52 protein-coding genes, 1 pseudogene and 2 other annotated features (2 of these 55 cut by a window edge) are annotated in these 57,671 nt (G+C 38.4%); of the genes and pseudogenes, 45 read left to right on the top strand and 8 right to left on the bottom strand.

Annotated elements, in window-relative coordinates; genetic code table 11:
- The 3 genes from PTI45_RS03695 to PTI45_RS03685 all read left to right on the top strand — a co-directional run.
- Positions 1–4,404, top strand: partial view of a fibronectin type III domain-containing protein gene (locus PTI45_RS03695; protein WP_083243324.1) — the 3' portion only. The gene continues 177 nt to the left of window position 1, outside the view; only the last 4,404 of its 4,581 coding nucleotides appear in the window; the start codon falls outside the window, past its left edge; it ends in the stop codon at positions 4,402–4,404.
- 139 nt (positions 4,405–4,543) lie between these two features.
- Positions 4,544–4,840, top strand: a complete 297-nt coding sequence (locus PTI45_RS03690) for a hypothetical protein (protein WP_069326187.1) — start codon at positions 4,544–4,546, stop codon at positions 4,838–4,840.
- Positions 4,841–5,102: 262 nt separating this feature from the next.
- Entirely contained in the window at positions 5,103–5,702 is a 600-nt protein-coding gene (locus PTI45_RS03685) for a hypothetical protein (RefSeq protein WP_069326186.1), read from the top strand.
- A 69-nt stretch (positions 5,703–5,771) separates the two neighbouring features.
- Here the strand turns inward: PTI45_RS03685 and PTI45_RS03680 are convergent, their stop codons facing one another.
- A complete protein-coding gene (locus PTI45_RS03680; RefSeq protein WP_139129208.1) occupies positions 5,772–6,449 on the bottom strand; it encodes an AIM24 family protein in 678 nt (225 codons plus the stop codon).
- 96 nt (positions 6,450–6,545) lie between these two features.
- The gene (locus tag PTI45_RS03675) at positions 6,546–6,980 is read right to left on the bottom strand and encodes a hypothetical protein (protein ID WP_069326184.1); all 435 of its coding nucleotides are present in this window, start codon (positions 6,978–6,980) and stop codon (positions 6,546–6,548) included.
- 261 nt (positions 6,981–7,241) lie between these two features.
- Between PTI45_RS03675 and PTI45_RS24045 the strand changes: the two genes are divergently transcribed.
- Together PTI45_RS24045 and PTI45_RS03670 are read left to right on the top strand one after the other, a co-directional pair.
- On the top strand, positions 7,242–7,409 hold the full coding sequence (locus PTI45_RS24045) for a hypothetical protein (RefSeq protein ID WP_175425112.1): 168 nt from the start codon (positions 7,242–7,244) through the stop codon (positions 7,407–7,409).
- Between the two features lie 251 nt (positions 7,410–7,660).
- On the top strand, positions 7,661–8,509 hold the full coding sequence (locus tag PTI45_RS03670; RefSeq protein ID WP_069326183.1) for an EcsC family protein: 849 nt from the start codon (positions 7,661–7,663) through the stop codon (positions 8,507–8,509).
- Between the two features lie 135 nt (positions 8,510–8,644).
- Here PTI45_RS03670 and PTI45_RS03665 read toward each other — a convergent pair whose 3' ends face one another.
- Positions 8,645–9,724 carry a M23 family metallopeptidase gene (locus PTI45_RS03665; RefSeq protein WP_083243323.1) on the bottom strand — a complete coding sequence of 360 codons (1,080 nt, stop codon included), beginning with the start codon at positions 9,722–9,724 and terminating at the stop codon, positions 8,645–8,647.
- Positions 9,725–9,923: 199 nt separating this feature from the next.
- Here PTI45_RS03665 and PTI45_RS03660 point away from each other — a divergent pair, with 199 nt between their 5' ends.
- Positions 9,924–10,637, top strand: a complete 714-nt coding sequence (locus PTI45_RS03660) for a metal-dependent hydrolase (RefSeq protein ID WP_069326182.1) — start codon at positions 9,924–9,926, stop codon at positions 10,635–10,637.
- 112 nt (positions 10,638–10,749) lie between these two features.
- A complete protein-coding gene (locus PTI45_RS03655) occupies positions 10,750–12,177 on the top strand; it encodes an alpha-L-fucosidase (RefSeq protein ID WP_069326181.1) in 1,428 nt (475 codons plus the stop codon).
- Positions 12,178–12,279: 102 nt separating this feature from the next.
- On the opposite strand, the gene PTI45_RS03650 is transcribed toward PTI45_RS03655, so the two are convergent.
- The gene (locus PTI45_RS03650; protein ID WP_069326180.1) at positions 12,280–12,693 is read right to left on the bottom strand and encodes an ImmA/IrrE family metallo-endopeptidase; all 414 of its coding nucleotides are present in this window, start codon (positions 12,691–12,693) and stop codon (positions 12,280–12,282) included.
- A 163-nt stretch (positions 12,694–12,856) separates the two neighbouring features.
- The gene (locus PTI45_RS03645; protein ID WP_069326179.1) at positions 12,857–13,294 is read right to left on the bottom strand and encodes a helix-turn-helix domain-containing protein; all 438 of its coding nucleotides are present in this window, start codon (positions 13,292–13,294) and stop codon (positions 12,857–12,859) included.
- Positions 13,295–13,712: 418 nt separating this feature from the next.
- On the opposite strand from PTI45_RS03645, the gene PTI45_RS03640 reads away from it, so the two are divergent.
- The 21 genes and pseudogenes from PTI45_RS03640 (at position 13,713) to PTI45_RS03555 (ending at position 29,773) form a co-directional block, all read left to right on the top strand.
- On the top strand, positions 13,713–14,219 hold the full coding sequence (locus PTI45_RS03640; RefSeq protein ID WP_069326178.1) for an ArpU family phage packaging/lysis transcriptional regulator: 507 nt from the start codon (positions 13,713–13,715) through the stop codon (positions 14,217–14,219).
- Positions 14,220–14,345: 126 nt separating this feature from the next.
- Positions 14,346–14,498, top strand: coding sequence for a hypothetical protein (locus PTI45_RS24040; protein WP_175425111.1), 153 nt, complete (start codon positions 14,346–14,348; stop codon positions 14,496–14,498).
- A 467-nt stretch (positions 14,499–14,965) separates the two neighbouring features.
- Complete coding sequence (locus tag PTI45_RS03635; RefSeq protein WP_069326177.1) at positions 14,966–15,385, top strand: phage tail terminator family protein; 420 nt, start codon at positions 14,966–14,968, stop codon at positions 15,383–15,385.
- A 51-nt stretch (positions 15,386–15,436) separates the two neighbouring features.
- Positions 15,437–15,604: a hypothetical protein gene (locus tag PTI45_RS24035; RefSeq protein WP_175425109.1), complete on the top strand. Its 168-nt coding sequence runs from the start codon at positions 15,437–15,439 to the stop codon at positions 15,602–15,604.
- Positions 15,605–16,921 carry a phage tail sheath family protein gene (locus PTI45_RS03630; protein ID WP_069326176.1) on the top strand — a complete coding sequence of 439 codons (1,317 nt, stop codon included), beginning with the start codon at positions 15,605–15,607 and terminating at the stop codon, positions 16,919–16,921.
- A gap of 1 nt (position 16,922) precedes the next feature.
- Positions 16,923–17,384, top strand: coding sequence for a phage tail tube protein (locus PTI45_RS03625; RefSeq protein WP_069326175.1), 462 nt, complete (start codon positions 16,923–16,925; stop codon positions 17,382–17,384).
- A gap of 166 nt (positions 17,385–17,550) precedes the next feature.
- Complete coding sequence (locus tag PTI45_RS03620; protein ID WP_069326174.1) at positions 17,551–17,973, top strand: phage tail assembly chaperone; 423 nt, start codon at positions 17,551–17,553, stop codon at positions 17,971–17,973.
- A gap of 198 nt (positions 17,974–18,171) precedes the next feature.
- A complete protein-coding gene (locus PTI45_RS03615; protein ID WP_069326173.1) occupies positions 18,172–20,127 on the top strand; it encodes a phage tail tape measure protein in 1,956 nt (651 codons plus the stop codon).
- Entirely contained in the window at positions 20,128–20,883 is a 756-nt protein-coding gene (locus tag PTI45_RS03610; protein WP_069326172.1) for a LysM peptidoglycan-binding domain-containing protein, read from the top strand.
- Positions 20,880–21,845 (top strand): XkdQ/YqbQ family protein, encoded by a 966-nt coding sequence (locus PTI45_RS03605; RefSeq protein WP_069326171.1) that lies wholly within the window; start codon positions 20,880–20,882, stop codon positions 21,843–21,845. Before PTI45_RS03610 ends, PTI45_RS03605 begins: the two co-directional genes overlap by 4 nt.
- Before the next feature lie 4 nt (positions 21,846–21,849).
- Entirely contained in the window at positions 21,850–22,107 is a 258-nt protein-coding gene (locus PTI45_RS03600) for a DUF2577 domain-containing protein (protein ID WP_069326170.1), read from the top strand.
- Positions 22,104–22,514 (top strand): DUF2634 domain-containing protein, encoded by a 411-nt coding sequence (locus tag PTI45_RS03595; RefSeq protein WP_069326169.1) that lies wholly within the window; start codon positions 22,104–22,106, stop codon positions 22,512–22,514. Before PTI45_RS03600 ends, PTI45_RS03595 begins: the two co-directional genes overlap by 4 nt.
- Positions 22,515–22,518: 4 nt before the next feature.
- Positions 22,519–23,598 carry a baseplate J/gp47 family protein gene (locus PTI45_RS03590; protein WP_069326168.1) on the top strand — a complete coding sequence of 360 codons (1,080 nt, stop codon included), beginning with the start codon at positions 22,519–22,521 and terminating at the stop codon, positions 23,596–23,598.
- A complete protein-coding gene (locus tag PTI45_RS03585) occupies positions 23,591–24,178 on the top strand; it encodes a putative phage tail protein (RefSeq protein WP_069326167.1) in 588 nt (195 codons plus the stop codon). The genes PTI45_RS03590 and PTI45_RS03585 overlap by 8 nt, the downstream gene beginning before the upstream one ends.
- Positions 24,175–24,456 (top strand): ketopantoate hydroxymethyltransferase, encoded by a 282-nt coding sequence (locus PTI45_RS03580; RefSeq protein ID WP_069326166.1) that lies wholly within the window; start codon positions 24,175–24,177, stop codon positions 24,454–24,456. Before PTI45_RS03585 ends, PTI45_RS03580 begins: the two co-directional genes overlap by 4 nt.
- Before the next feature lie 2 nt (positions 24,457–24,458).
- A complete protein-coding gene (locus tag PTI45_RS03575; RefSeq protein WP_069326165.1) occupies positions 24,459–27,005 on the top strand; it encodes a hypothetical protein in 2,547 nt (848 codons plus the stop codon).
- Between the two features lie 13 nt (positions 27,006–27,018).
- Positions 27,019–27,447, top strand: coding sequence for a hypothetical protein (locus PTI45_RS03570; RefSeq protein WP_069326164.1), 429 nt, complete (start codon positions 27,019–27,021; stop codon positions 27,445–27,447).
- Between the two features lies 1 nt (position 27,448).
- Entirely contained in the window at positions 27,449–27,568 is a 120-nt protein-coding gene (locus PTI45_RS24530; protein ID WP_281181681.1) for a CD1375 family protein, read from the top strand.
- Between the two features lie 90 nt (positions 27,569–27,658).
- Positions 27,659–28,093: pseudogene (locus tag PTI45_RS24450) on the top strand (phage holin family protein); the annotation flags it as partial.
- 331 nt (positions 28,094–28,424) lie between these two features.
- Entirely contained in the window at positions 28,425–29,390 is a 966-nt protein-coding gene (locus PTI45_RS03560) for a glycoside hydrolase family 25 protein (protein WP_069326163.1), read from the top strand.
- Positions 29,391–29,497: 107 nt separating this feature from the next.
- A complete protein-coding gene (locus PTI45_RS03555) occupies positions 29,498–29,773 on the top strand; it encodes a holin (RefSeq protein WP_069326162.1) in 276 nt (91 codons plus the stop codon).
- Between the two features lie 358 nt (positions 29,774–30,131).
- On the opposite strand, the gene PTI45_RS03550 is transcribed toward PTI45_RS03555, so the two are convergent.
- Positions 30,132–32,036 carry a 5'-nucleotidase C-terminal domain-containing protein gene (locus tag PTI45_RS03550; RefSeq protein WP_069326161.1) on the bottom strand — a complete coding sequence of 635 codons (1,905 nt, stop codon included), beginning with the start codon at positions 32,034–32,036 and terminating at the stop codon, positions 30,132–30,134.
- A 483-nt stretch (positions 32,037–32,519) separates the two neighbouring features.
- On the opposite strand from PTI45_RS03550, the gene PTI45_RS03545 reads away from it, so the two are divergent.
- From PTI45_RS03545 to PTI45_RS03525, 5 genes are all read left to right on the top strand, one after another.
- Positions 32,520–34,139 carry an ABC transporter substrate-binding protein gene (locus PTI45_RS03545; protein WP_069326160.1) on the top strand — a complete coding sequence of 540 codons (1,620 nt, stop codon included), beginning with the start codon at positions 32,520–32,522 and terminating at the stop codon, positions 34,137–34,139.
- A gap of 23 nt (positions 34,140–34,162) precedes the next feature.
- Entirely contained in the window at positions 34,163–35,167 is a 1,005-nt protein-coding gene (locus PTI45_RS03540) for an ABC transporter permease (protein WP_069326159.1), read from the top strand.
- An 11-nt stretch (positions 35,168–35,178) separates the two neighbouring features.
- Entirely contained in the window at positions 35,179–36,072 is an 894-nt protein-coding gene (locus PTI45_RS03535) for an ABC transporter permease (RefSeq protein WP_069326158.1), read from the top strand.
- Between the two features lie 280 nt (positions 36,073–36,352).
- Positions 36,353–37,765 (top strand): deoxyguanosinetriphosphate triphosphohydrolase family protein, encoded by a 1,413-nt coding sequence (locus PTI45_RS03530; protein WP_069326157.1) that lies wholly within the window; start codon positions 36,353–36,355, stop codon positions 37,763–37,765.
- Between the two features lie 59 nt (positions 37,766–37,824).
- Complete coding sequence (locus PTI45_RS03525) at positions 37,825–38,745, top strand: MsnO8 family LLM class oxidoreductase (protein ID WP_069326156.1); 921 nt, start codon at positions 37,825–37,827, stop codon at positions 38,743–38,745.
- A gap of 179 nt (positions 38,746–38,924) precedes the next feature.
- Here PTI45_RS03525 and PTI45_RS03520 read toward each other — a convergent pair whose 3' ends face one another.
- Positions 38,925–39,878, bottom strand: coding sequence for a D-2-hydroxyacid dehydrogenase (locus tag PTI45_RS03520; RefSeq protein WP_069326155.1), 954 nt, complete (start codon positions 39,876–39,878; stop codon positions 38,925–38,927).
- A gap of 203 nt (positions 39,879–40,081) precedes the next feature.
- On the opposite strand from PTI45_RS03520, the gene thpR reads away from it, so the two are divergent.
- The 12 genes from thpR to PTI45_RS03460 all read left to right on the top strand — a co-directional run bounded on the left by thpR (position 40,082) and on the right by PTI45_RS03460 (position 56,957).
- A complete protein-coding gene (gene thpR / locus PTI45_RS03515) occupies positions 40,082–40,654 on the top strand; it encodes an RNA 2',3'-cyclic phosphodiesterase (protein ID WP_069326154.1) in 573 nt (190 codons plus the stop codon).
- Between the two features lie 276 nt (positions 40,655–40,930).
- On the top strand, positions 40,931–41,779 hold the full coding sequence (locus tag PTI45_RS03510; RefSeq protein ID WP_069326153.1) for a cell wall hydrolase: 849 nt from the start codon (positions 40,931–40,933) through the stop codon (positions 41,777–41,779).
- A 135-nt stretch (positions 41,780–41,914) separates the two neighbouring features.
- A complete protein-coding gene (locus tag PTI45_RS03505) occupies positions 41,915–42,601 on the top strand; it encodes a metal-dependent hydrolase (protein ID WP_069326196.1) in 687 nt (228 codons plus the stop codon).
- 586 nt (positions 42,602–43,187) lie between these two features.
- Positions 43,188–47,789 (top strand): glutamate synthase large subunit, encoded by a 4,602-nt coding sequence (gltB, locus tag PTI45_RS03500; protein ID WP_069326152.1) that lies wholly within the window; start codon positions 43,188–43,190, stop codon positions 47,787–47,789.
- Positions 47,790–48,089: 300 nt separating this feature from the next.
- Positions 48,090–49,034 carry an ABC transporter ATP-binding protein gene (locus PTI45_RS03495; protein ID WP_069326195.1) on the top strand — a complete coding sequence of 315 codons (945 nt, stop codon included), beginning with the start codon at positions 48,090–48,092 and terminating at the stop codon, positions 49,032–49,034.
- Positions 49,034–49,813, top strand: a complete 780-nt coding sequence (locus PTI45_RS03490; protein WP_083243321.1) for an ABC transporter permease — start codon at positions 49,034–49,036, stop codon at positions 49,811–49,813. Before PTI45_RS03495 ends, PTI45_RS03490 begins: the two co-directional genes overlap by 1 nt.
- A gap of 180 nt (positions 49,814–49,993) precedes the next feature.
- Positions 49,994–51,424 (top strand): cardiolipin synthase, encoded by a 1,431-nt coding sequence (gene cls, locus PTI45_RS03485; protein ID WP_069326150.1) that lies wholly within the window; start codon positions 49,994–49,996, stop codon positions 51,422–51,424.
- Between the two features lie 153 nt (positions 51,425–51,577).
- Entirely contained in the window at positions 51,578–52,075 is a 498-nt protein-coding gene (gene tsaE / locus PTI45_RS03480) for a tRNA (adenosine(37)-N6)-threonylcarbamoyltransferase complex ATPase subunit type 1 TsaE (protein WP_069326149.1), read from the top strand.
- On the top strand, positions 52,072–52,914 hold the full coding sequence (tsaB, locus tag PTI45_RS03475; RefSeq protein WP_069326148.1) for a tRNA (adenosine(37)-N6)-threonylcarbamoyltransferase complex dimerization subunit type 1 TsaB: 843 nt from the start codon (positions 52,072–52,074) through the stop codon (positions 52,912–52,914). Before tsaE ends, tsaB begins: the two co-directional genes overlap by 4 nt.
- 15 nt (positions 52,915–52,929) lie before the next feature.
- Positions 52,930–53,436: a ribosomal protein S18-alanine N-acetyltransferase gene (gene rimI, locus PTI45_RS03470; protein WP_069326147.1), complete on the top strand. Its 507-nt coding sequence runs from the start codon at positions 52,930–52,932 to the stop codon at positions 53,434–53,436.
- Between the two features lie 2 nt (positions 53,437–53,438).
- Entirely contained in the window at positions 53,439–54,518 is a 1,080-nt protein-coding gene (gene tsaD, locus PTI45_RS03465; protein ID WP_069326146.1) for a tRNA (adenosine(37)-N6)-threonylcarbamoyltransferase complex transferase subunit TsaD, read from the top strand.
- A 63-nt stretch (positions 54,519–54,581) separates the two neighbouring features.
- Positions 54,582–54,868: a binding site (T-box leader), on the top strand.
- Positions 54,869–54,971: 103 nt separating this feature from the next.
- Positions 54,972–55,259: a binding site (T-box leader), on the top strand.
- A 93-nt stretch (positions 55,260–55,352) separates the two neighbouring features.
- Positions 55,353–56,957 (top strand): 2-isopropylmalate synthase, encoded by a 1,605-nt coding sequence (locus tag PTI45_RS03460; RefSeq protein WP_069326145.1) that lies wholly within the window; start codon positions 55,353–55,355, stop codon positions 56,955–56,957.
- Positions 56,958–57,283: 326 nt separating this feature from the next.
- Here PTI45_RS03460 and abc-f read toward each other — a convergent pair whose 3' ends face one another.
- Positions 57,284–57,671, bottom strand: the 3' end of a protein-coding gene (gene abc-f / locus PTI45_RS03455) for a ribosomal protection-like ABC-F family protein (RefSeq protein WP_069326144.1). It continues 1,553 nt past the right edge of the window; only the last 388 of its 1,941 coding nucleotides appear in the window; its start codon lies beyond the right edge, outside the window; its stop codon occupies positions 57,284–57,286.

The following is a 57,671-nucleotide window of genomic DNA, read 5'->3' as shown; positions in this document are numbered from 1 at the left end:
GAATATACCAGAGATCAGGGACAGAGTTGGCAAGCCTATAATACTCCAGTCCAATTTGCTCCTCCTAAAGGATACAGTGTCTTATATCGCACTATAGGAAGTAGTGAATACAACACTTTAAATTTAACAGTAAAGTTGGATAGTATAGCACCTCTGACAACAGCAGAAATGGTTGGTGCTGGTAATAGCGATAGTTATTACAAAGGATCGGCTCAAGTAAAATTGAGTGCTATTGATCAACAATCTGGAGTGAAAACTATTCAATATAGTACTGATTTAGGTATGAATTGGTTAACTTATTCCGGTCCAGTTACCATCACTGAAGAACAAGCATCACAATTTTATTATCGTTCTATTGATTACTATGGAAATATTGAAAAGAATCGTATCTTAACTGTTTTAGTAGATTCTACACCACCTGATGTCCCTACTGTAAGAATAGACCCTATGTATTGGACAACTCAAAATGCAACCGTTTCAATCATAGACGGGACAGACGAGAACAGTGGAACAGCCAAAACAGAATATAGTATTGGTGAATCGGGTCAATGGATCACTTATGAGAATCCATTTGTAGTATCTACTGAAAATGAGACTATATATGCTCGCTCTGTGGATGGAGCAGGTAATATAAGTCCTATTGTTGAGACTTTTGTTCCAATAGATCGTACAGCACCTCAATCGCCTAAGGTGGAAATGGATGAGGAGTGGAGCTGGCTTCCTGTAACGGTTTCTATTAATACAGAACAAGATCAAAATGAACGGAATCGTATTCGTTATCAGTTTAAAATGGATGATTCTCTTGAATGGGAGACCTATGTAGATGAATTATCTATTGAAAAAGTAGGAGAGAATCCTATATCTTTCCGGTCGTTTGATGAAGCAGAAAACTATAGTCCGATTGTGACTAAAGTTGCTCGCTTTGATGACATCCCGCCTACAGCACCAACAACGTTTAAAGTGGATAATTTACGATATAACCAGTTTGATCTCTCTTGGTCTGGTGCTACAGATAATATTGGTATCAAAGGATATGATATTTACACTGAAGATGATCAATTTGTAGCTACTGTGGATAGAGATCATTATCAAATCACAGGATTAAAAGCAAATACTACTTATCGGTATAAATTAGTCACTTATGATCTTGCTTATAATGAATCTGATTATAGTGAAGTATTTGAAGTGACTACTCATAGTAGACCTGATTTTAAATCTACAGATAATTCCTTAATTGCTCTAAGAGGGGATGGAACTGTATGGACATGGGGAACAAATGCCGAGGGTTCTTTAGGAACTGGAAACAACTATGCCAGAAGTATACCTAAACCTATTGCAAATTTGAATAATGTTAAATCAATATATACAGGTAGTGGTTTTGTAATAGCTCAAAAAGTAGATGGAACTGTTGTGGGTTGGGGAGGATTTCCTGTTAATAGTACAATGCCTAAAGAAATTAAAATACTGAAAGAAGCTAAGAAATTTTTTATTAAAAATAAAAGAATATTTATTATACAAAAAGATGACTCCTTATGGGCATGGGGTCAAGATCCATTTTTTGAAAGTGCAGATAAAGCTTTTGAAACTCCTGAAAGTATAAATTTAAAAGATGTAAAAGATTTGAAGTTTGCGGCAAAATCTGTAGTGGTCTTGACTAATTCTAAAGATTTATGGACGTGGGGAAAATCAAGCATTGCAAATAGTTCTAGACCAGCTAGACATCCTATTTATATTGATGGTAAAGGTGACAATGTCTCAAGCATTTCAAGTGGTGGGGAATTTGCTATCGCTTTATTAAGTACCAAAACATTGAATACATGGGGTTATGATAGAAGCGGAGAACTAGGCAACAATCCCAATAATAATTTTTTTGAACCAAAACCTTTGTATGAGATGGGAGATACATCTGTTCAAAGAATGTATAGTGAAGGTTCACTTGCTTATTATATACTCGAAAATATTGACAGAGCTTATGCTGCTGACAATTATGGTTTTGCAATAAATGAATTAGGTGAATTATGGGGCTGGGGAAATAATGATCAAGGACAATTAGGTAATTCTTTAAATAAAAACTTCTACCTTGCCGAAAAATTAAAAATAGACAATGTTTTGGAATTGTTTACTCCTGGCTATGGTATACCCAATTACGTATTAGCTTTGAAAAAAGATCATACTTTGTGGGGTTGGGGAGACAGTAAAAATCTCACAGGAAATACTCAACCTTCAAAAAATTCACCTCCAAAAATGCTTCTAGACAACGTAGATATGATTAATTACCAATACAATTCTATAACTGCTGTAAAATCAGATGAAACATTTTGGATGATGGGTCAAGATTTTTGGAGCGGAGTAGAATATAGTAGATATGAATCTGCACAAAAAGTTAATTTTGGTGAAAGTATTTCTTCAGGGCAACCTGCCATTGAAATTCCTAGTACACCTGATAAATTAAATTTGTTGGAAGCAACTATGGACACTATTAAACTAAATTGGGCTTCTTCATTAAGCAAAAAAGATATTAAATATTATAATATTTATGTAGATGATCAAAGAGTAGGAGTATCTTCTACAAATGAATATACAATTACTCAATTAAAACCTAACCAAAATTATAAAATTACTATAATGGCTGAAGATATAAGAGGATTTGTATCTGAAGTAAGTGAGCCTTTATTAGTTACAACAGTAGAGGATAAACCAAGCAAAGTAACTAATTTGAGTGTATCTTCTAAATCATTACATTCTGTTCAATTTACTTGGGGTAACTCAAAAAGTGCTTCTGAAATTTTGGAATATAGAATATTTATGGATGATAAACAAATTGCAACTACTACTAATACGATGTATATGGTGAAAAATCTAAAGTCTGGAAGTACGTATAGTTTTAAAATTCAGGCTCTAAATAAAAAACAATCATTATCTGAGCCTAGTGAATTATTAAAGGTTACCCTTAATGAAGATATACCTACTATGCCATCAGGTTTGACTTCAAATAAGCAAACTTCTAGTTCCATTCAATTAAATTGGTTGCCTTCTCAAAGTGAATCTATTATTAATAAGTATGTAATTTTTGTTAATAATATAGAGATTGGTACATCGAAAAAAGAAGAATATTTAATTGAAGGTTTAAAAGCTTTAACTGCCTATAAAATCACAGTAAAAGCTGTGTCAGAAGAAGGATATTCATCTAGCTTTAGTGTTCCTTTAGAAACTATGACAAAAACTGATGAAATAATTGCAATACCAACTGAATTGAAAATATCTGGGATAGAGGGAACGAAAGGTTATCTAAAATGGGATGTTATAGGCGATGATACAAAAATAAAGGGATATAATGTTTATTTAAATAATATTTTATACAAATCAGTCAAAGAGAAAAATGTTATTATAGAAAATTTAAATTATTTTAAAAATTTCGAGGTTTATGTGAAGTCTGTCAATATGCCTGGATATGAATCTGAGCCAAGTAAGACTATTACCTTTAAGTTAGCTACCTTAAATAATATTTCTATTATTGAAGCTGGAAATGGAAATCATATGTCGTTGCTAAAACCAAATGGAAGTGTTTGGATGTGGGGAAGTAATAATTATAAACAAATTTCAAACACATCAGTTTCCAGCTATAAAGTACCAGTATTAATAAATATAAATGATGCTCAATTAACTAGGCAAGATAGTATGTATAGTTACATTATAAAAACCGATGGAAGCCTATGGTTTGCTGGTAATAATAAAGCTATGGGTAAATCCTGGTATATTATTAATGTAGTAGATTTAGTTTTACCAAATGAAGGCACAAACAATTATGCATTAAAAGGAGATGGAACAGTTTCAAGACTTTCTAGAACGAACCCGGATCAAGTATCTGCTAAAGTTATTGATTCAGTAATTGGTTTGTCTGCTAATAAGGATCAAGTATTAGCATTGAAAAAAGATGGAACAGTTTGGGATATTTCTAATGATCAACCTAAGATAGTCTATGGGATAAGTGATGTGAAAGAAATTGATTCTAATTATGATGGTAATTTTGCTTTGAAAAAGGATGGAACTGTATGGAGCTGGAAAAATAATTACAATCCTACACAAGTGCCAGGATTAGATGAGATCCAATCCATCTCAGCAGCAGCTAGTTCAGCTGCTGCCTTGACAAAAGATGGAAGAGTTTTTGCTTGGGGAAGTAATAATACAGGACAATTTGGAAATGGTTTAATTTCAAATACAAAATCTTCAGTCCCTCTTTGGATATACAGAATTACTGATGTTAAACAAATATCTGTAGGGAATGGATATATGGCAGCAATCAAATCTGATGGAACAGTGTGGACTTGGGGAAGAAACACAGAAGGACAATTAGGAGATGGCACCCTAGTTAATCAGCTAGTTCCAACAAAAATTAATTTTTAACTATTTATTTTAAATAAACAATTAAATAGTTGATCTAAAAGAGTAGTAAGTTTTAAACTTACTGCTCTTTACATTAAGAAATCAAACCATGTTACAATAAAACAAACAACTGATTTTCATCAATAAAGGAGAATACACAATGAATATCACGATACGTAATGCTCAATTGGAGCAAGTGCCTGAGCCAGAGAGAGGGTATATTGGCAAAGTGGAATTAGTCGTCGAGGGGCATGCTGAACCGTATGAAGTAACTCTGTTCACCAAGCGTGGCAAAGAGTGGGATTATAGCTTACACTTTCTAAATGAACCGGGCAAAGAAGAAGAAATTCTAGCGCTGGAAACACTCATCAGCGAAGATGATGATATGTTTGATCGTATTATTGATGCAGTTTGGGATTTTTATGAAGCGAATGAAGAACAGTCAGCTTCGGAGTAAATGATATAAACAGTACTACAAAGTAGCTAATATCCGTCATGGTTAGACAGGATATTAGCTATTTTTTGTTATTTTTACATGAAAAGGAGTTATAAGACTTGGCGTAAAGGGTTATTATAGGATAATATGCAAATGAAGAATACTGTACTCTTCATATATCTAACAACAGAAAGTAGGAATTCTAGGCCGCATGATTTCATGCCGCATTGATTGCACACATCGTAGCTGATTATAGACACAACAGATCGAAGGGAGATGTATGATGATCGGTTTTTTTCGCAATAAAACAGTACCTTTAGCAGATCAATGGACACGCCTCAAAGAAGCAGGAATTGCAGTGAATGAGGGAATCAGTCTCGAACATTTAATGAATGGTCAAGATAAAGCGTGGTTTGAAGAAAAGCCTTATGTGCATCTATTAATTGCACTCGGAGGTCAGACACTGATCGAGGAAGAGTGGGTTAATCATACAAACAATATTTGGTATGTGGATCTCAAAGCTGTAGATAATACAGATATTTATACTCAACTGGCTGAACGTATGGTTCAAATGACAGACGGAGCGCTTGAAATGAAGCATATTCGTAGTTGTGTGGATCATGAGAAGCGTAATGTATTGTTTTCTTTTATCTATCATGGAGAACGTATCGAATGGAATTTGGAATATAAGAATGAATGGATTGATAAAAGCTTTTTCGATTATATAATTGCGCTTGATCGTAAACGTAATCCTGAAAAACAATTTGTAGCTAGTCCACAAGACCATCATCTATTAATAGCGTATATTGATCAGAAGCAGTTCAAACAGCTCAATAAATGGGTCAAACCGGAGTTCGAATTATGGGATAATGGAGCTCGGTAATTACAAAATGGATCGACTGGCTACCTGATTGGATAAGGTATGCTAATCGATCCATTTTTGTATAGTGGACTATTTGATAAAAATGCCTCCAAAAGGAATCACTTCACGCAATACACGTTTGAATAATCCATCGCCTTGCAAATGCTTTTCCAATTCACCGCTATCGTGTCCGCTTTGGATCAGTACGGAGCCACTACCAATCATCTGCCATTGATAATGCATATGTTGACTGGCAAGGTGGTTACCATAGACACTTAACTTCAGTTGAGCATTTTCTGGATACGCAAGTAGACTACGAGCATCAACATACAGTGGTTCTGTAGGATGAAGTTTCATTTCCACCACAGCCCCTTTAGTCAAAATACCAATCTCACCTTCACCGCTAAATTTAACTTTGATGGCATCACGAGTAATCAGCATATTTTTGAATTGTAACAGTCGGGTCTGCATTTTGATGCCATCGGTATAATAAAATAAATGACGAAAATCATAGAGCAGATCACTGCCACCACTAATCGGAATAGGCATTAGATTAAAGCCAGGCGGAAGAGAAGCAATAAAGCGACAGGTTCCTGTAAAATCGGCTCGAATCAGATTCCGTTTGCGGTACATGCCTTTGACATCCATAAAGCGATCGCTACGTCCTCCAGAAGGGCCGGTATAAGCAATCACTTGTCCGGGATGCAGCATATGCAGTTTTTCAGCTTCACCGAGTACGATCGTAACCGCTTGACCGGACGCGGGCATTTTAGTTGATTGTTGCCATTCCAATTGCAAAAGGATTCCTCCTGAAATGTATACTCAAATTTGTACGGGCAGATAGGATGATCTATTCTATCGTTGTTAACGACGACGTAAGCCAAAGCGGATCAGACGGGTAGATACAAAGAAAAGGACGACTATCCCTATAGCAGTAAAGACTAATGCTTTCCAAAAGCGAGCGCTTTGTGCACGATTAGCTTCAGATTGTTTGAGTTGTTCTACTGTTTGAGCAAGTAGAGCATTTTGTTCAGCCAAACGAGCATTTTCCTCGCGATACGATTCTATATTGGATTGCGCTTGGTTAAGTTGAGTCTGAGCTTGATCGAGCTTGTTGAGTGCTTGATCATAGCCTTCTTTTAACTGATTGACTTCCTGGGGCAAATTCGTAAAAGTCTCAATCCCATTTTTGTAGTCTTCCCACCAACCTGCATGGGCCATTGTCTGACTGCTGAATACTCCAGACAATACTAACAATAAGACCAAAAATGTGCGTAACGGTTGAGTCCTTTTTGACATCGTAATCCCCCTTCCATATAAATAGCTATTGTTTACCTATTCATCATAATAGATATACCCTAATATTACATGGTTTAGATACAAAAATACATTTTGATCTGTACTTTATCATGTATTCCAAAGAAAAATAGTAGAAAAGTACAGATCAAATGTTTAGGTTGGAAAATATATGGGTAATACTAAGACAGGCTGAACAAAATAAATATTCTGGTTACACCACATACACCAAGAAGATTAACTATACTAGGAGTGAAATATAATATGTACAATTCAAATTTTGATAACAATTACAGAAAGATTCAAATTACAGTAAATGGCGAGCCTGTAGGCGATGGTCTGGTACTAGATCGTATCACTTATGCTCCTTTACGCGAAGAAGACGACAAAGCAGATAAAGCAACTCAACATAACGCTATATCTTCTATCTAAATACAACTTGTATACAAAGTATCACCGATAGACGCGGAGATCCACGACCCGCGGCTTTTTTTATATCTAAAATAGTGGCTATCGAACGGATATAGAGAGATATAAGCCGGATAACTGTTTTTTCGATCTACAGGAAAAATAGCTATACGGTTTTTTTATAAATAAATATTGAGTTATATTTGGTATCTGCTACGTATCTATTATAATAAGTAAAACAAAGTATTAATTATGGATTGAAGGAGCTCAATACGATGAACACTATGGAGAGTCAGGCTGAACTGGAACAAGCGTTACAACAGATCAAAAAGTGGGAAAAAGATCAAGGCGGCATTATGTTTTGGGACAAATTGGGACGTATTCCTTTTATGATTCTGGACAAAATGACACCGAAAATGATTCGTAACAAATTAGGCGTAGTATTAAATGAATTAGGACGTTTTATTCAAAGTGGTGGAACCTATCTTATTTCATCCAAAGCGGTCATGCAGCGTCTAGCCAAAGAACAAGGGCAAGCGGATCAAGAGTTGACGATAGCACAAGCTTCTCAATTGCCTCTTCAAGTGATGAACAAAACAGCAGATTCTTTATCCAAAAATCGCTCTAACTGGGCAGCACTTCAAGGCGCAACGACAGGCATTGGTGGGATTTTTACCATTTCAGCCGATATTCCAGCGATGATCGGAATGTCACTCAAAATTCTGCAAGAGATCGCTTTATGCTACGGTTACGATCCTAAAGATCCCAAAGAACGTTTGTTTATTATGAAATGTCTGCAATTTTCTTCTTCTGATATCGTTGGCAAAAAATCAATCCTATCTGAATTGTCTGATTTTGATCATGCAGATACGTCTAAAGAAGTCTTTTCCCAAATGAAAGGATGGCATGAAGTCATCACAACTTACCGTGATAATTTTGGGATCAAAAAATTATTTCAATTGATACCTGTTGCAGGAATTGCTTTTGGTGCATTTACCAACCATACAGCACTTGAAAGTGTCGCAGAAGCAGGCAAAATGTTATATCGCAAACGTCGTGTTCAAGAGCGTCTGCAAGAATTACAACAAGCCGACTCAACTGCTACTTCTTTAGAAAAAATGTAACTGAATAGATACGATCACATCGATTCTATTTTACCTATATCGCTAGCTTATAAGTATAAAAAAAGACAAGCCTTCTCCTTTTGAACATGGAGATGATGCTTGTCTTTCTCTTTTATACAAAAGCGAACATACGTGCTATAATGAGGGATGCATAGTCTCGCCTTGAATCGGTGAAAAGTGATTCGCAAACTGTACAGGTAACGAAGTGGATGCTGCCCAATTCGCTTGATCCATCACTTGAAAATGGATATGAGGTTCGCTAGAATTGCCAGAATTACCACATTGTCCGAGAACTTGACCACGCTTCACCGTATCACCGACTTGAACATCAATCGAGTGTTGTCGGAAATGAGCAAGCATACTGTATTCACGATCAGCATGTTGAATGATAACGTAATTGCCAGCAGGTTGTTGTTCATTTGTTGAACCTACAGGCTTGTTATCAGCAATATTGTTCACGACTTTAACGATTTTGCCATCAGCAGGTGCAGTTACAGGTCTACCAAAAGCAAAATAACTTTTGTTCTTTTTCGGATTGCCCCGATAAGAAGATCCATCCTGAGTCACGATTAGATCATAAGCATACCGTTGATTAGGATATTCATAATGATAATTGACCAGTGTATTCGAACCACCCCAGACCACTTGCCAATTTTGCTGAACAGGTGGGCTAAATATCGTCTGTGTCTGAATATGATCGGTTGCCGGGTACTTTTCTAGATCATTTACACGTAATCCTAAAATCGTATGATCTGGATAATCAGGAAGCTGATCTGCAAAGACAGCAACGATTCCACGGCGTTGTTGTTCATCGATCCATACTTTGCGAATCGTATGATCGTGCTTGAGTTCGGATATCGATTGATAACCTTGTACACCATCGCTAAAAGAAGAGATCACTTTTAAAAAAGTATCCCATGAGACTTCTTGTTTGAACGCTTGTGAAGTCTGCGAATAAATTTGCTCATAATTGCCTTTCATTAATTCATTGGTAAGATGATCGGGATGAATTGGATATTCAGATGTATCGCTAGGAGTGACACGTACAGATTGTGAAGTTTTAGTTTTATGCATAAGACGTTCTCCTGACTGTATGGTAAAAGATGGCGTAGCTACAGATGAAGAAGCAAGATGATCTGGATTACAACTGGTAAGAATGAGACTCATAAGTGAACCATATACAGTGATACGGAGCCATTTTGATAAGGTTCCCATAGTAACGCTCCTTTGAAAGATGGTAAGAAAAGGTTTTTCTATTTTGAACTATTGGCTTGTTTATAGCTATTTTACTATGGATTAGAAACATAAAAAGATGAATAGCAAAAAATTAACATTCACCGAACAAAATAAATCGTTCATTTACAAAACAACAAGAATAACTTGATGGCTCGGCAGAAAGGAAGATTTTTGTATTATGATGGGTAAATCGCATTTTATTATTAGTACTGGAGTCACTGTTTCTTTGATGACACTTGCAGGTATACCTGTGACATCAGCAGCTGTTGTAGCAGCGGCTGTTAGTTCTTTATTACCCGATATTGATGAGCCTAATTCACTACTTGTATCCAAAACATTATCTGAACCTCTGTTACGTGTATTGCAGACGGTTATGCTTGTAGCTGTTGTGTGGATTTTGTGGAAAGGGTTATTTGGAATGCCGTGGGATATAGGGATCGCTGTAGCGGTGGTCTTTATCGCTTTTTTACCAGTGCGTTCGTTACGCAAATTTGTAATGTTTATGATTGGTGTCGGTATGATTATTTATGGTCGAGACATAGCTCCGTGGAATTATATGGCGGGATGTTTGCTGATTATCTGTACATTTTTACCACACCGGGGATTAACGCATACGATTTATGGAACAGCCGCATGGTCAGCATTGTTATATGGAACAACCGCTCATTTAGGGAAAAGTATCTGGATTGCAGGTGGAGTCTCTTATTTTCTACATTTATTGGCCGATTCGCTTACAAATCGAGGAGTGAAGTTATTGCCTCCTTTGAAATGGAGATTGCGTTTTAATCTAATGAGCACAGGGACTAAAAAAGGAGATAAATTTGAAAATATCTGTATAGTACTGACACTTATTTTGCTTGGAATTGTCTTTTTACCAAAGTTATCAGGCTAGAACGAAAAAAAGTATACACAATCATAAAAGAATCATGCAGGAAGTTCCCTCTGTATCGCTAATTGATATAGTAAGCACGGAATCTATGAATAAGCGACAGGGGGAAAAGACAATGAGTGAGCAACCGATGAATGAACAAGAACGTGAAATGATGGAAAAGCTGATGGAAGTACAGGGTGGAGTACATAATTACAGCAGTGAGGAATCTTGGGTTAAGCCAGAAGATCCGTACATTTTGGAACGATTAGAATGGTTCAAAGATCAGAAGCTAGGGCTGATGATGCATTGGGGTCCTTATTCGCAGCTCGGCGTAGTCGAGTCCTGGGCGCTTAGTGATGATGATGGTGATTGGTCAAGAGACGGCATCGATTGGCAATCGGATAAAGAAGAATTAAAACGAGAGTATTTTGATCTTAACAAAACATTTAATCCGATTCGCTTTCAACCGGAAGTCTGGGCAGAACTTGCGGCAGAAGGTGGATTCAAATATTTAAATTTTACAACTAAGCATCATGATGGATTTTGTATGTGGGATACGCATACAACAGATTATCGTATTACAGGAAAAGATACTCCTTTTCACCAGCATAAATATGCCGATATTGTAGGTAATGTGTTTAATGCTTTTCGAGAAAAAGGGTTAGCGATCTCTGCTTATTTCTCCAAAGCTGATTGGCATACTCCGTATTACTGGGCAGATGGCATGGAGCGCGGACAAGATTCATGGCGTGGACCTACGTATGATCCTGCTGAATATCCGTGGTTATGGGAAAAGTTTGTTGAATTTACACATGAGCAGATTTTGGAGTTATTGACCAAGTACGGACGAATCGATGTCTTGTGGTTAGATGCGGGTTGGGTTAGACCGGGCAAAGGTAATCAAGATATTCGTCTAGGTGAGGTGGTAGAAAAAGCGCGGGAACAGCAACCGTGGTTATTATCAGCAGACCGTACCGTAGGCGGCGCCTATGAAAATATCGTGACTCCGGAACAGACGGTTCCTGAGCATGCGATGTCGATTCCTTGGGAAAGCTGTGTCACGATGGGAACTTCTTTTTCTTTCCGATATGAAGATAAATATAAATCGGTACGTGAATTGGTGCATATGTTGATGGAGATTGTAGCCAAAGGTGGTAATCTAGCATTGAATGTAGGGCCACAACCCGATGGACGTTTGCCAGAAGGGGCTATCGAGCGCATCAAAGGATTAGGCGCGTGGCTCAATATATATGGAGAAGCAGTCTATGGAACACGTAGTGTTGCGCCAGTCTACACACAAGGTTGGGCATTTACAGGTAAAGCTGCTCAGAAGACAGTCTATGCTACTTATTTATATACCAATGCAGCGATGGTGATTCCATCTACGATGAGTATCCCTTATATGGAGCAGATCGACAACATCGATTTGTTAGGCGAAGAAGTAATTGAAGGGCTAGACTTTGAACAAAATGAAGAAGGTATTATTGTGACATTGCCTGAATTGATCACCGATGTTACGACTGCACCAATCGCTCATGTATTTCGTATTCTACAATCATAAATTAATAATGAATCTATACGACAAAAAAGAGTGGTTATCGCAACCACTCTTTTTGTTTGGCACAAAGTAAACGTAAAAGCGCTAAAAAGAACGTATGTTCGATTAATAGTCAAAAAAATAATACATCTCTGGTGGGATGCCTGTTCGTTTGGCAAAAGCTTCGGTCGTTTCTCCGATCCGTTGCTCTTGCCCGGCAGTCAATAATGTAATCGCAAAATAGTTAGCTTGTCTTTCTAATTTACCCGGCCAAAAATAAGAATGTTCTTCTAAAAAAAAGCGATTAATGCCTTTATGCAACCGATCATGTCCAAGTTCGTGTGCACATACGAATCGCTGCCATTGATCCGAAAGCCCTTCATTAATAATAATAAAGCGTCGTCTCAATTTTTTGTAGTATAAACCTTTGGTGGATTTACCAAGATCCATGTAGCGAATATGTATGCCGAGCGCTTCAGCAATTTCAAAAGGGCAATTCGTTTTATATTTGCGGACCAGATGAGCTGCGTTCTCTTCCATCGTTACAAGCCACCTCCGAGCGCTTAATCGAATAAGCGCGACTTCTTCTAGTCTGATAAGAAAGTGATTTTGGCAAAGCAAAACTTCTTTCAATGAAGCGCTTGGCAGTAAAAGCGCATTTTTTCTATTGATATAATTGCTTACTATACATTAGATAAAGTGTTTACTTGGATGTAGAATCGTCGGAAGAAAGAGGTTTACGTTTATTCATATGTTTGGCTTCCCAGAACAAACCGGTTAATACATCTTTGATCCGTTGCTTATCTTCATCATCCAGTGGCACTCCATCAAACATTAATTCACCATCTTCCTCTAACATCTTTTTAAAATCTCGTTTATCGCGCGAGCTTGCCCATTCTGGGATTTGCTCTGCTTCTTCAGGGCGCAGGTAACCTGCCTGATCCATCATTTCGGAATAAGAAACAGCCAGCGCTTTCGCTAGCTTTTCGATCGTTTGCGGTTTGGGCACACCACGTCTACCATTTTCGATTCGCGAAATTTGTGAAGTGCTGATGCCGGCGATCTCTGCCAACTGATTAATACTCCAGTGTTTTTGCTCACGTATTTGTTTCAAATATAGACCAAATGAAAGATTATCCACCGACAATACACCCTTTCTATAGGTACACTTACGAAATATTCAATGAAAGTAAGAACACTTATAATATACCCTAGTATTGCCATTAGGTAAACATTGTCTTTTACTTCTTTGCCAAAAGGTATGGGTTTGTAAGAAAAAGCGAGATAATGTATCCTTTTTGCGCAAAAATCGCTTTATTTCCGGTTTTACCAATATTCTCCGGTGTGTTATTGTAAAAATATAAAATACGAACAAAATACGAACAAGATCAATAAATTGGAATTTATAATGGTTTATTGATTGGAAAAAGATGTTTTATTTCTTGATTTATTGCCAAAAGGTAATGAAGAGAAAACCACTTTTATTGCCAACTGGTTGTATCTTTTCAGTGTCTTTCTACTTTATATCTATACTAACCCTATTAAAGGAGTGTTACCTCATGAATTTACTTACTGCTTTGCCTGAATTAGATCGCCGTCAAACACGTACTGCTGTAGAAGCTGTATTTGAAAAATATCGGATTTATAAAACTATTACTTTTGAAATGCGTGAAACGTCGATGACCGCTTCTTATCAAGAACGGATGCATGGACCAACCAATGTAACTAGCGATTCAACTGCGAATGCAGCTATCTATAATGTAGATACTCCTGCGGCACGACGTGCCTATTGCGAACGAATTGAAGCCATTGTAGAGCGGTTAGGCGAACGTGAACAATTACTATTAAAAGAAAGATACCTCAAACACGATGATGTATTCGATTATAAAGTGTACAGCTATCTGTTCGATCCACCGATTAGCAAAGATACGTATGTTAAAGTAAGAACCAAAGCTTTTTACAAAATGGCATTGGCGCTTGCCGATACAGGCATGATTAAGTTAGATGAATTGATGCCTAAAAAAAGTCGTACACGCCGAAGTACAGAAGTTCCTTATAGTTCTTAATCGTTACATCGTTGATATAGATTAATTCAATCATGTTCATGAAGATAAGAGCCCAATGCTAAAGTGGAATAGAACTTATGTATTATGTTACGGTTAGACAGATATCAATAGAAATGAGGCGTAATGATGAGTCTAAAATCAAAACCTGCATGGTGGATCAAAGTCGCAACAGCATCCGTATTGCTTTGTGCAGTCGATATCGTACGTTCTCGCAAAGTAGTCAGCCAACCTTTTCCCAATACTGTAGATCCATCAACAGACGACGATCTGGCGAAATGAATAAATGTCCAATCCTATATCAATTGTCCAAAACGTTTGCTTACGAGCAAGCGTTTTTTTGTTTTTCTCTTATCTGTTGGACTTTATCTTCTATAGAAGAAAAGCATTTCCAGAGGCGTAAAATCCTTTGTAAAGTCGTTACTATCCGCAAAAACCAAGCAGAGCAAGCCCTAATCTAAAGGCTCTTCTTTTTACCGCCGTAAGTCCCCTATTAACCGTCCTTTTTTCGTCCGATACACCGTCTCCATTAGGAGAAAAACGAGGTAAGATTGTATTATCGGAAATGAAGCAAAAGGAACACCGCAGGAGCATGAATGCTCCAGAACCCACTGCCTAGGAAAACGGCATGCTTGTTATCAGTACTATAGATAAAGCTAAAATAGCGGTGTAAAAATTCCTTATTTCATTTCCGACAGTTTATAACCGAAGGAGGTGAGCATCCTTCTCGGTAAAGGAGGAAAAGAATTATGGATGCACAAGAAGTCATCCATCAAGTACAACTGTCTTTGACAACGAAATTTCCTAATGTACCGTTCTATCGTACGGATCAGCATGAGACAGAGCAACCACGTATTGAATATCGCTTAGTCTCTGTGGATTTTACTAGAGAGCGTAGCGATCGCTTTGTACGTATGTATACATTAGAAATTCGTTATATTCCTAAGACAGGCGAATCACATGATTATCAGACTGAATCTTTATTTGAAGCTTTAGAAACGATTGGACATGAAGATACTTTGTGTCGTGCTAGTGAGCTCCGTTGGGATACAGATGATGGAATACCTCGTATGAGAGTTAATTATCCTGTTCGTACAGTTAAACCACCATTACCAGGTGTATTAATGGGAGAATTAGATCAGCATCTTCGAGCTGTACCACAACGCTGAGCGAATATAGCGAAATCGTTCATTAAATAAAGATATAAAGGAGAACTTTTTATGCCAACAGAAACTACCATGTATCGAAAAGAACAATTTATGCAGGCAAGTCAGTTTACACGTTTAGAAAAAGATGTATTAGAAGGTCTTTTGGAAGAAGAAAGTACCTATACGATGGAACAAGCAAAAGAACATTTAAACCAATTTATGAATGAGGAGGCCAAATAAATGGCTGGTGGAACATATACTACACAAAATAAAATTCGTCCAGGTGTCTATATTAATTTTGTATCAGAGGGTCAATTACCAGGTACTTTAGGAGAGCGAGGAACAGCAAGTATTGCTTTGAATCTTGACTGGGGCGCTTCCAAAAAAATGGTAACTATTGTAGCAGGTGATAATACTCAAAAAACACTGGGCTATGATTATACTTCTTCTCAAATGATGTTGATTCGTGAAGCGCTTAAACGTGCACAAAAATTGATTGTCTATCGTCTAAATGATGGAGAAAAATCAACAGTTAAAGCAGGTGTATTGACTGCTACTGCTCGTTATGGTGGTATTCGTGGTAATCAATTAACAATTACTGTCGAAAAAAATATTAACAATGAGACTTTATTCGATGTTAGTACTTTGCTAGATGGTTCTAGTGTAGATAAACAAACAGTAAGTAACGCAAAAGAACTGGTAGCTAATGATTATGTTGTATTTGCAGGCGAGGGTGCTTTAACAGCTACTGCTGGGGCTCCATTGGTAGGTGGTACAAGTGCAGCAGCAACAAATGCTGACCATACTGCTTATTTGGCAGAACTGGAAGCATTGGAATTTCAAACGGTTGGTTTAATTTCGGATGAAGCTTCCCTTAAATCGGTTTATGCTGCTTATATTAAGCGTCTACGTAATACAGAAGGTAAAAAGGTACAAGCTGTTCTTGCTAACTATCCAAATGCCGATCAAGAAGGAGTAATTAGCGTAAAAAATGGTGTTGTGCTTACAGATGGAACAGTACTAGATGCTAAAAAATCTGTAGCATGGGTAACAGGAGCAACAGCAGGAGCGGCAGTCAATTCTTCTTTAACCTATACAGCATATGATGATGCTGTCGATGTAAACGGCAAATTGACACATTCAGAAACAGAAGCGGCATTGCAAAAAGGTGAATTTGTATTTACGGCTGTGAATGATCGTGCTGTAGTTGAGCAGGATATCAATACCTTTGTATCCTATACACCTGAGAAAGCACGTCATTTTGCTAAAAACCGTGTTGTACGCGTATTGGATAGCATCGGTAATGATATGAAGCGTATTTTCGAATCGTACTTTATTGGTAAAGTAAACAACAATAACGATGGTCGTAGTCTTTTCCGTTCGCAATGTATTGCATATCTAGATGATCTGCAAAATATTGGTGCAGTTCAAAACTTTAATGCCCAAACTGATATTACAGTGACTGCTGGCAATGAAGTAGATAGTATTGTTGTTGAATTAAATGTACAACCAGTAGATTCCGTTGAAAAAGTATACATGAAAGTGAAGGTGGTTTAAGATGACATTCTTAAAAGCAAAAGATACCATTTCAGGGCAAGAAGGACGCGCATTTGCTACTATTAATAATCAGGTAGAAGAAATGTTTTATATCAAAACATTAGAAGCTACGGTAGAAAAGCAAAAAGCAGAAGTGAAAACATTAGGTCGACGCGGAGTACAGCATAAAGCTACAGGATGGTCAGGTTCAGGTACAATGACCATTTTTTATATGACTTCACGTTTCCGTCAAATGATGTTGGATTATATGAAAACAGGTGTGGATACGTATTTCGATATTGAAGTTACGAATGAAGATCCTACATCTAGCATTGGATATCAAACTATTACTTTGCGTGATGTTAACTTGGATAGCGTAATTATGGCTTCGTTGGACACAGAATCAGATGCGCTAGAAGAAGAAGTAGCATTTACGTTCGATGGTGTAGATATTAATAACAAATTTGGTACGCCTGCTCTATAATTGATTAAATTAATACGGATAACAACTTATTAATAATATATAAATAGATGCCTGATCTTCTAGATGAATGATTCTTCATGGAATCCTATTCTTAAGAAGATCGGGTTATTCTATATTCTGTTATGAATCAACTAAACTATTACCTAACTTTCAGGAGGAATTATTCATGAGTGAATTAAGCTTATTTTTTGCACAAAACGTATCATCTGACGTGGTAGAAGAATTTATTGTATCTTCACGATTTAAAGACGCAGAAGGGAAAGCTGTATCTTGGAAATTGCGTAGTATGAACGAAGATGAGAACCAGGAGTGTCGTAAAGCCGCTACACGCAAAGTCAAAGGGAAAAATGGAGTATATACACCCGAAATTGATCCTAACGAATATATGGCTAAATTGATGGCTGCTAGTGTAACTTATCCTGATCTTAAAAATTCAGATTTGCAAAAATCATATGGTGTATTAGGAGCAGAATCATTACTTCGTAAAATGCTATTACCCGGTGAATTTGCAGCCTTGGGTGAACGTGTACAAGAATTGAACGGTTTTAACCGCGATATGAACGAACTGGTAAATGACGTAAAAAACTAATTAAAGAGGGCGATAGTGAAGCAAACTTTGCCTACTACGCCCTCCACGAACTCAACATCCTTCCACACGATCTGATGAAGATGTCCCTATACGAACGTGCCGCTATCTATGCAATGATTTCTATTCGTGTAGAAGCGGAAAAGAAGGCTCAGAAAAAAGGAAAGAGGCATTAGTGTTATAAGTTAAGGAGGTGGAAAAGTGTTTAATTTTGATCCTAATTTAGCAGCAAATCGTATAGCAGAAAGTTTTAATACAGCAGGAATGCTTCGAGAAAGTATTAATAAGTTTATTAAATTGAATTCTGTATCTATGTATACAAATTTTTGGGATAGTGCTACAGCAAGTGCTGCCAAAACAGCCATTAAAATTAGTCAAGCGAAACAAAATCAAGAAGAATTAAATAAAAAAGTGGTAGAAGGTACTGGAAGTGCAGTCAAATTAGGAGAAGCTTTGAAATCAGTAAGTGCTCAAGCATGGACAGGTTTAAAGTTTGTTGGAAGTTATGCTAAAGATGCTTTAATTAGCGCGGGCGAAGATCAATCCACAAAACAAATATTTATATCACGTGCTGGAAATCCTGAAGTTGGTGGAGCAATGTTTGAGCAATTCAAACAGGATGCAATTGATTCCGGAGCTAACGTAAAAGAAGCATTAAAAGGTTCTCAAATATTTATGTCTGGTACTGAAAACACGGATCAGATTAGAGATTTGAATAGTCTAACAGTAAGACTTCAAAAGCTTTCAGGAACTGAAAATAGCGAATCAGAAATTGCTAAAATTATTTATGGAGGAATGAAAGGTAGAGAAGCACCTTTAACAGCTTTTAATATTCCAGCAACTGCAGCTGAAAATGATAATTTAATGGAACTTGGTAAAGCAGGAAATATTGATGGTTATATCACTGCTATGAACGAAATTATGACAAAAAGGGGTATGACTGAGGAAGCTTTAAAGACAATGATGGATGCACCAACCGAACGTTGGGGAACTTTGATGACTAATTTCAAAATGACTATGATTGATATTGGTTTAGGAGCATTAACAGCATTATTACCATTATTGGATATGTTAAATACAGCTTTTCAAGCAGGAACCTTTCAACCTTTCTTTGATATGCTTACAAATGGTTTAGCGCTTGTATCTCAAGTATTTGTATGGCTAATAACTAATTTGCCTGTTGCATGGCAGGTCATAGTCGATTCTATATCTGTACTTGGAAATGTTTTATATAATATTATGGTTATTATTATTGGACTTATTCCATTTATTCTTGCGTTAGCAGTAATGTGGTTATTTTTAAATGCAGCAATGATTATGGGAAGAGTCGCTGCTGTAGCATACGCTATAGGTGCAAATATTGCAGCAGTTGCACAAAGAATTTTTAATTTAGCAATGAGTGCTAATCCACTAGGTATAATTATCGCTTTAATATTGGGAGTAGTTACAGCATTTTTTACACTAGGAAGCATAGCTGGTGGTGTCAAAGAAGTTTTAAGTAATGCTTTTGGCTTTATTATGGATTGTGCCGAGAATGCTGTGAATTTTATACTCGCTGTTATTAATGCAGGAATTAAAGGTATAAATGCAGTTTCTGGATTTTTCGCTGATTTACTTGGAATAGAATCGAAAGAAATTCCATTGATTGAGGCTACAGCAGATTTTTCAGGAATTAAAAAGTCAGGCCAAAATTTTATTAAAGATTTTTCAATGGATAAGCTTACAAATTCATTAAATCTTGATAATTTGCTAGGTAGTTCTCCAAAAGCACCCAAAGATACAAGTGCTGCAAGTCAATTCAAGCAGGAATTACCAAAAGGAGCCGGAGCTACTATGCCATCTGCAGGCATGCCTTCGACTTCTAGTGCTATGCCAGCGATATCCTCACCAACAATGCCAGCAACAGTTGATAATGTAAACAATGTAAATAATGTTGGTAACATTGAGGGAACTGTTGACATTTCAAGTGAAGATCTCAAAATGATGCGTGATCTAGCAGAACTCCAAGCAATCCAAAATTTTGTAAGTCTCACTCCTACTGTCCAAGTCACTACAGGCGATATTAACAGTGGTGCTGACCTGGATACGATTGTTGGACATATTGGTCGAAAACTAGAAGAAGAATTTGTATCGACCGCTCAGGGGGTGTATATCTAAATGGAGGAGTACGGTTTTTTTCTGAGTTTTAATAATGAATCTGAAGCAATGCGACTTCCTGTAAATCCAGAAAAATTAGAAATTAACGCATCTGGAGATGGAAAATCATACAATATTGTTGATCTGGGAGAAATTAACTCGATTCAGCCTAATAAACTGCGTGAAATTACAATCGAAAGCTTTTTCCCAGGACAACGCTATCCATTTGTAGTAGGTAATACTTTATATACTCCTTATCATTATGTTGAAATGATTCAAAAGTGGATGGAGAAAAAGCGCCCCCTTCGTTTTGTATTCTCAGGACTGAATGTACCTGAATCCTCTCTCGATGAGAAAATAAAATTAAACACACAGATTGGAGACATCGAATCTGAACGTTTTCGATCAAATGAAGCATTTATGGCTATCAATATGGCAGTCAGTATTGAAAAATTTGATTGGTCAATTGTAGCTGGGGATTCAGGAGATATTCAATTTAAGTTATCTTTGAAAGAATATGTTTTTTATCAAGCGCTAAAACTTAAATTTAAAGAAGCTAAAACAGAAGTCAAAAAAAAGCGTGCTGATACTAAAGAAGCATCAAGTACGTATACAGTGGTAGCCGGTGACTCACTCTGGAAAATAGCTAAAAAGAAGCTAGGTGATGGTAGTCGTTATCGAGAAATTCAAAAATTGAATAAGATCCCAGATAGCGAACTTCGTAAACTTTCTATAGGTAAAGTCATCAAATTGCCACAGAAAGAGGCAGCTAAATGATTAAACTATATATTGATAATAAAATGGGTAAAATGTGGGATGTTTCTAATATTGTAACTGATATCACTTGGAAAACTAGTCGTACAGGCAAACCAGCTACTCTTGAATTTACACTTGTTAGTGATGGATTATATCAATGGAAAGATTTTGATGTGCAAAATGGATATATTGTTCGATTTAGTCACAATTTAAAAAATCTGTTTTATGGGTATGTTTTTTCAGTGAGCACAGGTACAGATAATGAAATTAAACTTACCGCTTATGATCAAGTAAGATATTTACTAGGAAACGATACTTTTGTATTTACAAATGTAACAGCAGACGAAGTCATACGTACTATTGCGGTTAAAAATAATTTAAAAATAGGTACACTTGCAAAAGGTAGTTATATTATTCCTTCTATGATTGAAGATAATAAAAAGCTGCTGGATACGATTATGAAAGCTCTAGATTATACGTTAGCTTATGGTACACAATTACTTGTTTTCTATGATAATTATGGACAGCTTACACTAGAAAGTAATACAACCACTGAACCTGTTGTTGTGTTAGGGAAAGGACACTTTTTATATGATTATTCTATAAAAAAGAGTATTGATTCCGAGACATATAATCGTATCAAAATGTATAAAGATAACAAAAAAAGCGGTAAACGCGAAATTTATATTGATCAAGATAGTCACAATATTGCAAATTGGGGTTTGCTGCAAAAATATGAGAAAGCCGAAGATAGCTGGAATGATGCACAGATTAAAGAAGCATCAGCTAAGATGCTTACACTTTATAATCGTGAACAGATTAGTTTATCTGTAGAAGCATTAGGCGATCATCGCGTAAGAGGTGGCAAGTTCGTATATATTTTGCTAAATGAATTTAAAAACCAAGTGTATCTTGTAGAAGGATGCAGTCACAAATTTTCTGGGGGCGAACATACTATGTCTCTTGATGTGAAAGTGGTGTAAAGATATGTTAGATATTATTCGTAAAGCAAGTCTTGGAGCAGTATCTAATACGAATCCAATGGCAGCTTTGTACGGGACCGTTCTTAGTATTTCTCCACTAGAAATTAGTGTAGAACAACGATTCAGTTTGCCTGCTTCTGCCTTAGTCATTCCTGAAACTATTGTTAAGCTAGGTTTACAGCCAGGAGACCGAGTATTGTTACTTCGTATTCAGGGCGGCCAAAGTTATGTTGTATTAGATCGTGTGGTGGACAGCCTATGATTCCTATTGGTTTACAATTACCTCCTGAACAAGCAATAGATACCGAAACTGTTACAATGCCTGGTTTAACGTATCAGGTAGGTTGGGAACGTGGTGTAATCACAGGTATGATTGATGGATTAGATTCTATTCGTCAGGCTGTGTTGAAAATACTCAATACAGAACGATATCAATATCTTATTTACAGTGAAGATTATGGTACAGAATGGCAGCAGATTCTAGGACAAGACCATCTTTTTGTCCGCGCTGAGATTCAACGTATGATCACAGAAGCATTACTTCAAGATGATCGAATTGAGCAAATTGTGGATTTTCAGACGTATTGGACATCTGGTGAAGACATTCGAGTGAGCTTTACGGTACAGACACGTTATGGATCATTTCAAATTAATGAGGAGGTGAGTTAGATCTATGTATGAATCACAAACGTACGAAGTTTTACTTGAACGTATGCTTGATCGAGTCTCTGATAAATTAGATAAGCGTGAAGGTAGTATTATTTATGATGCATTAGCACCTGCTGCTATTGAGTTAGCCCAAATGTATGCAGAGTTAGATATACAAATGAATTTGTCTTTTGCAGATACAGCAAGTGGTGAATATTTGGAGAGACGTACAGCAGAATATGGGATCAAGCGTCAAGCTGCTACGTATGCTGTACGTAAAGGATTATTTTTTGAAGGAGACGGTAGTAAAGTAGACGTTGCTATTGGTATTCGTTTGGCAAGTGGAGATTTAATTTATATGGTTAGTCAAAAACTTGCACTAGGTGAATATACATTGACTTGTGAAACGGCAGGTGAAGTAGGGAACTCACCTTCTGGAACGCTTCTACCACTAGACTATATCCAAGGTCTTGCTGTAGCAGAGTTAGGAGAAGTTCTTGTACCTGGTGAAGACATCGAAAATGATGAAACGTTACGTGCCAGATATATACAAGCGATCAATGAGCAACCTTTTGGAGGTAATATCTCAGATTATAAGAAAGAAATTAATGAAATTGAGGGTGTGGGTGGAGTAAAAGTATTTCCAGTGTGGCAAGGTGGAGGTACAGTGAAATGTACGATTATAGCAAGTGATGGTCGTGCTCCTTCTAGTGAATTATTAAATCGAGTTCAGACCATTATTGATCCTATTGTAAATCAAGGCACAGGAATAGGTATTGCTCCTATTGGTCATCGAGTGACTATTACTGGAGTACAAGAAGTTCCTATTACTATTAGCACACGTCTTATATTGGATACTGGAACAACAGTAGGACAAGTACAAGCAGACCTTAATGATATTTTGTCTGCGTATATCAAGGAATTGACAACATCTTGGAAAGATGTAGAACAAATTATTATTCGTCTAAGTCAATTAGATGCGCGTATTGTGAGTGTTCGAGGAATTGCTGATGTGAATAACACCAAAATTAATGGAAATGCTAGTAATTTTACTCTGCAACCTGAACAAATAGCAATTTGGGGAGGAGTCGATAAGCTTGAGTAAAAGGTTAATGCAATATGAGCCCGAATATTATCATCAAGTACGTGAATTTATTGCTTTACTTGATGCGGAAGAACCAGAATTAGATCTTTTAGAAGAGAAAAGAATTCGTTTGTTAGAAGATCAATTTGTTATGACTTCAAGTGAACTTTCTATTCGTCGTCGGGAATTGCAATTACACATTCAAGCTGATCCTGTACAAGAATCTTTAGATTTCCGTCGCCGTCGAATTATTAATCGTTATACAACCAAACCGCCCTTTACCATTCGTTATTTGCAACAAAAATTAGATCAATTGCTAGGTACAAATAAAGCAGTTGCAACCGTAGATATTCAGAATTTCATTTTAAAAATCACTGCAAATCTTACAGATGCATCCGTATTTAATGAGGTCAATTATACGGTACAAAGTATCAAACCTGCTAACTTACTATATGTACAAGGAACTTCTTTGCAAGAATCACTGGTTTTAGCAGAAAAAGCTTATTTCTCAGGGACAACACGTAATACTAAATTATCTACACGTTGGAAATTAGGAAGTACTCCGTTTACCGAACAGGGAGAGGAGATTCGAGTAATATGATTACAACTAAATATTTACAAGAGGTAGCTGCATATACAGATCGCCGTATTGCAAAAGTTACTCTCAATGGATCGTACGATATTACAACGTTTACTGTTAAAAAAGTATCTACTTCAACCATTGAACTTGAATACATGATTAAGGCTGCAGATATTAATGCGGTCTCTTTGCTACAGCTAAAAGCCAGTAATGGAGATATTATCAGTAGTAATGAAGTCTATATTCCTGTTATTGCGGATACTGTTATTAAACAATTTATTGAAGTGAAAGGGGTTTAAGCATGGATTATCAGGCAAAAACAGATTGGTCTTATAACGATACAGTAACAGAGCAAGATATGAATCGAATCGAAGCTGGTCTTGGCGATCTGCATGAGCGTTTGGATGTTGATTCCTATGAACAACTCACCTTAAAACCAGGTCTACAAATTATAAATGCTAAAAAAAATTCACCTTTCCAATTAACAGGCTTAAAAGGTCGTACTTTGTTAAACTTAAGTGGATCTGATTGGACACCGACTAAAAACATCACAAGATTTATCAATTATCAATCTACATTGAGTATAGATAATAATAAAAGTGTAACCAGTGGAAATGCTCTTAAAATTACAGCAGCTGTAGCGAATAGCATAGCAGATGGATTTGGTAAAAATGCAGTCAATTTAATTTCAGGAAAAAAATATATTGCTCTAGGACATTTTTATAACGAAACAGGGCAAAGTATGAAGCTAGTTATTCAAAATACTGCGATAGAAAGTCCAGTGACTACTTCTAAAAACAAATGGGAGTTTGTATACGTTTCATTTGCTGCTGGAGGGAATGTTAGCAATGCTTATCCGATTGCAAGGCTAACTGCTAGTGCAGTTGGAAATGCAGGATATGCAGACGCATTACGTTTATACGAAATTTCAGATACAGAATACGCAGCTCTTTCTACAATGACATCTGAACAAATTGCTGCTACGTATCCTTATGTAGATAGTCTTTCACCTGTATGTAATCCCTATATGATTGCTTATGGCGAGAATTTGTTACCTACTTTGCAAGAATGGACAAATACAGAAGGAACGCCAAGCATTAACAATCGGTATAGTGTAGATGTAAGTAGTACTAACAAAATGATTCATAATTCTGTAGCTGTTGTACCTGGAGCTACGTATACGTTATCTGCTGTTTCTAGTGCTTCGACCGGACGCATTTTTGTATACAACACTAATGGTGCAGTAGCTTTAGCAGATAGTACAGGTAGTGGATCAATATCTGTAACATTTAAAGTACCAGTTGGAGTAAACGTAGTTGAAGTCAGGTTGCTAGGTACTGGTACAACTCCTGTTAATCTTTCTAATGTAATGCTGAATGTAGGTAGCACAGCTAAATCATTCAAACCACGAGAAGATACGATGTTAGCATTACAAACAGATTTATATGCTAATCCAGTCACTGGAACAAATGCAGATGAAGTTTTTGAGCGCGATGGACAGTATTTCCGATTAGCAAAGTGGAGAAAAATTTCATTAGACGATAATTTACCATGGGAATTATTCACATCTTTAAATGGTATGAAAATTGTCAAAGTGGATGCTTCAACTTTCAATGCTACTTTGGATGATACATCTAGTTATTTTGCTGTCAAGCACGATGGATCCATTTTAGATTACAAAACATCATCAGATCGGAAAGATCAAATACAATTAAATAATGCAACAGAAGGTAAACGTTTATTTGTTTCTATTTCTTCAATAGATAGTGGTTGGGGAGATAATTATACACCTACTTCAAATGAGATTAAAGCTTATTTTTTAGGATATAAAATGTTCGATGTTTCTTTAAATTCTGGAGATGGGACATCAATGTATAATGGGTCAAATGAAACGAATAAACGTTGGACGCCACTTGATTCTTTTAATGGTAATCGCTATTTCGGTTCTATAACTTCAGTACCAATAGAAACACCAAATAGTTCAAATACTCAGGTATATACAAAAAATCGAGAAATTACTAGTTATCAATTAGTATATCAATTATCTACACCTAATATTATTCCAGTCGTTTCAGAAGGGAATATCAGATTATTTCAAGGAAATAATCAAATTGAAGTAGGATCAGGGATAATTGTAAGAGAAGCAGTTAAACCTGAACTTGGAAAAATTGGTATAAATGCAGATCGCGCAGGCTATAATATTAATAATCCAAGTTCAAGTACATCTTCATTAACTAAGAATAAAATTGATCACTTTATTACTATCTACAAAAATAATAAAAAGGATCAATGGACTTACTATGATAAAAATCTTACTGCAGCTGGAGCTATAGCACAAAAAGAATATATAGAATATGATCAAACAGCTTCATATTCAGTAACCTATATTATGCTAAATAAACTACCTTATACTTCTTTTACTGGTAAGCTTTCTTTAAATGAAAATACATTACTAAATAAATTATTAAAAACAGAAAGTGAAATAGATACTCGTCTATCAGTAATAGAAAATAAAAAATCTAATATAGAAGAATCCTTAATATGGGTAAATCCTACGATGTTAAATGGTTGGGCTAACATATCAGGTCGTTCTCCTTTGGCTTACAGCATTAAAGGAGATATTGTCCGTATACGTGGAGAGATTAGATCTGGATCTATAGGTACAAGTGTATTTGTACTACCTACTTTAATGAGGCCACAAGCTAATGCGAGTGAATATATAGTATATAGCTATGGGAAATCTGGTATCGTTGGAGCAAGCATTGTTATATTTTCAGACGGTAGATTTGTTGTACAAAATGGTAGTTCTGAACAGATTTCTTTAGGTAATATCGAATTCTCATTATAAGGAGGTTAATTCCATGAAAGCTGTACCCAAAGTAGACGCAACTGGTCTATATATCGAAGATGTTATCCAGGACGATGCCTTTAGTGGTATCGTCCCTTTTTATACCGATCCAGCAGATACAGAATCTCCTATAGTTAGTTATCTAATCGGAACTGCTGTTCCAACTGGATTGTATCAACCGAAATGGGACTTGGACAATGAGCAATGGGTGGAAGGATTAACACAAGCAGAGATCGATGCATTAAAAGAATTATCCAATAGTCAACCTGTAACACATCTAACACAAATGCAACAAGAACTGACGAATACCCAGTTAGCCCTAGCCGATACGTTTGAACAGTTGGCTACTTCTCAACAAGAAACGACTAATCTCCAGCTGGCTGTCGCTGATCTGTATGAACAACTCACGAGCGTCACTTCAGCTCAAGGGGGTGGCAAGTAATATGGCTGCAGTTTATGTAAGTCTAATTCAAAAAGGCTTAAAAACTATTGAAGATGTACCTACGTATCAGGGGATGCGCAATCAGGTACAAGAATTATTGAATAGTGTAAAAGAATCTTAAATCTTTTCCCAAAGCCTCCGGCATTATGCCTGGAGGCTCTTTTTTAGCCTAATGAAGCAACATACTACACAATAACAGGAGGAAAGGTCCATGGGTGGGGAGGTTGAAGCCATTGTCAAATCGGTATCGACTGGTGCGGGGGCCATGATCGGGTACTTTTTCGGGGAGTGGAGTGTAATGATCAATCTACTATTGATGCTTGTCATCGTCGATTGGGTAACAGGATGGGCAGCTGCATGGATTAATGGAGAGTTAAAAAGCAGGACAGGTTATAGAGGGATCGCTCGCAAAGTCGCTATTTTCGTGATGGTTACGATCGCTCATTTTATCGATAAAGCGGTAGGGGATCTGCATTATTTTCAAGATGCTGTCATCTTTTTCTATTTAGCGAATGAATTGTTATCTGTGATCGAAAATATGGGACGGATGGGTGTTCCAATGCCTAAAGTATTACGTCATGCTGTGAAAATATTCGAATCGCACAGTGGAGAAGATGAACCCAATGAAGATACTAATTCTTCTTTGAATCGATCTAACTCTTCAACAACAACTATTAACTCTACAACCAATAGACAGATTGAGCCTGATATAAATGGAAATGTAGAGCCTAACGATTCGCACAATGACCCATCTCATCCAACAGCAGACGATAAGCCAAAGCAAGATGAAGATACAACCGTTACTGACGAACTGTCTCCAATGACACAAACTGAACGAGATCAGCAATTTGTACGTAAAGAAAACACGTTAGAAAATTTCATTTTTCCAGAGTGATATTATTGCTCATTGTAATCTATAAAGAACATGAATCTCACACCAAATCGAACCGCAAATAAAGCTGAAAGAAGGTGAATCTATGCAACCCAAAACACCTGATGGTGCGCAGGGGATTGATGTATCTCACTGGCAAGGAAGCATCGACTGGAACAAAGTCAAAGTGGATGGGAAACATTATGCGTTTATCAAAGCAACAGAAGGTACCCGGAATAAAGATGCTAAATTCATTTTTAATATCAAAGGTGCTAAAGCTGCTGGATTGTTAGTAGGGGCTTACCATTTTTTGAATGCTACCAGTCCAGCAGTAGCCAGACAAGAAGCGAACCATTTTGTGCAAAGACTGCAAGAGATCGGTGGAGCCAACGTATTGGATTTTCCGCCTGTACTCGACTATGAGAACAATCCGGGTCGACTGGATAAAAGTACGATTAGCGCTATTGCTAGAGCTTTTTTGGAAGAGGTAGAGCGCTTAACAGAGGTCAAACCTATGATCTATACAGGTAATGCTTTTGCGGCTAACTTTGATACCTCACTAAGCTCATATTCGTTATGGATCGCAAGATATAGCACCACACGAATTCCGGATGATTGTACTGCATGGAAGTCATGGGATTTTTGGCAATATTCTGATTCTGGATATGTTAGAGGAATCGGTGGTAATGTCGATCTCAATATTTACAAAGGAACACTAGTCCAATTGATCTCTACGTATGGCAAAAAGCCAGAAGAAAAACCAACCGACAAAGGAGATGAACCGATGACAGCCGAAGAGAAAAAAGCATTTCAAGCTTTAGAAGCTACAGTCAAAGCACAAGCTGAACGCATTGCTGCATTAACAGACAGTCGGGATTTACTCAAAACCAGTATTAACAAAGTAGATACTCGTATTCAACGTATCGAACAAACGCAAAAAATGGATATCCCTACATGGGCAAAAGAAGCAGTAAGTAGCGCATTAGCTACAGGTGTTATTCAAGATCCAGAAGGCGGTAGTTACGACTTTTATCGCTTGTTAACTGTATTGTATCGCAAAGGTCTGATTTAATACCCTCTGCGTAATATGAATATTTCTATTCATGAATAGCTATAAACAAATAAACAAAATAAAAATGATATTAATAAACTTTTTGGGAAATAGAAAGGAGAATAACGATGGAAGAATTAAATATTGTTTTAGCCTTTGCATCTACTTTATCTCTGATCATCTTGGCACTTGTACAAGCACTCAAAACAGCAGTAGCTATTCCTAAAAATCTAATTCCAGTGATTGGCATTGTGATCGGTGTAGGTATTGGCGCGGCGGCGTATCCGTTTACAGAATTGGGATTAGTTCCTCGTCTATGGGCAGGTGGACTTGCTGGTTTATCTGCAACTGGATTATTTGAATTAGCTTTTAATCCGAAAGTAGGAACCAGTAAAAGCATCTAATAGTGTAAGGTACAGATCCTATGATTTTTAAAATGTATATACAATAAAAAGATCCTTGGTATATCACTATATTGGTAAGTGAGTACTACTATCTAGTTTACGATATAAAAAGCATGTCTAGATCTATAAGAGAATGAAACGATGGAAGCTATTTGACTCATTGTTGAATATTGCTGCTATTCATACTATCTTTTATTTTTCTAAATGGATAACAAAAAAAGGATCTGGAATAATCCAGATCCTTTTCAATTTGAAAGTTACCACATTTACGTTGAAAGCTACCAAATTGCATGATGGAATAACTTCTTTATTTACATATATCCGATGACTCTTATAGCATCTTTATGAAAAGGTTAGCTTAAGATGCAGCTGTTGCAGTCATAGCAGGTAATTGAAGTTTTTGACCTGGATAAATCCAGTGTGCATTTGTAAGGTCGTTAAGATCACGTAAAACTTTCCAGGTTGTACCATGATCTACAGCGATTGAATACAATGTATCTCCCGCTTTAACAACATAAACATCGCTAGCTGCTGGAACCGGTTTGGTAGGAACTGGTTTTACAGGCGTTGCTGGTTTAGTTGTAGATGGCTTAGCAGGAACTGGTTTGGCCGGAGTTGCTGGCTTGGTTGTAGATGGTTTAGCAGGAACTGGCTTCGCTGGAGTTGCTGGCTTAGTAGCTGCATCTTTAGCAGGCATTGTTGCTTCGCTAATTCGTCCATCTGTTTTGATATTGACTTTGCCTAAAGACTGCATATATTCGATCAATGCTTCGTCTAATGAACCATAAATACCTGTTTGTGCTTTTCCTTTGAACATCGTGTATTCGTCTCCGCCTACAGCCATAAAGTCGTTGGTTGCTAGACTATACGTAGCTTTCAAATCAAGTGGTTTACCAGCTACAGTGACAGAGTGGACACGATCGCCTTTTTCTTTCGCTGTATCAATTTTGTAAGTCATACCTGAGACTTGAGTAAATGCGCCTTTTTCGTTCGGAAAATCGCTAGCACCGTTATTCAATGCTGCTAATAGTTCAGCACCGGTTACATTGATCGAAACGATTAGATTACCAAAAGGAAGAACAGTGATCACATCACCTTTGGTCACTTTACCGGCTGCGATTGAAGCACGGATACCACCACCGTTAGTAATCGCTACATCTGTACCCGCTGTTTTGCGCATAGCATCTGTTAACAGATCACCAAGATTTGTTTCACCTGCACGAACTTGAGTACGCTCACCGTCTAATTTGACAGAAGATTCAGCAACCGTTTCTTCAAGGATCGACTTTTGTGATTCTTGAATAGAACTTACAAGTGCTGCTACTTTAGGATCTGGAGTAACATTTGCTGCTGCTTTTTCGTCTAATACATAAGCTTGTTTCTTCTTGACTTTACCACCATCTACCCATAGATCGATAACACCCATATGTTCACCGTATTCGCCTGTACTTGCGATCAGTGTTCCATTTTCGGTTTGACCATTTTCAAGCAAAGTATGGCTATGGCCATCGATAAATACATCAATACCTGGCACTTCTTTAACTACTTTCAAGCTTGTGTCTGTACTGGATTGGTCCATACCTAAATGTCCCAAAGCTACAATCACATCCACTTTACCTTGTAGTTCGGCTACCATTTTTTTAGCAGCCACCGCAGGATCAGTAAATTCAACATCGGTTACATTTTTAGGATTTGTTTTGTAAGCTGTTTCAGGCGTTTCTAATCCGAAAATACCAATTTTGACTCCGTCCAATTCACGGATAATATAAGGTTCGAATGGAGAAGTTCCATCTTTTTCAACAATGTTAGAAGAAATGATAGGGAAGTTCGCCATTTTGGAAAGTTCTAGCAAACGATCATAACCATAATCAAATTCATGATTACCCGGCTCCATTGCAGCATAACCCATAAGGTTCATCGTTTGAATAACGCTTTCACCTTTAACCAGTGTTGCAAAAGAAGTACCATGAATCTGATCTCCGTCATCTAACAACAACGTATTCGGATTCGCTTCGCGATACAGATTAGCAATTCCTGAAAGTTTGGCGTATCCCATATAAGGAGTAGCCTCTGTAGCATGAGCATGAACATCATTCGTATGTAAGAGAGTGATATGCTTCCCAGTACCAGCATCTTGCTGTACTTGCTGATTAATACCTTCTACCGTAAGTGATGAAGGTACAGCCGCAGACATGATGCTTGAAAAGCTCAAAGTCAGCAATGCTGACGCAGCTATTGATAAAACCGTTTTCTTTTTTAACATATGAATAATATGCCTCCCTTTTGATTGTATTCTACTTATTCTATCAGCTAATTGTTAACAGTGTCACTAGGTTTCCATAAACTATTTGTAAAAAATATAATAAAAGTTAGTTAATATGACATTATGTATATAAACGTAGTCACAGCAAAGGAAATTAGAAATTTAAAATCAAAGTATATTGCGAGAACAAAAGAAAATAGAACTCAAATAAAAGAAACATCTATATAACAAAACCGCAATAAATCGATATTACTGTCGTATGATGTAGCCTTTTGTAACAAATAAACGTTTTATGTGAAAAAACATTGCCAAACAAGTAACAATGATGTAAATTAAGTTCAACCTGTGGTCAATTCCAATTTTAGCCATCATTCTCAAAATACATATACAAGAGAATATGTTGGATAAAAAGGATTGAGTACGTATCCATGATTTTCCAATTCAGAAGGGAGTTTGTTGCTTGTGAAAAAGGGATTATTGTTAATGTTTACGTTGATGCTTACGTCTGTTTTATTGTTGGCAGGTTGTACCGGAAACAAATCAGCTACAACAGCACCAGAAGCAAATGGAACAGAAGAAACCGCTGCTACAGGAGGCGGAACATTAATTGTAGGTCGTGGTGGAGATTCAGCCGCACTCGATCCAGCCATTGTTACTGATGGCGAATCACTTAAGATTGCACAACAGGTATTTGATACACTATTAGATTACAAAGAAGGAACAACTGAAGTTATGCCATCTCTCGCAGAAAGTTGGACGATTTCAGAGGATGCTTTAACGTATACTTTTAAATTGCGTGAAGGTGTCAAATTCCATGACGGTACTGATTTTAATGCAGATGCTGTTGTGTTTAACTTCGAACGTTGGAGTGACACCAAAAGTAAATATAAATTCGAAGGCGATTCCTTCGATTATTATGATTCCATGTTTGGACCGGAAGAAGAGCGCGTTATTGCAAGCGTAACCGCAACTGATCCAACAACGGTTGTATTCAAATTAAACAAACCTCAAGCTCCATTTCTCCAAAATCTAGCGATGACTTGTTTTGGGATTGCAAGTCCTAAAGCGATTGAAGATGAAAAAGAAAATTTCAAATCCAATCCAGTCGGTACAGGTCCATTTGTATTTAAAGAATGGAAACGTAGCGATTCAATCACACTCGACAAAAATCCTAACTACTGGCAAGAAGGATTGCCAAAAATGGATCAAGTCATTATCCGCTCTATTCCCGATAACACTGCTCGTTACAATGCCCTTCAAAACGGCGAAATTGATATGATGGAAGATTTAAGTCCAGATGATTTAGCAAGCTTGGAAGCCAATCCAGCTCTTCAAAAAATCAATCGTCCACCATTCAATGTTGCTTATCTCGGTTTTAATACAACCAAAAAACCATTTGATGATCCTAAAGTGCGTGTAGCACTAAATCATGCTGTTGATAAACAAGGTCTAATTGATGCGTTCTTCGCAGGACAAGCAGAACCAGCTGTCAATCCAATCCCACCTACATTATGGGGATACAACAAATCAGTAGAAGATTATCCATATGATTTAGCCAAAGCGAAGCAATTGCTAGCTGATGCAGGCTACCCAAATGGAATTGAGCAAGAATTAACGTTTTATGCAATGCCTGTACCACGTCCGTATATGCCAGATGGACGTAAAGTAGCAGAAGTCATTCAAGCAAGCTTTGAACAAATTGGTGTCAAAGTGAAAATTGAATCTCCAGAATGGGCAACGTATCTGGAAGATTTGAAAAATGGTACTAAAGACGATCTATTTATTATTGGTTGGACAGGTGATAACGGTGACCCTGATAATTTCTTCTATCCATTACTTGATAAAGATTCTATTGGTGGTAACAACTACAGTCAATATGATAGTAAAGAATTCCATGACTTGGTGGTTAAAGCTCAACAAGAGACCGATCAAGCTGAGCGTAGTAAGTTGTATGAACAAGCTCAAGTCATTGTGAAAAAAGATGCACCATGGGTTCCATTGGTACATTCTACACCGCTACTCGCAGCTAAGGCTGAATTGAAAGGTTATGTACCTTCACCAACCGGCTCAGAAGCATACACCAATGTGTATATCGAACAATAAAAGCATGGTAGGTGATCAACGACATGGGTTCTTACATTTTGAAGCGTCTGATTGTACTGATTCCAGTATTGTTAGGAATGACTATTATTGTATTTTCGATTATCCATGCGATTCCAGGTGATCCAGCAGATACAATTCTAGGTGAAAAAGCGACAGAGCAATCTAAGCAAGCTTTGCGTGAACAGTTAGGATTAGATCGTCCGTGGTTAGAACAGTATTTCGCTTATTTGGGTGATTTACTGACAGGTGATCTAGGAAGTTCGATCCGCACGAAGGAGCCTATTTCGCAAGAAATAGGTCCTTACCTAGCGGCAACGATGGAATTGACGGTAGCTAGTATGTTATTTGCTATCGTTATCGGGGTAAATGCAGGAATTGTCAGTGCTTGGAGACATAATTCATGGTTCGATTATATTTGTATGATTATTGCTCTTGTAGGTGTATCGATGCCGATTTTCTGGCTAGGCTTAATGGAGCAATGGATTTTTGCAAATAAACTGCATTGGTTACCTTCTATTGGGCGGCTCAATGTACGTGAACCGTTAGAAGCTGTGACAGGATTCTATGTGATTGACGCTATTATTTCAGGGCAGACTTCGCAGTTATGGACAGTCATTAAGCATCTTGTTTTACCTTCAATAGCACTCGGAACGATTCCGATGGCAGTGATTGCACGGATGACACGTTCCAGTATGTTAGAAGTAATGCAGTCTGATTATATTCGTACTGCCAAAGCCAAAGGATTATCTCAATTTTATGTCGTTTATCGACATGGGTTGAAAAATGCGTTTATTCCAGTCCTGACCGTTATCGGTCTTCAGACAGGAGCACTTCTGGGTGGAGCCGTATTGACCGAGACGATTTTCGCTTGGCCAGGCGTAGGCAGATATATTTATGAAGCAATTAGCAATCGTGATTATCCGGTAATCCAATCAGGCATTTTAATTATTGCTATCATTTTTGTTGTTATTAATCTGCTGGTGGATCTGCTGTATGCCTTATTTGATCCACGTATCCAGTACAAGTAAGAGGTGATTAGATGACACAAGCATCCCTGAATACCGGATCAGGTGGCAACGTCAAAGAAGTAAAGTCTGGTCCCTGGCGTGATGGTATACGTTCATTTATGCGTAACAAAACAGCCGTGGTCGGATTCGCAATTGTGGTGTTCTTTATTATACTGGCTTTACTTGCGCCGCTTATTTCGCCTTACGATTATAAAGCACAGGTATTGTCTGAACGTCTGCAAGCTCCATCCGCTACACACTGGTTTGGCACAGACGATTTAGGCAGAGATATTTTGACCCGTACACTGTATGGAGCACGTATTTCATTATGGGTTGGTTTTGTATCGGTGATCGGTTCTATTATTATCGGTACTTTTTTAGGGATACTGGCTGGATTTTATGGTCGCTGGGTAGATATGATTATCTCGCGTGTGTTCGATATCTTGCTCGCTTTTCCAGCTATTTTATTAGCTATTGCGATTGTAGCTATATTAGGACCTTCTTTGCAAAATGCGCTTTATGCGATCGCTATCGTCAATATTCCGACTTATGGTCGGTTGGTACGATCGCGTGTGCTTTCATTACGGCAAGAAGAATTTATTACAGCGGCTCGAGCGACAGGTGTTCGAGATGCACGGATTTTGTTTAGACATATTTTGCCGAACAGTCTAACACCGATTATTGTACAAGGTACTCTAGGTGTAGCGACAGCGATTATAGAAGCCGCAGGATTAGGCTTTCTAGGAATGGGTGCGCAACCGCCCGAACCCGAATGGGGCAAAATGCTATCCGATTCACGTCAGTTTATTCAGACGGCTCCGTGGACTGTTATTTTTCCAGGGGTATCGATTTTGCTGACTTCTCTTGGATTCAATCTTATGGGCGATGGATTACGGGATACATTTGATCCACGAATGAAGCGTTAATCTTGAGCTAACTGTATAAAAGGAAAAGAAGATATACGAACCGTTTGTAGGCTCGTGTATCTTCTTTTTTGATTATAAATAGAGAAGTGCTAAATTTTTTCTTCTATAATATACTGTCATTTTGTATCGTATATTTTTCAGTGTAAAATGGGTATAAATAGTTTACGATCTAGATAGACATGGATTCGCAACCGTGCTTTACTTTGATAAGTGAGCAAAAATGTGTATAATCACTCCAACCATGTATAGACAATCGATATAGAGATATAGGAGAAACCATATGGAAAATAATTTAAAATCGATGCGTGAACACCGTCAATACACCGAAGACAAACATGAAGCTTCCAGAGAAGCATACGAACGTGATTATTCACGTCTTATCCATTCACCCACTTTTCGCCGTTTACAAGGAAAATCACAAGTGTTTGGAGCAGGTACCGGTGATTATTACCGTACACGATTAACGCATTCTTTGGAAGTAGCGCAGATTGCAAGACAAGCCGCCAAAAGTCTGCTTAGTCGTTATCCTGAAATTGATGAATCGGCTGCCAGTAATCCAGGTCTGATTATTCATCCTGAAGTGGTCGAGTGCGCTTCGATCGCTCATGATTTTGGACATCCTCCGTTTGGACACAAAGGAGAAGAAGTACTGGAAAGCATTTTAGAAAATTTAATTACAGAGAAAACGCAAAAAGCGTTGAAAGGCAAAAAAGTAACGCCTGCTGAACGTGAAGCGGTGCGTCAGCAAATGCGAGAGAAATATGAACATTTTGAAGGCAATGCACATAATTTTCGTTTGATTATGTTTTTGGAAAAGCGTGAAAACTTAGATGGGCTTAATCTGTGTGATGCAGTACTACTTGGAATTAATAAATATCCGTATACCGGTATTGTTAACAAAAAAGGGCTGTATCATCGGGAATGGCAATATATCCATGAGATTCGTCAACAATGGAAAATTCCTGATCGCAAAATTACACTGGAAGCGCAATTGATGGATTTGTGTGATGATATTGCTTATTCTGCTCATGATCTAGAAGATGGGATCAAAGCTGGCAAGATTGAAGTGCATGAACATTTTATGCATGATCCGTATACACATAAATTAATTATTGAAAAAATTATGACACTTGAAGATCGCTTCTGGTTAGGATGGAGTCGTGAAAGTATAGCGGCTAAAGTGGATGAAGTGCTTACAGCTTATTTGCGTATTTGGCGTGAAAAACTGCCTGTCTGTGATCATGATTTTTCCCGTACTCGTCGCGAAGTGAAGGCGTACTGGGTCAGTCATTTTGTCAGTCATCTAGGTGTAATTGATGATGGAGATTGGAGAAAGGTAACTTTTATCAACGATCAATCAGAAGATGAAGATCTGTTACGAACTGTAAGTGTACTCAAAAGTTTTGCATGGGTGACAATGATTCGTGATCTACGGGTACAACGATTGCAAAAACGCAGTGAATGGATTATTCGCCGCTTGTGGGATGCTTTTCTGGATCAAGAATCGTCCGTTTCGATTATTCCTTCCGATTGGTTACAACGATTTGAACGTGATCAATTAAGTCCTAACCCGGTATGGACATGGGAACGAATGGTCATTGATTATATTGCGGGAATGACTGATGCTTTTGCTGAGAAAATTTATAATGAATTGTATGGGCTCAAAGTGGGTTCGATATACGATCTTGATTAAATCGTATTCTGTCTACCGAAGCATATATATAGAAGAAACATCATAGAAGAGGTGAGACCATGAAAGCAATATCCCTTGGTATTCTAGATATGTCACCTGTATTAGAAGGCGTATCGGTTGAAGAAGCTTTACAACAATCTGTACGATTAGCACAAATGGCAGAAGAACAAGGTTATGAGCGATTCTGGTTATCTGAGCATCATGATATGGCTGGACTTGCTTGTACAGCACCTGAAATTATGATCACTTATATAGGAGCACATACGTCTACAATACGTCTGGGTTCTGGAGGTGTATTATTACCTCATTACAGTGCACTCAAAATCGCAGAAACGTTTCGGATGTTATCTGCGCTTTATCCGGGAAGAATCGATCTGGGTATTGGACGTGCACCGGGAGGATCAGCCCATGCATCGATTGCGCTAAGTGGTAATTATTTAGCGCATGTTTCCCAGATGCCTTCATTAATGCAAGACCTTACTCAATTATTGCAAAATAACTATGAGATTGAAGGCGGACAAGTTCAGGCAAGACCGATTCCTGCGCAAGAGCCAGAATGTTGGTTACTGGGCACGAATATTAAAAGTGCAGGTTTGGCTGCTGAATATGGAACAGGATATGTTTTTGGATATTTTATGAGTGATAATGATGGTCAAAAAGCGATACAACATTATCTTGATCAATATCAATCTACCTCATTGCAATCTCATCCTAAAGTCATGATGGCGATATCTGTTATTTGCGCAGATACGCAAACAGAAGCAGAGCAATTATATGAGAATTGGAAAAGTAATTCGCAAGCACAGGGAGGAAGTACCGAAGAATCGCCATCTCCTATTGTAGCGAGCACCGAAAATATTATTCAGCAACTTCAACAATTACAGACAGAATATAAGGCGGATGAACTATTAGTGATTTGTCCATTACAGACCTATGATGAACGTATCGGCGTGTATCAAAAAATTGCTGAAAATTGCTGAAGCGAATCAATCGGTATCTTCATTTTTAGCACAATAAACTACTAAAACTGGAAATTATCATAGGGAACAATGTGATGCGATCAATTGAATAAATAATCGAACCGTTGAATAAATGATACTTTTTTACACAACAAAAAGACTCGTCCTTTACTGAGGAACGAGTCTTTTTGTTATTTTATTTAATACTTTTTACCATAATCAACCAGATTAACAGGAAGAGTCTGATTTTCTTGATATGATTTTAAATTGGTTAAAAAGATATCTAAAACACGTTCTGTATAATGCTCATTACTGCCAGCAATATGAGGAGTAATAATGACTTGTTCCATATTCCATAACACATGATCTTCAGGCAAAGGTTCTGGATCGAATACATCAAGTCCAGCGCCTGCAATCACTTTTTCTTCCAAAGCATGAACCAATGCATCGGTGTCCACTGTAGAACCACGCCCGACATTAATAAAAATAGCATTTTTCTTCATCGCTGCAAAACGTTCTTGATTGAACAATTGCTGTGTCTCATCGGTCAGTGGCAAAATATTCACCACATAATCAGCTTCAGCGAGAGCTGTATCTAATTTATCCATTGTATACATCTGTTCAATATATTCTGTTGCTTCACCAGAACGCCGAACACCGATTGTATGCATACCGAATGCTTGAGCAAGTCGAGCTGTTTCTTGTCCGATATTACCAACACCTACAATAGCGATCGACTTTCCTTTGAGTTCAGTAAATGTTCCACTGGTATCCCAAGTCTGTTTACTTTGCTGACGAATAGCTTGATGAAAGTTGCGAGAAAATGCAAGCATATATCCAAAAATCTGTTCGGAGATAGGAACGGTATGTACACCATTCGCACTGGTCAACTGCACTTGTTTATGATGCAATTTTTCTAAAGGCATATTATCTACACCGGCTGACCATGTTTGAATCCATTTAACCGGACAGTCCTCTGCTAGAATATAATCGGCTAACTTTTTAGACCATCCTACAATAATTTCTGCATCTTTAAAAAGAGAGGCATCGGCTTGTTTAGCAGGAACTGCTTTTAATTGGTATTGGGGTGCTGTGGATTGAATCTGTTGTTGTTGAGCTTCATCTAGTTCTTGTAGAAATAGAATAGTAGACATCGTATTCCCTCCCTGAGTGATCAAGCTGATCGATCTATGACCTTTTTAAATCATATCAAATAATAACCCGCACACCAAATCAGAAACTACGCATTACTGTAGTGTTTTGCAGATTTGGAGCAATTGGTGTATACTAGGTGGAAGTAATGATAGAACGTGTGTTCGTTAATAAGAAGATTTGAATCAAGGAGGTGATATGAATCATGGGTACACAATTAGGACAAGAACGTATTTTTGTTGCTTTGCGAGTAGGTCAAGAAGCATCAGAATCGTTAAGTCATTGGAGTGCTTCTATACGTGAGACATATCATTTTCGTAAATGGACACATCCACAAGACTTACATATCACGATTCAGTTTTTAGGTGATGTGTGGGTAGAAGAAATAGAAAAAATAAAGCATGCACTTTATCAGGTCGCCAAGCAGAATCATTCCTTTGCTTTGCAGTTAGGATCATTAGATACATTTGGTCTGATCGAAGCGCCTAAAGTATGGTGGGTACAGCCTGAAGGTGATCTTCAATCTTTAGATCATCTACAAAGTGAAATTGGGCACACTTGTACAGCATTAGGGTATTCCCCGGCAGATCGTCCGTATCGTCCGCATATTACAATCGCTCGTAAGTACAAAGGTGAGATTCCTTTTTCAGAGCTGGAACATTCTTTTGAATTGCCGTCACTTTCATGGCAAGTTACAGAGATTGTATTGTGCAAAATACGAGTAGGATCTCAACCGACTTATGAAAATTTAGCAGTATTTCCGTTGTTGACCAAGTAACCTATACCTAATATTGCTTATTTGTCAATTTGACAAAAGATAAGTAACTATACTACTATACGTTCTGCTGCAATTTTGTAGTTGAAGGCGGGATGGAAATCGAATTTTCATAGAGCTGAAAATTCAAAATTAGGTTAGTCACTTCGACTTGTAATCGAATATTCGAGTGAATCATAAAATGACAAAATGATTCAAAATTTGATCGTTGGTGTATTCAAATGAAATCGGATAGGTTACATAGAGGATGGAGTAAGCTAACAATATTGGAGGAAAAAAATGGAGTTTATTAAACGCAATCAGTGGATTACGCCGTTGCTAGGCGTGCTTTTTATATTTGTAATGTCTATGCCTTTCTGGATGGATAACCGTACAACCCAAGAAGAAACATTTACCGAGTTGCCTATGTGGGGAACTAAGCCTGTAGTAGCTTCTGCATCTACACTAGAAGCAAGGACAAATATAAATTTTGTCACCTGGAATAATACCCATACCAAAAAAGTCGTCAAACAAGTCAAAGCAGAAACTGTGGCCGCTCAAGCAAAAGTGACAAAAGCTAAAAAAATAGCAGAGCAAGCCAAAATAAAAACAGCCCATGCAAAAATTAAAGCAGCGAACGCACGTTCAGCCAAAGCGAAAGCATCGTCAGGCATTGTAACGGCAAGTTCGTCTATTAATCATTCAACTCCAACCCACTTATACTTTACTCGGACCGAGCTACTTAACCAGAAGGAGAAATCCGAAGCAACCTGGACCTACGCGCTGTCTAGTAAAGATCGGCTACTGTTAGAACGTATTGTTATGGCAGAAGCTGAAGGCGAACCGTACGAAGGCAAAGTGGCAGTTGCCAACGTTGTCTTGAATCGGCTACGGTCAGCTAATTTTCCCAAAACTATCAAAGATGTTATTTATCAAAGATACCAGTTTTCGCCTGTAAACAACGGTAGATTTGATCGTGTTCAGCCTAATGCTGACTCTGTTAAAGCAGTAAGTGAAGCTCTATCCGGTCATAAACAAGTGCCTGATGATACGTATTATTTTGTATCTTTATCTCTAGCAACTGACGATACGATTGAACGTACACGTACCAAAGTGGTGCAAATAGGGCATCATACTTTTTTTAAATAAAACCACGAAATATGCTGGTTTGTTTTATTTTGCTCTTTTCTAGTTTATAAGAAGTAGAGGAATTATACTTTCATGTATGAGAATGATAAGATCAATTCTGAAGCATATGAATCTATTTCGGAGGTGCATTTATTTATGAAAATCACATATTATGGTCAGTCTTGTTTACTGGTTGAACACGATGGGAAAACAGTTATTATTGACCCTTTTCTTTCAGGTAATCCGCATGTAAATGTTTCTCCAAAAGATATTAAAGTGGATGCGATTATTTTGACTCATGGTCATGGTGATCATTTTGGAGATACAGTAGAAATCGCTAATAACAACAATTGCCCTGTGATTGCAGTCGTAGAATTGGCTCAATACACAGCAAGCAAAGGTGTTGAACATACAGTAGGAATGAACCTTGGGGGTAGCAAACAATTCGATGGGTTCAAAGTGAAGTACACGTTGGCATTCCATTCTTCCTCGATTGAAGAAGGCGGTCAAAATATTTATCTTGGAGAGCCTGCCGGTATTTTGTTAACAATGGGTGACAAGACGTTGTACCATGCAGGAGATACAGCGCTATTCGGAGATATGAAGCTAATCGGCGAATTGAATCATATTGATGTGGCTGCATTGCCAATCGGAGATTTCTTTACGATGGGACCTGAAGATGCTCTTCTTGCTGCTAAATGGATCAAAGCGAATCAAGTGATTCCGATCCACTACAATACATTCCCGCCAATTGAGCAGGATGCTCATGCCTTTGCAACAGAATTGCAACGGGATAATATCAAAGGATTACCACTAGAGATTGGTGAAAGTGTAGAGATTTAAGTAACGTCTACATGTTAACTTTGTAATAAAAGAATGAATCTTTAGATAAATAGTATAAACCCGTATCCAAATCGAAAGCCTACCTTTACTATAAAAGGGTAGGCTTTATTTTTTATCAAAAAAAGAATAAAATAATGAACCTACATATATATTAAATATTAATTTTAATGTATAATAATACACTATATTATTAAGTAGCTTATACGATACGTTATTGCACTAATGCTTTGACGCAAAATAATATTTTATCAGAACTATAAAAATTTTGAATTGCCACGATGTCAGGTCAGTGTTAAAATGAGATAACTAATCCAGAGTAAGAGCATAAACACTTGTGCTATGTATAATCTCTCTTAGTAGAGATTCGGATAATTATACTACTACTATTCATTTCTAATATCATATTCAGAGAGGCTGCTTCCAACCATCTGTATCGTAAATGTACGTATACAGGTCGTGATGATTGGAAGAGCAGCCTGTTTTGTATACCCTGTCTTTGAGCTTGCGATCTTCAATGTCGTCCTCGTAGTGCCGTCCACTGGCTGTTCTCTTGACATCTTATTTCATAATAGAAAGGTTGCGTATTATGAACATTACAGGTTTGCCTCCAAAACAGGGGCTTTATGATCCTCAATTTGAAAAAGATGCTTGCGGTATGGGTTTTACTGCACACATCAAAGGAACACCTAGTCACCAGATCGTTAGCCAGGCGCTGACGATGCTTGAAAATATGGAGCATCGCGGTGGTCAAGGTAGCGAGCCGAATTCCGGTGACGGAGCCGGTATTATGGTACAGATTCCTCATCGCTTTTTTGTTAAAGAAGCCAAAGCACTTAATTTTGAATTGCCAGAAAAAGGTCAGTATGGTGTAGCGATGGTGTTCCTCTCCCGTGATGAAGAACTACGTAACCGTCATGAAGACCTGTTGAAAGATATTATTGCTCAAGAAGGACAGGTTCTTCTAGGTGTACGTACAGTACCGACAGATGACAGTACACTTGGCAAATCCGCCAAAGATGCGAAGCCAGTCGTTCGCCAATTTTTTATTGGAAGAAGCTCAGAGTTACAAGCTCAAGATGAATTATCTTTTGAACGTAAATTATATGTGATCCGCCGTTTGGCAGAACGTCATATTCGTTTTGCTAGTGAACCGGGTGGAGAAACATTTTATATCCCAAGTTTGTCTTGTCGTAAAGTCGTATATAAAGGTATGCTGACAACGATTCAAGTGGGCGAATTTTATTTGGACTTGCGTAACGAAGAATTCGAATCAGTGATGGCATTGGTTCACTCCCGTTTCAGTACAAATACATTCCCGAGTTGGGATCGTGCCCATCCTTATCGCTTTATGATCCACAATGGTGAGATCAACACGATGCGTGGAAACGTAAACTGGATGCATGCTCGTCAATCTCTGTTCGAGAGCGAAGTATTTGGTGATGATATCGATAAGATTCGTCCTGTTATTAATCCAGATGGATCCGATACAGCGATGTTTGATAATACACTAGAATTTTTGTATCTGAATGGACGTTCATTGCCACATGTTGCGATGATGATGGTTCCTGAACCGTGGAGCAATCATGACAGTATGGATGCGAAGAAAAAAGCATTTTATGAATATCATAGTTGTCTGATGGAGCCGTGGGATGGACCTGCTGCAATGGCATTTACCGATGGTATTCAGATCGGAGCAACACTTGACCGTAACGGTCTGCGTCCAGCACGTTATTATGTCACTAAAGATGATCGTATTATTCTTTCGTCTGAAGTGGGTGTGCTCGATATTCCGGCAGAAGATATCCTGTACAAAGATCGTTTGCGTCCAGGTCGGATGCTACTTGTCGATACAGCAGAAGGTCGTATTATTTCAGATGAAGAAATCAAAGATAAAATTGCTTCAGAACAACCGTATGGTGAATGGCTAGAAGAGCATTTGATGAATTTGGATGAAATTCCAGATGCGCCAGAAGCGATTCAACCAGACCATAGCAATATCGAACAATTGCAATTGTCATTTGGTTATACATTTGAAGAATTGCGCAAAGTATTAGAGCCTATGGCATCTACAGGTGCAGAAGCGATTGGCTCGATGGGATATGATGCACCGCTTGCGGTATTGTCTGATCGCCCGCAACGACTGTTCAATTATTTCAAACAGATGTTTGCACAGGTAACCAATCCTCCTATCGATTCGATTCGTGAAGAGATTGTAACGTCAACTGCAACATCTATAGGACCTGAACGCAATTTGCTTGATCCACAACCGGAAAGTTGTCGTCAGATTATTCTGAATACACCGGTATTGTCGAATGAAGATTTTGCTAAGATTCGTCATGTTCGTCGTCCGGGATTCAAAGCAATGACCATTCCTATTTTCTACACCGCAGCAGAAGGTGCAGAAGGATTGCGCAAAGCACTGGATAATTTATGTGCAGCAGCAGATCGTGTTATTCGTAAAGGTCATAATTTCTTGATCCTTTCTGATCGTGGTGTGGATAAAGAAAATGCGGCTATTCCTTCATTGCTAGCTGTTGCTTGCTTACATCATCATTTGATTCGTCAAGGAACAAGAACCAAAGTCAGTCTATTGCTTGAATCAGGCGAACCGCGTGATGTGCATCATTTTGCATTGTTGTTAGGTTACGGTATCAGTGCAGTCAATCCGTATCTGGTATTTGAATCGTTGCAAGATATGATCAAGCAAGGGTTACTACGTGGTATTTCACATGAAAAAGCTGTGAAAAACTATGTTAAAGGTGTAACCAAAGGCGTAACTAAAATTCTGTCCAAAATGGGGATCTCAACAATTCAGTCTTACCGTGGTGCACAGATTTTTGAAGCTGTAGGCTTGCAGCAAGATTTTGTTGATCAATACTTTACATGGACAGCTTCTCGTATTGGCGGTATTGGTTTGGAAGAAGTAGCCGCAGAAAGTCTGTCTCAGCATTATCGTGCATTTACAGACAAAGATGGTAACGATAAAGTATTGGATTCCGGTGGTGACTATCAATGGCGTAATGACGGGGAAAAACATTTGTTCAACCCGCAAACGATCCATTTGTTACAACATGCAGTCCGTACTGGTGATTATAAATTGTACAAAAAATATGCAGCTTTAGTTGAAGGTGAGAATGAAGAACGTCTTACACTGCGTTCTATGCTCAAATTTAAGCCTAATGGTGCACCGATTCCTTTGGAAGAAGTAGAGCCGATTGAATCGATCTTCAAACGCTTCAAAACAGGCGCAATGTCGTTCGGTTCAATCAGTCAAGAAGCGCATGAGAGTCTGGCTATCGCAATGAACCGGATCGGTGGTAAAAGTAATACCGGTGAAGGTGGAGAAGATCCTGCTCGCTTTGTTCCTGATGCGAATGGAGATTCACGCCGTAGTGCTATCAAACAGGTTGCTTCTGGACGATTTGGTGTCACATCAAATTATCTGGTCAATGCGGATGAAATTCAGATCAAAATGGCGCAGGGTGCTAAACCGGGTGAAGGTGGACAATTACCAGGACGTAAAGTGTATCCTTGGGTAGCAGAAGTTCGTGGTTCTACACCAGGTGTAGGTCTTATTTCACCACCACCGCATCATGATATTTATTCGATTGAAGATCTAGCTGAACTGATCTATGATCTCAAAAATTCAAATCCACGCGCAGATATCAATGTAAAATTGGTTGCTGAAGTAGGAGTAGGTACGATTGCGGCAGGTGTTGCTAAAGGTCGTGCAGATATTATTTTGGTAAGTGGTTACGATGGTGGTACAGGTGCTTCTCCGCAAGGTTCAATCCGTCATGCAGGCTTACCGTGGGAATTGGGTCTAGCAGAGACACAACAAACATTGATTATGAACAATCTTCGTGATCGTGTTGTGTTAGAGACAGACGGTAAAATGCTGAGTGGACGCGATCTAGCAGTAGCAGCTCTATTGGGTGCAGAAGAATATGGCTTCTCTACAGCTCCATTGGTAGCATTAGGCTGTATTATGATGCGTGTCTGTCAGATGGATACTTGTCCTGTAGGTGTAGCTACTCAGAATCCAGAACTCCGTAAAAACTTTACAGGTGATCCTGCTCATGTTGTTAACTTTATGAGATTTGTAGCGGAAGATTTCCGTGAAATTATGGCAGAGCTTGGATTCCGTACGGTACAAGAAATGGTTGGACGTATGGATTGTCTGGATGCTGTCGATGCCGCAGAGCATTGGAAGAAAAAAGGTCTGGATCTGTCTGTATTGCTTCACGAGCCTAAGCTTGCAGAAGGCAGTGAACGCTATAGAGTTCAAAGACAGAATCATCAATTGGAAGAGACATTGGATATGCAACAATTGGTTCCTCTGGCGACTCCAGCTTTGGAAAATGGAACTCGTATTGAAGCCGATCTTGCCATCTGTAACGTGAATCGTGCGACTGGTACGATTCTAGGTAGCGAGATTACACGTAAATATGGCGCAGCAGGTCTGCCAGAAGATACCATTACATTTAACTTCAAAGGATCAGCAGGTCAAAGCTTTGGTGCATTTGTTCCTAAAGGAATGACGCTCAAAGTGGAAGGCGACTGCAATGACTATGTAGGTAAAGGATTGTCTGGTGGTAAATTAGTGGTTCGTCCAGATGCCAAAGCTACATTTGTAGCAGAAGATAATATTATTATCGGAAATACGGCTCTGTATGGCGCTACAAGCGGCGAAGCCTATATTAATGGTATCGCAGGCGAGCGATTCGCTGTACGTAACTCTGGGGCAAACGTTGTGGTTGAAGGCGTGGGTGATCATGGTTGTGAGTATATGACAGGGGGACGTGTCATCGTTCTTGGAGATACAGGTCGTAACTTTGCAGCAGGGATGTCGGGCGGTATCGCTTATGTGCTTGATCCAGATCGTAGCTTCGTTGAGCGTTGCAATCTTGAAATGGTTCTACTCGAATCCATTGAAGATGCAGCCGAACTAGAAGAAGTACGTACTCTGATCGAACGTCACGTAGAGTACACAGGTAGTCAAGCAGGGCAACGTGTATTGCAGGATTGGAATCAACAATCTCAAGACTTTGTTCGTGTTATTCCAAAAGACTACAAACGGATGACCGAGCAGATTCAAAAAGTTCACGATACAGGCTTAACAGGCGAAGCCGCTTTACTGGCAGCCTTTGAAGCTAATATGCGCGAACTGGCACGTTCCGGTGCATAGTCTATTGTCTTCACTAGGATGGTTGCTGGCACTTTTCGACTTTTTAGAATAGAAAAGAGTTAGATCATTTTATGCTTCAACATTAAAGTTCATGTATCAAAGAACCTGTAGTTACTGGAAGTATTCAGTAAGCAGGTTCTTTTTTTGCCTATATGATGTCTGTTCATAAACTGTGATACACTGGATAAAGATTTAGAGAAGTAGTGCCTATTTCGATTCATACTTAGAGCAGGAGGAAAATATATGGAATCCAACTCCAATCCGGTTGTACCTTCTACCGTACATATCTCCAAAGATCCAATGCCTGATTCCAATGAACATCATGGAGCAAATCATCTCCCTGTCGTTCAATTTCAGAATGTAAGCAAAGTTATCGGTGGCAAAACATTAATTGATCATTTAACTTTAGATATTCCAGCTGGAAAAGTATTCGGTTTTCTGGGTCCTAACGGAGCTGGTAAAACCACAACCATTCGAATGATGGTTGGTTTGATGAGTATTACAGAAGGCGATATTTTGATTGATGGTCAAAGTATACGCACGCATTTTGAAGAAGCGATCGCTAAAGTAGGCGCGATTGTCGAAAACCCAGAAATGTATAAGTATATGACAGGTCGACAAAATCTAATGCAGTATGCGCGTATGTCTCCTGGAGTAGATCCTCAGCGAGTCGAAGAAGTAGTACAATTTGTAGGGCTAACCGGACGTATTCATGAAAAAGTAAGTACGTATTCACTGGGTATGCGTCAACGCCTTGGTGTAGCTCAAGCACTTCTTCATCGTCCCAAACTACTCATTTTGGATGAACCTACCAATGGACTTGATCCGCAAGGTATTCGGGAACTACGAGATTATTTACGTGCATTAACTCGTGAAGAGGGGACTACTGTTTTTGTATCCAGTCATTTGCTCGCCGAAATGGAATTGATGTGTGATGCGATTGCAGTGATTGATGGCGGAAAATTAATCGATGTACGAGAACTGCATACGACTGCTGAAGCCGAAGCGGATCTGATCGCCAAAACAGCAGTTATCTTCGAATTGGATCAACCCGAGCGAGCAGTTGAATTGACGTCAGTAGGACAGGTGCAAGGTAACACATGGACCATTGAAGCAGATCGTCAACAAGTCGCTCAATTCAATATGTTATTTGTAAGCAATGGCATAGCCGTATATGCGATTCGTCCAATCAAGCGAAGCTTAGAAGATCAATTCTTAGAGTTAACGCGGGGAGGGCAATTATAATGGATTTTTGGAGACTGGTGCATAACGAAAATCTCAAAATTGTACTTAAAAAGTCCACATGGATTTTGACAATCTTGATGATTATTGGATCACCGATCGTACCTATTTTTCTCAAATTGATCGATATTCCTTTTTCAGCCCCTGATGTTATTTATCAGTCATTTAACTTATATTTTATTGTGATTATGTTATCGCTTATTATCGCTTCTGAATCGGTATCCAGTGAGTTTTCAAGAGGAACGATTAAGCTACTCTTAATTCGTCCGTGGGATCGTTGGAAAATTTTATTATCCAAATACATTTCAGTGATTTTATTTTCACTAGCGGCTACGATCGTATTTGTTATTTTAAATATAATCTTTGCTTATATCTTATTTCCGGCTTCAGGCAATAGTATTTTATCAGCAGCTTCATCGACACCGGATCTAGTGCTTACTATAGTCTACAATTACATTCGTGCATTAGTATTGATCACTGTTGCTTTTATGTTATCTTCTTTATTCCGTTCCACTGCATTGTCGATTACGATCTCAATTTTGCTTTATTTTTCGGGCAATACATTGAATGGCATTTTCCGTCTTTTTTTAGAGCAAGAACATCGTGAGTTTATTAAATATTTGCTCTCCACGAACTTGGATCTAACTCAGTATTTTGCTTCACCTACAGGAACATTCGGAATGACATCATTAGGGTTCTCTTTAGGCGTATTGCTCGTTTATATGATCGTGTTTATCGCAATCACATGGTTTTCTTTTGTAAAACGAGATGTACGAGCTTAAGTTACACCAAGCTATGATTAGAGATGCGCTATTCTTCTTTTGAAGAGTAGCGTTTTTTATATGGTAATAATTGCATTTAAATTTGTGAATCAACAGACAATGAGTTGGTTATATGGATAGAAGAAGTGATTGGATTATCGAACAAATTTGATTTGAAAGTTCAAGGAAAGGAAGCACAGTATGATTTGGATTGTATTGATTTGCCTTGTTTTTATTTGTCAGACAGGAATTATATTGATTCTTGAGTTTCGTCGCCCATCCAAAGCTGTTGCGTGGATGTTTATTTCATATTGTATTCCGTTTCTAGGATTTGTTTTGTATTATTTTGTAGCACGTAATTACCGGATTCGTCGTACGATTCGTAAAAAAGGAACCATTATTTTCCGCGAAGTTCGTCATCGGTTATGGAGACAATCACATGTAATACGTAAAGCACAAGATATGGGGAATCCCCATTTTCAAACCGAAGAGCGTCTATTCGGTCTTCTTTCTCATCTGACTGAAAATCCGATTACTGCATGTAACAATGTTAAAGTACTGACAGATGGTAAAGTGACATTTGCAGCGATGCTTCGAGCGTTAGAGCAAGCAGAACACCATATTCATATTCAGTTTTATATTTTTAGAGATGATATGATTGGCAAAGAATTCACTGATGTTCTGATTCGCAAAGCACAAGCCGGTGTGAAAGTACGAATGTTGTGCGATGGGTTGGGCAGTTATCATTTGAAATATACATTTGTCCGTCGACTAAAAGCCGCAGGAATAGAGTTTCATTTCTTTTTACCTCCATTTACTTCGTTTATTCAACGTGAAGTGAATTATCGTAATCATCGCAAAATTTTGGTGATTGATGGTGAAGTTGGATTTATGGGTGGATTAAATATTGGTGATGATTATTTAGGCTATGATCCTAAGCTGGGATATTGGCGGGACACTCATCTGGAGACACGTGGTGATATTGTTTATTTTCTACAGACGGTCTTCTTGGAAGACTGGGAATTTGCTTCAGGGCAACGGATTACTGATCCGATCTATTTTCCGAAGCATCAATGTGAAGGCAATGAACGAGCATTGATTGTATCGAGTGGACCTGATCGGAACTGGGATGCGATTCAAGAATTGTGTTTTAGTGCGATTGCTGTAGCCAAGCAGCGTATTTGTATCACTACGCCTTATTTTATACCGGATGCAGGCATCTATACAGCACTCAAAACAGCCGCAGTCAGTCGTGTACAAGTCGATATTATTATTCCGAAAATATCCGATTCACAAGTTGTTCATTATGCCTCGTTATCTTATATGCAAGAGTTGATGCGTGCTGGAGTGCGTATTCATCAATATGAAAAAGGATTTGTGCATGCCAAAGTGATGGTGATCGATGATCTACTGGCTTCAGTAGGTACAGCAAATATGGATATGCGTAGCTTTTATAGCAATTTTGAATTGGTAGCTGTTTTGGTAGAACCGTCGACTATCGAGCGCTTAATGGAGGACTTTGAACGTGATCTTGGACATAGTCGTCTATTGAATTATGAGCAGTTTATCAAGCGATCTCGTGTTCAGAAAACGATGGAGACGTTATCACGCATGTTATCACCACTTCTATAAAATAACCTACTGATTGCTGAACGTATTTCTATAATCGTCTATCATCTTAACAAGGAATGGGATCAAGAATATGGTATAATCGCTCTATCAAACGATTTGGCAGACGATAGTTATTAGATATCGTATCACTTGTCATTTTATATGGAGGAACACATGTCTGAACGATTACCAGCAACATCATATACATTTACCAGTCAAAGCTTGGAAGATACCGATCAACTAGCTGCTTTTTTAGCCAAGCGTTCATTGCCTGGCACTATTATTACACTAGACGGAGATTTGGGAGCAGGGAAAACTCATTTTTCCAAATCATTTGCCCGTTATCTAGGTGTAACATCATTGGTGAATAGCCCAACATTTACGATCATTAAGGAATATGAAGGAAATATGCCTTTTTATCATATGGATGTATACCGGATTAGCGAAGAGGAAGCGGCTGATCTGGGGTTAGATGAATACTTTTATGGACAGGGTGCTACATTGGTCGAATGGGCGAGTATTATTCCTGACTTATTACCTGCTCAGCGATTAGGGATCGAGATTACAGTCAATGAAGACAACACACGCAAGTTCGTCTGTACAGGTTATGGAGAACCTTATTCAGAGTGGTGTCGTGAGTTAATACAGAATGGAGTTAGTGACAATCAATGAATGAAATCAACGAACAGCCGCGCAAGCGGTTTTTGGTTTTGGATACATCTACAGCTTCTCGAAATGTAGCTGTTATGCAAGAAAATGAAGTACTTGTAGCTGAAAATAGTTATGCTGATCGCAATCATTCCGTTGGTCTGGTGAATGGAATCCAGAAGCTGATGGAACAGTCTAATACATCTCGCAGTGAATTAGCAGGTATTGCTGTAGGTGTGGGTCCTGGTTCATACACAGGTATTCGTATTGCGGTAACAACAGCCAAAACATTAGCATGGACATTACAGATTCCAGTCGTAGGCTTTTCCAGTCTAGCAGCGCTGGCTTGGAGTGGATATCGTGAGTATCTGTCTACCCATATAGAATCATCTGAATTATCTCAAACAACAGCATCCTCTCAGCCGTCCGTATGGATTATTCCACTGATGGATGGTCGCCGTGCTCAGGTATATACTTCGTTATTTGATATTCAATCTACGTCTACAGAATCTACAGCAGAGATAGTAACTTTGCCAAAGCGTATCGAAGAAGATCGGATTATGCTTATGGATCATTGGATGGATCAGATTGCTGCTCAGTATCAGGGGTTGTCTGAACAAGAACGTCCACATCATATTTTGATCGTCGGAGAAACAGCTAACCATCAAGAGCGAGCAGAGCGTTTACAGGATGTTGTTGAAGCGAAGATCACCATACTAGCATGTGGACTTGATGCAGGATGTGCAGGAGAAGTCGGAGCAAGTCTACTTTTAGATGGCAAATATGATGATACGCATCATTTACTACCCAATTACACACAACTGTCAGAAGCAGAAGCGAATTTGCTACGCCAGTCAAAATAGAAAGGAAGTGTGCTCATGGCATTACGATACGAGCAGAATCAACAACAACCTGTGCTACGTAAAATGACGATTGATGATATTCCAGAAGTGATGGAGATTGAACATGAAGCATTCACACTCCCCTGGACAGAAGAAGCATTTCGTAATGAATTGACGATGAATCATTTTGCTCGTTATATGGTGATGGTAATCGATGGACGAACGATCGGTTATGCAGGCATGTGGACGATTATGGATGAAGCTCATGTTACCAATATTGCGATTCGGGAAGCTTATCGTGGACGTAAGCTTGGAGAAGCTTTATTAGTCGAACTGATGAACTGGGCATTAGAATTAGGAATGTTACGCATGACACTTGAAGTACGTGTCTCCAATGAGATCGCACAGCAATTATATATGAAATTAGGTTTTAGTAACGCAGGTATTCGTAAAGGGTATTATTCGGATAATAATGAAGACGCCATGATTATGTGGTGCGAGTTAGCCGAAGCGCAAGGTCATCTGGAAGGAAGCGTGGAATAAACATGATGCAACAAGATATACAACGTGAAGGATGCCATATTCTAGCGATAGAGACGAGCTGTGACGAGACGTCCGTGTCTATTGTGAAAGATGGTAAAATCGTGCTGTCCAATCTCGTATCGAGTCAGATAGAGACACACAAAGCTTTTGGCGGTGTGGTACCCGAAGTCGCTTCACGCAAACACGTAGAAAGTATTACATTGATGATTGAAGAAGCAATCCAAGAATCGGGAGTTGCATTAGAAGATATTTCAGCTATTGCAGTTACTCAAGGCCCCGGCTTAGTAGGTGCTTTATTAGTAGGCATTATGGCGGCAAAAAGTTTGGCATTTGCATTAGACAAGCCTTTGATCGGAACCCACCATATTGCAGGTCATATTTATGCAAATAATTTAACCGCAGAGATACAATATCCTTCGATGGCATTGGTCGTATCAGGTGGACATACTGAACTGGTATTACTAGAATCTGAAGGACAATTTCAATTGATCGGTAGCACTCGTGATGATGCAGTAGGGGAAGCGTACGACAAAGTAGCACGAGCATTAGGATTCCCTTATCCGGGTGGGCCTTATGTAGATAATCTGGCGATGGAAGCAGAATCGGCAGTATCTTTGCCACGAGTATGGTTAGAAGCCAATTCATATGATTTTAGCCTGAGTGGATTGAAGTCAGCCGTTCTGAATGTAGTCAATCAGAAGAAGATGCGCGGCGAAGAACCGATGATAGGCGAGATCGCACGAGGTTTTCAAGAATCGGTAGTTGAAGTACTGGTGGAAAAAGCTGTTCGTGCAGTGCGCCAGTATGGAGCGAAGCAGTTGTTATTATGTGGTGGAGTAGCTGTTAACCGCGGGTTACGAGCGAATCTAACTGATCGTTGTGAAAAAGAAAAGATTGAGTTGTTGATTCCGCCGTTTGAGTATTGTACCGATAATGCAGCAATGATCGGAGCTGCTGCTTATTTGAAATGGAAACATAGTCAATTCACTACATTGGATATGAAAGCAGAGCCATCTCTTTCACTTGAAAAATGGTCGGTCACGTATCAACCTGTAGAACAAACTGAAAATAGTATTGACTAATGCAACTCGCGCTTTTATAATATCAATAATTCGTTATCTATAATGATCTTCATCTTAAATAGAATAAACGCTTGGAACGGGATTAGTAGGGAGATTCGCTTGAATCCAGAGAGCTGCGGGATGGTGCAACGCAGTATGAAGGCAACCCTGAACTCACCCGGGAGCGGAATGATGGAAAGTCTAACGAGTAGACAGGTACATCATTACGGTTGATCCCCGTGATCGGATACCATTATATTGTATTTCATATAATGCATTTTAATGGATAAAGCGGGACGCCGTTTTGAATGATTCTAATCAGCGTCCAATAAGAGTGGTACCGCGAAGGTAAATCAACCGTCGTCTCTTTTACAGAGATGGCGGTTTTTTGGTATTTTCATAAAGAGATACTATCGCTCTATTGGAATAGATAACGAACTGTGAATTCACAAACTTACTAATAACATCATATACACACACGCAAAGAACAGGAGTAGTAAAAAGAAAGCTACCACAATCAGAGAGTTGCGGGAAGGTGCGACGCAATACGGTAGATGGTCTTTTGAACTCGCCTGGGAGCGGAAGTAGGGAACATGATGATAGATGTCATCATCGTACTTACTTACGGGTCATTCCCGTCATCCAATGCTGATCCAGTACATATGCTTATTATCTATGTACATGTACTGGATCAGATTAAGCGGGAATCAATACGATTCCAACAAGAGTGGTACCGCGACAGCATCGTCTGGCGTCTCTTACATTAGTGAGAGAAGTCAGGCTTTTTTTGTATTCTTTTTTCTTGAAATGTATCTAATCATGTATGCAAATAAAGAATTTGGGAGCGTGAATGAGATGAGTCAGATCAGTCAACCAAGCTACAAAAAGATTGCTATTTTAGATACCACTTTGCGTGATGGAGAACAAGCACCGGGAGCGACACTACAATGGGATCAGAAAATAGCATTGGCAGAACGGTTACAAGCGTTAGGTGTCGATGTGTTAGAACCTGGTTTTCCTATTTCCAGCCCGGGAGAGTTTGAAGCCGTACAGAAAATAGCTAGAACATTTCAGCAATTTGAAATTTGTGGATTTGCACGAGCTGTAAAAATCGATATCGAAGCCGCCGCCAAAGCAACAGAAGATGCTGTTAATCGCAGAATTCACTTGTTTTTGTCCTCTTCCGATATCCATTTACAACATCAATTACGCAAAACAAGAGCAGAAACGGTGCAGATTGCGCATGATATGGTGTCTTTTGCCAAGCAGTTTACCGATCGTGTGCAATTTACAGCGATGGATGCTTCTCGGACAGCAATAGATGATCTGATTGAAATGGTAGAGGTGGCTATTGCCGCAGGGGCAACGATTATTAACTTGCCTGACACTGTAGGGTATGCTTTACCAGACGAATATGGACAGATGTTTAGAGCCGTTCGTCAAGGAGCACGAGGAGCTGAAAATGTTCAGTTGAGTGCACATTGTCATAACGATCTAGGATTAGCAGTAGCGAATAGTCTAGCAGCGGTTCAAGCAGGTGCAGATCAAGTAGAAGTCACTGTTAACGGAGTCGGTGAACGTACAGGGAACTGTGCATTGGAAGAATTGGTCATGGCAATTGAGACACGCCGTAATAGTCTAGATGTAACAACGAATATACGCGCAGAAGCATTATATGAAATTTCACATGAAGTGAGTCGAGCGATGAGATTTCCAGTAGCTTATAACAAACCAGTAATCGGTAGAAATGCATTCCGACATGAATCAGGAATCCATCAAGATGGATTATTAAAAGACCTATCGACGTATGAAATTATGAGTCCAGAACGATTAGGTATTCCGCGTACGATGATTATATTAGGAAAGCATTCAGGTCGACATGCTCTTTCTAATCGTCTAGCACAATATGATATTTATCCTGAAGAGCAACAACTTCATCAATGGTATGAAGATTTCAAAAAATACGCCGATCACAAACATCATGTGACAGATGAAGAGCTATTAATGTTGACAGGAAATTCAAACGCAATCACCCAGTCTCAACTTTCGATTGAAGATATTCAGTGGAATGCTCATTCAGATGGAACGATCGCATCCAAAGTTACCTTAAACAGTCATGATCATCCATATACGACTCAATCGATTGCTATTGGAGCGATGCAATCGGTGATGAATAGTCTTCAACAAGCCGTTCAACAATATATGGGCCAAGAGATGATTGAACACTCAGAAGATGAAATAGAAGGTATACAATTGGAAGATATGGAAATGCAATCGTTCTATACGAACGGTATAGCATACACAGATGCTGTGGCAACAATCTGTTATCAGAAACAGACCTTCCGTGGTACCGCTTCCGGACAAGATTCGTTACAAACGGCAGCGATTGCTTTTGTATCTGCATGTAATCAGGCGTTTACAGAAACCATTAGAATGAAGAATGATTTGTCAAGATGTTAACAAAGTTATCCACATATCCCCCACAAAGTGTGTATAAGTACAAAATAAGTGATTATACGAAGCTTTTTCAAAATGATGAAATAGGGGATATGTTTATCACCTGATTTGCTCGAAATCTGTGGATAATGTGCATAACTCGGTGGATAAATATGGATATGGATAAAAAATAGTAGTATAACAGTGAAAAATGACCCTAATGGGTCATTTTTTGTGATCAATAAATCGCTAATTTTGTGGATAACTTTGTTTGTAAACTTTTTTACTTGCTTAAAATAAAGTTTTTGATCTTTTACAATCTCGTGTACAAGTCTTGACAAAACGAACTACTATTCAGCAGCTAACGTTTCCCATTCTTCATAAGCCTCTTCTAATGACTGTTGCAATTGAGCAATTTCCTCTTGATGCTTTTGGACAGCTTCATAGTCTTGGTAGACCTCAGGAAGTGTTAATTGTTGCTCCAATTCACTGATACGTTCTTCCCAATCGGCAATATCTTTTTCCAATTGTTCTGTGCGTCGTTGACGATTACGCTCATCTCGTTTGGCTTGTTTGCTTTCTTCATACGAATTGGCAAAGGGTTCTTCTGTTGTCCCTGTTGTAGTCGTATTATTTTTGGATTTTTGGAGTGCATTTTCAGCAGCGATTTCGAGTAATTCTTGTTTTTTAGCTGTATAATCATCGAAATTCCCAAGATAAGCCGTTAATCCTTCAGGA

This window comes from Paenibacillus nuruki (assembly GCF_001721045.1).
In the GTDB taxonomy this organism is placed as follows: Bacteria; Bacillota; Bacilli; order Paenibacillales; family Paenibacillaceae; genus Saccharibacillus; species Saccharibacillus nuruki.
This window is presented reverse-complemented; position numbering and strand designations above follow the sequence as displayed.

Bases quoted from the DNA above. Each gene is read 5' to 3' on its own strand.
- PTI45_RS03580 (WP_069326166.1), top strand. From the start codon at position 24,175: ATGATTACAACTAAATATTTACAAGAGGTAGCTGCATATACAGATCGC.
- PTI45_RS03540 (WP_069326159.1), top strand. From the start codon at position 34,163: ATGGGTTCTTACATTTTGAAGCGTCTGATTGTACTGATTCCAGTATTG.
- PTI45_RS03590 (WP_069326168.1), top strand. From the start codon at position 22,519: ATGTATGAATCACAAACGTACGAAGTTTTACTTGAACGTATGCTTGAT.
- PTI45_RS03610 (WP_069326172.1), top strand. From the start codon at position 20,128: ATGGAGGAGTACGGTTTTTTTCTGAGTTTTAATAATGAATCTGAAGCA.
- gltB (WP_069326152.1), top strand. From the start codon at position 43,188: ATGAACATTACAGGTTTGCCTCCAAAACAGGGGCTTTATGATCCTCAA.
- PTI45_RS03535 (WP_069326158.1), top strand. From the start codon at position 35,179: ATGACACAAGCATCCCTGAATACCGGATCAGGTGGCAACGTCAAAGAA.
- tsaD (WP_069326146.1), top strand. From the start codon at position 53,439: ATGATGCAACAAGATATACAACGTGAAGGATGCCATATTCTAGCGATA.
- PTI45_RS03595 (WP_069326169.1), top strand. From the start codon at position 22,104: ATGATTCCTATTGGTTTACAATTACCTCCTGAACAAGCAATAGATACC.
- PTI45_RS03495 (WP_069326195.1), top strand. From the start codon at position 48,090: ATGCCTGATTCCAATGAACATCATGGAGCAAATCATCTCCCTGTCGTT.
- PTI45_RS24045 (WP_175425112.1), top strand. From the start codon at position 7,242: ATGTACAATTCAAATTTTGATAACAATTACAGAAAGATTCAAATTACA.
- tsaB (WP_069326148.1), top strand. From the start codon at position 52,072: ATGAATGAAATCAACGAACAGCCGCGCAAGCGGTTTTTGGTTTTGGAT.
- PTI45_RS03560 (WP_069326163.1), top strand. From the start codon at position 28,425: ATGCAACCCAAAACACCTGATGGTGCGCAGGGGATTGATGTATCTCAC.
- PTI45_RS03625 (WP_069326175.1), top strand. From the start codon at position 16,923: ATGACATTCTTAAAAGCAAAAGATACCATTTCAGGGCAAGAAGGACGC.
- PTI45_RS03505 (WP_069326196.1), top strand. From the start codon at position 41,915: ATGAAAATCACATATTATGGTCAGTCTTGTTTACTGGTTGAACACGAT.
- PTI45_RS03570 (WP_069326164.1), top strand. From the start codon at position 27,019: ATGAAAGCTGTACCCAAAGTAGACGCAACTGGTCTATATATCGAAGAT.
- PTI45_RS03670 (WP_069326183.1), top strand. From the start codon at position 7,661: ATGAACACTATGGAGAGTCAGGCTGAACTGGAACAAGCGTTACAACAG.
- thpR (WP_069326154.1), top strand. From the start codon at position 40,082: ATGGGTACACAATTAGGACAAGAACGTATTTTTGTTGCTTTGCGAGTA.
- PTI45_RS24040 (WP_175425111.1), top strand. From the start codon at position 14,346: ATGAGTCTAAAATCAAAACCTGCATGGTGGATCAAAGTCGCAACAGCA.
- PTI45_RS03510 (WP_069326153.1), top strand. From the start codon at position 40,931: ATGGAGTTTATTAAACGCAATCAGTGGATTACGCCGTTGCTAGGCGTG.
- PTI45_RS03555 (WP_069326162.1), top strand. From the start codon at position 29,498: ATGGAAGAATTAAATATTGTTTTAGCCTTTGCATCTACTTTATCTCTG.
- PTI45_RS03605 (WP_069326171.1), top strand. From the start codon at position 20,880: ATGATTAAACTATATATTGATAATAAAATGGGTAAAATGTGGGATGTT.
- PTI45_RS03680 (WP_139129208.1), bottom strand. From the start codon at position 6,449: ATGCCCGCGTCCGGTCAAGCGGTTACGATCGTACTCGGTGAAGCTGAA.
- PTI45_RS24035 (WP_175425109.1), top strand. From the start codon at position 15,437: ATGCCAACAGAAACTACCATGTATCGAAAAGAACAATTTATGCAGGCA.
- PTI45_RS03655 (WP_069326181.1), top strand. From the start codon at position 10,750: ATGAGTGAGCAACCGATGAATGAACAAGAACGTGAAATGATGGAAAAG.
- PTI45_RS03545 (WP_069326160.1), top strand. From the start codon at position 32,520: ATGTTTACGTTGATGCTTACGTCTGTTTTATTGTTGGCAGGTTGTACC.
- PTI45_RS03525 (WP_069326156.1), top strand. From the start codon at position 37,825: ATGAAAGCAATATCCCTTGGTATTCTAGATATGTCACCTGTATTAGAA.
- PTI45_RS03635 (WP_069326177.1), top strand. From the start codon at position 14,966: ATGGATGCACAAGAAGTCATCCATCAAGTACAACTGTCTTTGACAACG.
- cls (WP_069326150.1), top strand. From the start codon at position 49,994: ATGATTTGGATTGTATTGATTTGCCTTGTTTTTATTTGTCAGACAGGA.
- tsaE (WP_069326149.1), top strand. From the start codon at position 51,578: ATGTCTGAACGATTACCAGCAACATCATATACATTTACCAGTCAAAGC.
- PTI45_RS03550 (WP_069326161.1), bottom strand. From the start codon at position 32,036: ATGTTAAAAAAGAAAACGGTTTTATCAATAGCTGCGTCAGCATTGCTG.
- PTI45_RS24530 (WP_281181681.1), top strand. From the start codon at position 27,449: ATGGCTGCAGTTTATGTAAGTCTAATTCAAAAAGGCTTAAAAACTATT.
- PTI45_RS03685 (WP_069326186.1), top strand. From the start codon at position 5,103: ATGATCGGTTTTTTTCGCAATAAAACAGTACCTTTAGCAGATCAATGG.
- PTI45_RS03460 (WP_069326145.1), top strand. From the start codon at position 55,353: ATGAGTCAGATCAGTCAACCAAGCTACAAAAAGATTGCTATTTTAGAT.
- PTI45_RS03640 (WP_069326178.1), top strand. From the start codon at position 13,713: ATGAATTTACTTACTGCTTTGCCTGAATTAGATCGCCGTCAAACACGT.
- PTI45_RS03630 (WP_069326176.1), top strand. From the start codon at position 15,605: ATGGCTGGTGGAACATATACTACACAAAATAAAATTCGTCCAGGTGTC.
- PTI45_RS03675 (WP_069326184.1), bottom strand. From the start codon at position 6,980: ATGTCAAAAAGGACTCAACCGTTACGCACATTTTTGGTCTTATTGTTA.
- PTI45_RS03575 (WP_069326165.1), top strand. From the start codon at position 24,459: ATGGATTATCAGGCAAAAACAGATTGGTCTTATAACGATACAGTAACA.
- PTI45_RS03650 (WP_069326180.1), bottom strand. From the start codon at position 12,693: ATGGAAGAGAACGCAGCTCATCTGGTCCGCAAATATAAAACGAATTGC.
- PTI45_RS03490 (WP_083243321.1), top strand. From the start codon at position 49,034: ATGGATTTTTGGAGACTGGTGCATAACGAAAATCTCAAAATTGTACTT.
- PTI45_RS03620 (WP_069326174.1), top strand. From the start codon at position 17,551: ATGAGTGAATTAAGCTTATTTTTTGCACAAAACGTATCATCTGACGTG.
- PTI45_RS03530 (WP_069326157.1), top strand. From the start codon at position 36,353: ATGGAAAATAATTTAAAATCGATGCGTGAACACCGTCAATACACCGAA.
- PTI45_RS03665 (WP_083243323.1), bottom strand. From the start codon at position 9,724: ATGGGAACCTTATCAAAATGGCTCCGTATCACTGTATATGGTTCACTT.
- PTI45_RS03690 (WP_069326187.1), top strand. From the start codon at position 4,544: ATGAATATCACGATACGTAATGCTCAATTGGAGCAAGTGCCTGAGCCA.
- PTI45_RS03520 (WP_069326155.1), bottom strand. From the start codon at position 39,878: ATGTCTACTATTCTATTTCTACAAGAACTAGATGAAGCTCAACAACAA.
- PTI45_RS03660 (WP_069326182.1), top strand. From the start codon at position 9,924: ATGATGGGTAAATCGCATTTTATTATTAGTACTGGAGTCACTGTTTCT.
- rimI (WP_069326147.1), top strand. From the start codon at position 52,930: ATGGCATTACGATACGAGCAGAATCAACAACAACCTGTGCTACGTAAA.
- PTI45_RS03600 (WP_069326170.1), top strand. From the start codon at position 21,850: ATGTTAGATATTATTCGTAAAGCAAGTCTTGGAGCAGTATCTAATACG.